Genomic DNA, 56,537 nt, shown 5'->3' with positions numbered 1-56,537 from the left:
CATCTCCACGCCCAGCGCGTCGAACTCGTCGGGCAGGTACGCCCGCGCGAAACCCACGTCGAGCCGGCCGCCGCTGATCGCATCCACCTGCGCGGCTTCCGCGGCCAGCTGGATCGGGTGGTGGAAGACCGGCAGCACGCAGCCGGTCATCAGCCGCACCGAACTCGTCCGGGCGGCCACAGCGGACAGGAAACCCAGCGGACTCGGGCAGTATCCGCCGTAGTGGTGGAGGTAGTGCTCGGTCATCTTGACGGAGTCCAGCCCGCCCGCCTCGGCCCGGACCGACAATTCCAGCGCGTCGCTGAAGTAAGTCTGCGGAGATTTCGTCTCCGGCGTGCAGTCGGGAAGAAAGGAAAGCCCGAAGCGCACCGATACCACTCCCTAACAACCGGATATTCGCCAGATCGACGGCTGGGGTTAACACCCGTACGATTCGGGGCCGCTTGGCGCCGCCGGGGTGTTTCGCAGCTGACGCTACATCGGGCCTGCGGGGTCGTCAATATTCATTGCCGAGTCCGGGGTGGGCTCAAAAGCTCAACAGAGGCTCAAATTAATCGAGCCCCGCTCAGGTATCCCAGGAGATACCTAGGATGCTAAGAGTGCGTTATTGACGCCCCTGTCCGGCACTGCAACGGTGTATACCCGTTGCCGACATATGTGCGGCCGGCTCCTTGTGCCGGAGTGAGCGTCCAGAAAGTCGCCACCGGGACGACCCTTGAATTTAGAAAGCCGATCGCACCTCCGGGCGGGCATCGACGCGGGAATTCGCCGGAACGGCGAGGGCCGGCTCCGTCGGTGACCTCACGGCGGGAGAGGTGACGACTCCCCGTCGCGCCGAGGCGGTCGGAGGCGGTTGAGCCACGTGTCACTTCCGCGTGCGGAATGTCCACTCCACCCGACTGTGTACGGATGTGCAGCTATGACCTCCACGATGGACACGATCCACGTTGCCACCGCCGGCCGGCCGTCAGCACCGGCGCCCGCCAGGAAGAAGTCCGTACAACTCGTCGAGTTCACCGCGATGCACGGCGTCCGGTACAGCGTCACTCTCGGCTACCTCACAGCGACTTCGGTCGCCGACCAGGTGCTCGACGAGAGCTGCGACTTCCGGATCAGCGTGCGCGAGCAGAGCGGCGGCGCGCAGGCGGTGACGGAGCTGCTCGACTCCTGGGACGAGCCGTTCGTCGTCGCGCTGACCGTGTTCTTCTGGAACCGCGCCCAGTCCCTGGAGCTGGCCCGCCAGGTGAAGCAGCGGTGGCCGAACTGCCGGGTCGTCGTCGGCGGCAACGACGTCAGCCACCAGCAGGAGGCGGTGTTCGCCGAGGCGCCCTGGGTGGACGTGCTGGTGCACGGCGAAGGCGAACTGCGCTTCCGCGACCTGATGCACTGTTTCCTCGCCGACGGGGACCTCGCCGAGATCCCCGGCATCAGCCACCGGTCCGACGGCGTCGTGGTCACCAACCCGGACGCGGATCGCATCACCGATCTGGAGCAGGTCGTCTCACCGATCCTCAGCCCGGTGTACTCCGACGAGGAGATCGCCGGCTCGTCCATGATCGTCTACGAGACCAACCGGGGCTGCCCGTACAAGTGCGCGTTCTGCTACTGGGGCGGCGCCACCAACTCCAAGGTGCGCCAGTTCGACCTCGACCGGATCTTCGCCGAACTGGACCGGTTGATCCGGCTGATGCCCACGGACGCGACGCTCTTCATCGCGGACGCGAACTTCGGCATCCTCGCCCGCGACCGGCAGATCGCCGAGCGGATCGTGGAACTCTGCCGGCGCCACGACAAGCGGCTGATCATCAGCACGAACTGGGCGAAGAACGGCAACGACCGCATCGTGGAGATCGCGAGCATGCTGCACGCCGCCGACCTGACCGGGGCGATCACGCTGTCCGCGCAGTCCTTCGACACGGAGGTGCTGAAGATCGCCAACCGGGCCAACATCCGCACCGACCACTACCGTCGGCTGCTGTCCCGGTTCCGCGAACTCGACGTACCCACCTACACCGACCTGATCTGGGGCCTGCCCGGAGAAACCTACGAGTCGTACCTCAACGGTGTCGAAGAGGTGCTGACCGCCGGCGGATCGCCGGTGATCTACCCGCTGCTCCTGCTGAACAACACCGACTACTCGCGGGAGTCCTTCCAGGACAAGCACAAGGTGACGACGCGCTGGATGCCCTGCGACATCACCAACCCCGACCTGGTCGCCGACGTCGTCGTCGCGCACGACACCATGACCGTCGAGGAATGGGTGCACGGCATGGGTTTCAGGGTGGCCATGACGCTGTTCCAGAAGATCCTGCTGCGCTGCGCGCTGCGCGTCATCCACTCGACCACCGGCGTCCGGATGGTCGAACTGTGCGGGAAACTCTGGACGTTCCTGCTCGACGACTGCGCCGACCCGTTCCTGCGCGCCGTCGCCCGCAACGTCGCCGTCGCCCACGAGGAACCGACCGCCGTGGACATGGCGCTGCTCAGGACGGTCATCGGCGACCAGGTCATCGTGCCCGAGGAGGTGCACTTCCAGGCGCTGTTGTGCCGCGCGATCACCACCGAGCGTGCCACGACGGATCTGCTCAACGCCGCGGTCGACTGGCTGTGCGCCGAGCTGGCCGACTCCGGATTCCAGGTCGACCGGGTGCTGGTCGACGGCGCGCTGACGCTCGACATCGCGGCGACGACGATCCTGCGCGCGAGTCTGCGCGGGGACCTCGACGAAGCGGGGTTCGCCGTGCCGCGGCAGGCCTGGGACCTGCTCGTCACCTCCGGCGACGTGCCGTCGAGCCTCGACGCGACCGGGCAGGGGAGCACCGTGCGCGGCACGGTGTGGGCGCCGCCGCGCTGGGTCCACTACCCGATCAGCGTGTACGCGCTGTCGATCTGGCACGGCACCGGCCGGCCGCTGCACGACCTGCTGTTCGCACTGCCCGACCGGCTGCAGGCCCACCCGTTGACCGCCTGACCCCGCCGGCGGCCCGCCACGGGGCTCGACCGGCCGGACGTCGGCCACCGTCCGCGGATCCGGTCAGAGCCAGCCGCGCGTCATCGCGGTCCTGGACGCCTCCGTCCGGTTGCGTGCGCCCAGCTTGGCCATGGCACTGGACAGGTAGTTGCGCACGGTGCCCTCGGCCAGGAACAGCCGCGCCGCGATCTCGGCGTTGCTCGCCCCCTCCGCGACCGCGCGCAGCAGTTCACGTTCCCGGTCGGTCAGCGGATCGGCCGCGTCCCACGCGGCCACCGCCAGTTCCGGCGCGACCACGCGCTCACCCGCGTGCACCCGGCGCAGGGCCGCGGCCAGCTCACCGATCGGCGCGTCCTTGAGCACGTACCCGGCCACCCCGGCGTCCACCGCGCGCCGCAGGTAGCCACTGCGCGCGAACGTGGTCACGATCAGGACCCGTGTGGGGTCACCCAGGTCGTTCAGCTCCACCGCCAGGTCCAGACCGGTGCGGCCGGGCATCTCGATGTCGGTCACCAGGACGTCCGGGCGGTGCTCGCGCACCGCGGCCAGCGCGTCGTTGCCGTTGGTCGCGGTCGCCACCACCGTGATGTCCGGTTGCAGGTCCAGCAGGGAGGCGAACGCGCCCAGCACCATGCCCTGGTCCTCTGCCAGCACCACCCGGATCACCGGGCCACCCCGACCGGCACCGTGATGGTCAGCGTCGTGCCGGCCGAGCCGGTGCGCTGCACCACACCGCCGAGCTTCGCGATCCGCTCCCGCAGCCCGGTCAGCCCGGTGCCCTCCGGAGCCTCGCCGCCGATCCCGTCGTCCGCGATCACCAACCGCACCCGCTCTCCGTTCGCGTCCAGTCCGATGTGGCAGGCGGATGCCCGCGCGTGTCGGGCCACGTTCGTCACCGCCTCCCGCACTGCCAGCCCCAACGCGTGCTCGGCGGCCGCGACCAGGATCACCCCGTCCTCGAAGTCCACCTGCAAGGTCACCCCGGTTCCGGCCAGCGCTCGCCGCGCTGCCTCCAGCTCCGCACGGATGTTGGTCTGCCGCCAGCCGGTGACGGTACTGCGCACCGCGGCCAGGGCCTCCCGTGCGTTGCGTTCGATCTCCTCGGCCTCGGCGCGCGCCCGCTGCGGGTCGGCCAGCACCAGTTCCTTGGTCAGCTGTGCCCGCATCACCACCGCGGTCAGTGAGTGCCCGAGCAGGTCGTGCAGGTCACGCGCGATCCGCTCGCGTTCCGTGATGGTCGCGAGCAGTTCGACCTGCGAGGTACGCAGCCGTTCGTTCTCCAGTTCCTGACGCCGGTCGCGCTGTTTGAGTTCGAGCAACCCGATCACCCAGATCAGCACGAGCGCCGACACGAAACCCCACAGCCGGTAGGGCATCGGAACCTGCGACACCAGCGCCGTGACACTGTCCAGCACGGTCAGACCCGCCAACCACAGCCGGGCGTCGCGCCACGGCAGCGTGTTGCCCGCGACGGCCGCGGCGTAGATGAACAACACGCTCGCGTTGGTGTTGAACGGAGCGGCCAGCGTGCCGATCACGGTCATCGGCACCAGCGACGACCAGATGTGGCACGCGGACGGGCCGCGCAACAGCGCCGCCGCCCACAGCACGGCGGTGGCCGCGCACACCGCGATCGCCAGCGGCCACTCCCACCACCGGGGATCCGGCGAGAAGTACGGCTGCGCCAGCACGAACAGCAGGTAGCCGAGGTAGATCCAGTCCCAGGTCCGCAGCCGCGCGGCCACGGACCCGGGAACGGGGGCGTCAACAGTAGTCATATCCGCGCACGACGATAGGACATGGTGGCCACCGCGGTGGCCACCGCGGTGGTGACCAGCAGGGCGAGCACATGGATCACCACGGTGCCGCTGCCGAGTTGGGCGAGCCCGAGCTGCGCGAGGTGGTACGTGGGCAGGAACTCCGCGACGTGCCGTACCGCCGAGGGCAGGAACTGGATCGGGATCCACAGCCCGGACAGCATCGCCAGCGGGAACAGCACCGCGTTGAGCAGCGCGATCGTCGCCCCGGTGCGGAACCGCAGCCCGACGGCCACGCTGAACAGCGTGAACGGGACGGTGCCCAGCAGCAGCACCACCGCGACGCGCAGCAGCGCCCAGGCCGAGGCGTGCAGCGTGCCGAACGCAGCGGCCGCCACGCCCATCAGCGCCAGCACGCCCACCCCGTAGAGCAGCGCGGCCGCGGCCTTCGCGGCGAGGCTGATCCCGATCGGCACCGCTGACACCCGCTTCATGCGCAACCAGCCCAGGTCCCGGTCCTGCGCCACCCCGATGCCCGGCTGCAACGCGGCCACCGTGATCACCCCGTAGGTGCCGAAGGTGGCCACCATCGCCGTACCGGCCGACAGCCCCTGTGTGGTGTCGTGCCCGTACAGCAGGTTGAACATGACGAAGAACCCGACGGGCATGAGGATGCTGAAGAACAGCGATGTCGGCTCCCGTACGATCGCCCGCAGTTCGTCCCGCAACTCGACACCGAAAACCCGTGCCGTCACCGCGTTCACGCCGCCTCCGCTCGGTCCGTCAGCGCGAGCACGGCTTCCTCCAGGCCCGCGTCCCGCACCCGCAACTCCGAAAGATCCGGATCCCGGTCGAGCAGCACGCGCAGCAGGTCCTCGGGCGTGCGCGTCTGGATCCTCACCAGGTCGTGCTCGGGCGCGACCGACAGGACGCCCGGCAACCGGTGCAGTTCGCCATGGTCGAGGCCGGTCCTGACGGTCACGGTGCGGTCCGGCAACCGCGACACCAGCTCCTCCGGCGGCGCGTCGGCCAGGATCCGGCCGCGGTCGAGCACCACCACCCGGTCCGCGACCGCGGCCGACTCCTCGATCAGGTGCGTGGTCACCAGCACCGCGGCGCCCTGCTCCCGGCGGCGCGCCAGGATCTGCCAGAAGTGCCGCCGGGCGTTCGTGTCCAGGCCGACCGTCGGCTCGTCCAGCACCAGTAGGACCGGCTCGGTGACCAGTGCCATCGCCAGCTGCACGCGCTGCTTCTGGCCGCCGGAGAGTTTCGACACCCGCCTGCCCTTCAGTTCGGTCAGCCCGAGTTCCGCCAGGACCGGGCCGGCCGCCGACGCCCGCAGCCCGCCGCGGACCGCGGCACCGGTCACCAGCTCGTTCACGGTCAGCGTGTTCGGAAAGCCCAGTGTCTGCTGCGCCACGCCCAGCCGCCGACGGGTCGCCGCGCGGCGCGGATCACCGCCCAGGACCCGTACGGTCCCGTGCTGGGGCGCGAGCAGCCCGACGGCTATCGTGACGAGGGTCGACTTGCCGGCCCCGTTCGGCCCGAGCAGTGCGACGCATTCCCCGGGATCGACCCGCAGGTCCACGCCGTCCAGCGCGACCGTCTCCCCGTACCGGTACCGCAGCCCCTCGGCTGTCATCACGGCCTGTGTGGTTCCCATGGCTACTACGCTCCCGCCCTTCGACTGCCGTTGGTAGTGATGCCGGGTCACCGGCCCCGGATGACAAATGTCAACCGGTGGTGCGACCGACCAGCTCGGCGGCGGGAGGGGCCCCGGGCACGTCCGGCACGGTCGTCGGAGAACTACCGGGACGTCGAATCAGCTCCGGGGTCGGAGCTGCGACAGTCGTGTATGCGCCGGTCGTATTCCATTTGATACGCCCGGATCTGGTCCGTATTGGCGGCCGTCCAGGCGCACAACTGGCTGAAAGGCTCCCACAGGGAGCTCCCGAGCGGGGTGAGGGAGTACTCGACGCCGACCGGCGAGGTCGGCAGAACGCGTCGCACGATCATCCCGTTGCGTTCCAGGCGGCGCAGGGTCTGGGTGAGGACCCGCTGGGTCACGCCGTCGAGGTGACGCTTGATCTCGTTGAACCGCTTGGGCTCGTCGAGGACCGTGAGCACGGTCATTGACCACTTGTCGGCGATCTGGTCGAGGATCGGGCGGGTGGTGTCGTCGCATCGGTAGACGATGCCGAGGGCGGCACTGGTCTCAGAAGTGGCCATGTGGGTCTCTTTCGTGATCTTTACGATGCTGAAAGCGCGTCATTGACGCCACCCATTCGGTCGAGGGAGGGCGAGGGTGGGCGGAAGTGGTCAGCAGATGCCGTGGGGGACCGCGGGTCAGACCCTGGCGACAGCGTGGGTGGAGTCGCCGCCGGCCGCGTTGAAGTCGCCTACGCCCGTACCGGCTTGGGCATCGGGCAGGTCGCGGCGGTGGCCGCCTCCGGTCGCTCTCTGGATTCCAGGTCGCCGGAGGCTGTCTGCGAGGCCGCGGCAAGGGCCGGGCCCGGAGCGGAGAGCGACGGGGAGCACGACGAGTCGGTCGCGCAACGGCTCGGCATGGGCCGGGAGCAGTCCGGCGACCGCTCGATGAGCGGTTCTCGGGCCCGGCAGTGGGGAGTTCACGGCAGTGGCACTGATGGCTGGATTTCGTATCAGCACGGTTCAACCAATCTGCGCGGAACGCGCGACGGCGGATCGATGAAGCGTGGTCTGTCGGCCGCGACACCGGGAGGCCGGACATCGCGAAGCTATGTACTTTGTGACGTTTGATCAATAGTTGGTCATGTTACGGAATCCTGACCGTTGCATGACGAATGACTGACGTCTCGACAGTACGCGCTCAGGTCCGCGTGGCGGTTGCGGGGAGTGGTGCGCGTGGTCGGGCAGTCGACGTTCGTCCCGCGGGTGATCAGTGGATGGATCCGGGCGCGCCCAGCCACGACGAGATGGCTTCCCAGGCCCTGGCCAGCATGTCCGGTTGCGAGATCTGGTCGCGCGTGCAGGGCGGTTGGGCCTCGGCCACCTCGCCCAGGACGTGCGGGCTGCACTGCTCGGCGGCTCGGTCCTCGGGGTGCCGTCGGCCGGGACGAGGTGCTCAGGGCGCTGCCGTCCTGGCAGCCAATGCCCGGGGATCCGGTTCAGGCGCCAACTCTCCTCCACGCCGCGCTGGTTGTCGAACTCCACGCACACCGAGGCACAGACGCCAGTGCCGAGTGCGTGTAGCTTCCGGGAGACTGCGGTATCCCGGGGGAGCGGGTGTGGTTCCCTCAGCGGGGGCGGGGCAGGAATCGCATTGTCAAACGGTGCAGGCAAGATCACGTGGTGAGATCGCAGGCCGCGCGAACCTGGTTCGCTGGGGCCAGGCGGCCCCGGAGTGTCTAGGGGGCGTCACCGCAACGAGCTTGCCCCGCATGGCGTGAGACGGGGAGATTGCGGTCCCCTCAGGGGCGGCGGGTGCGGGCGCGCCGTCGCCGTCATTCACCTGGTCTCATTGGAGCGCGCCGTAGTCGACCTTGCCGTTCCCACCCAGGGGAAGGCTCGTCCGACGGATCCATCTGTGCGGAAGCATCGTGCCGGGCAATGACGACTTCAGGGAGGCGAGCAGGTCGCGATGCGACGTGGACGGCTCACGTTGTGGTGCTGCTGGAAGGTGGCGAGCCGGCACGCTGACCAGGGAGGAGCGCGCTCCCGACTGCGCTCAGAACAGCGCCAGGCCCTCGCCGCTGGTGTCCGGAACGACGGGCCGGAACTGCGCGGGGACGGTGTCATGGCGGCCGGGTCCTGCGGCAGCGGCCACCGCCGGGGCTGTCCCGGCCAGCCAGGTGCGGAATCGGTCGACGGCTTCGCGATAGGGGACTTGGGTCAGGATGCGGTGCTCCCCGCTGGGACAGTAGTCCACACTCAGGGTGATCATGCAGGAGCCGGGCGCGTTGTGACTGCCCGTCCAGGAAGCACGCAGCTCACCGCAGGGCTTGCGTCCGCGGGAGCTGTGGGGGGCGCGGTGGGTCGGGCGCAGCGGTTCGCCGACCAGGAGTGCGGTCAGTGCCGCCAGGTGCGGCAATGGCAACGTGGTGCGGGCGCGGCAGCCGGGGCAGCGGTGCCAGTGCCGCAGCCAGTCCTCGGCGTGGGTATGGAAGAGGGACGTGTAGCGGCCGGTCACGTATACGTCGTTGCTGTAGTGGTAGTTCGGCCGTTCCCGCGTGTTGCAGGACTGGCAGACGGGCGCCCGGACGTAGCCGTGCTCGTGGCAGTGGTCGACCGCGGAGGAAGGTGCTTCCCAGCAGACGGCGCACTTCCACCCGGACACCTCCAGCTTGGCGCGCTTCTTGCTGAGCACCGAGTAGACATGGCCTTCCAGCTCCCCGTTGTACGGGCGCAGCGTGGTCGTGCGGCAGTCGGGGCAGATCGTCTGCCGGCTGCTGTCGGCCTGGACCTGCCACTGCTCGGGCTGATCCGCCAGGGAGCCGCACCTCTGGCAGGTCCGTGCGGCCGGCAACCACCGCTGCTCGGCGTGCTCGGCCGCGTCCAGCACCTTCACGAGCGTGCGAGGTAGCCACCACGTGTCCTCTGCCCCCGCTCCGGTCCGCTCCATCAGTGACCGGCGCCAGTCGATTCCCGCCAGATGCGGCAGATGGCCGCTGCCGCGTGGCAACCGCCCAGGGGCGGCATCGACGCGGGCTCGGGCCCAATCCTGGTCCAGGCGCTGACGCCACCGCAGCGCCGGCCCGTCCCTCTGCCCTGCTTTCAGTGACCTGCGGAAAGGAGCGACACGGACCAGGCCGACCCCGCTCACCTTGACCGCACGCAGTTCCTCGGCCGCCTGGCGTACGTCGGCCTCTTGAACATGCCACCGGCCGCGGTCTCCCTTCACCGTCGGCACCGCACGTGCGCCGAGCAGCACGTACCCCACCCGCGGATCGGCAGGGAAGCCGGTGAACGCTTGCCGAGCGGCCGGGAACACGCTGTTGGCCATCAACTCGGCCCACAAGGCATCGGCGACGGCCAGGGGCAAAAGGTGGCCCGTGCGGCGCGAAGTGGCGCGGTGCGGCATGCCCCGCACGCTATCAGGCACCACGGACACCGACCCTCGGGCTCGGCCTGCCCCGCAGATCGATACTCGCTGCCGGCGATGCGGGGGCAAAGGGGCACTTTCGCTCGGACGGGAGCGCCCCCGCCGACCACTCAAGCCTGAGCAGGGGGCATCTCCCGTAGGGGCGCGTCAGAAGTCGTGGTCGTACACCACGGTGACGGGCGCGTGGTCGGACCAGCGCTCGGCGTGCGTGTCGGCGCGCTCGACGTAGGCCTCGACCGCCTTGGCCGCGATGCCGGGCGTTGTGCAATGCAGGTCGATCCTCCAGCCCGAGTCGTTGTCGAAGGCGCGGCCGCGGTAGGACCACCAGGAGTAGGGGCCGGTGCGGTCGGGGTGGAGGGCGCGGACGACGTCGACGTAGCCGGCCTCGTCGTAGACACGGGAGAGCCAGGCGCGTTCCTCGGGGAGGAAGCCGGCGGACTTCTGGTTGGCCTTCCAGTTCTTGAGGTCCTCGGGGCGGTGGGCGATGTTCCAGTCGCCGCAGACCACGACCTCGCGGCCGTCGGCGGCGGCGCGGGCGCGCAGGGCGGTCAGGTGGTCGAGGAATTCCGCCATGAAGCGTTCCTTCTCGTCCTGGCGTTCGGTGCCGACCTCGCCGGAGGGGAGGTAAAGGCTGGCGACGGTCAGGCCGGGCAGGTCGATTTCGACGTACCTGCCAGAATCGTCGAATTCCTCCGATCCGAATCCGATCGCGGTGCGCTGCGGCTCCTTACGGGAGAGGACGGCGACGCCGGCCCGGCCCTTGGCCGCGGAGGGGGCCCAGACCGTGTGCCAGCCGTCCAGGTCGCGCAGCTCGACGGGCAGTTGTCCGGGCTCGGAGCGCACCTCCTGGAGGCAGATCACGTCCGCCTCGGTTCCGGCCAGCCATTCGATGAAGCCCTTCTTGGCCGCCGCCCGGATTCCGTTCACGTTCACACTCGTCACCACGATCACCCGGGCAGCCTACCGACTGGCCCCGCCCGCCCCGAAGTGTGACGCGCTGCGGCCGGCGCTGCCGAGCCGCCCGTAAACGGCTGTCGTGAACGCGGCATGAATCTCCGCGACGGTCGTATCAAGCCCTGCCATTGGTCTTGACCATCTCCGGAAGCAGCACCTAGGGTCGCTTACTGCAAGGACCTTTAATAAAGAAGGACGGATAAAGGCCCGCTCTCCCACCTGCCGCAACAGCGGGCAGCGGGCCCGGATCCGCCCTCCATTGTCAGGGCGGACAGAAACAAGGTGGAGGACACGGTGGGAACGACAGGACAGCTTTCGTCGGTGCCGGAACCGAAGTACTGGCACCTGCGCACGGTGCTGCTGCGGGCCATCGACTCGGAGTTCTCCACCGGCCAGGTCCTCCCGAACGAGCGCGAGCTCGCCGCCCGCTTCGGCGTGGCCCGGGCCACGCTGCGGCAGGCGCTCGACCAGCTGGAGCTGGAGGGCCGTCTGGTCCGCCGCCGGGGGATCGGCACCCTGATCGCCGCCCCGCGGGTCGGCGTCCCGGTGAACCGGCAGGAGGAGGGCTGGCCCGGCGCCGGCCGCAGCCAGGCCTGGCGCACCGTCGACTGCACCACCGCCCCCGCCTCCGCGCAGCTGGCCAAGAACCTGGGCATCGCCGAGGGCGCCACCGTGCACACCGTCCGCCGGGTCCGCATGGTCGAGGGCCGTGCGATGGCGAGCGAGTCGCTGCACGTCCCGGCCTCCGCGCTGCCGCACCTGCCCGGCTTCCGGGCCGAGAGCGACCGCGCCCGCTCGGTGCTGCGCCAGCTGGAGCGCCTGGAGGTCGACGGTGAGTCCCGCGCCGTCGAGCTCGGCGTCGCCGAGGCCGAGGAGGCCCTGCTGCTGGAGCGCCCCCCGGGCACGCCGGTGCTGGTCATGACCACCCAGTACGCCTCCGCGGGCCGTCTGGTGGCGCTCGCCGTCGCCACCTACCGGGCGGACACCTGCAAGCTGACCTTCGGCGAGACCGGTCTGGTCGAGGTCACTCCGGTCGGCGCGACGACCGAGGTCCGCACCGCCTCCTGAACCATTTCCCGACACCCTCAGGCAAAGGCTCGGACGCCCAAGTGGCTTTCGGGCCTTTGTCGTTGACGGCGGACGATGGCGGGTCCGGTCAGATCCGGGGCGGGTCGACGGCGAAGAGCTGGTCCTCGACGTGGTCCAGGGCGACCCGCAGGGCGCCCATCGCGACGACCTCCGAGCCCAGCGCCGCCAGCGCCACCTCGGGGGCGCGCAGGGTGAACTGGGACAGCCGCTCGCGCAGCGGTTCCAGCACGCCGTCCAGCCCGGCCGCCCAGCCGCCGATCACCACCAGCTGCGGGTCGATGGCCAGGACCAGCGCCGCGACGCCCTGCACCAGGCGGGTGAGGAAGCGGTCCATGGCGACCTTGGCCACCTCGTCGCCCTCCCGGGCCAGCCGCAGTACGCGGGCGACCGCGGCCTCGTCCAGCGGGTTGAGCGGCTTGCCGGTGGTGGAGAGCAGCTTCTCCGGGGTGACCTCCTGGCCGAGCAGGTGCAGCGCGCCGATCTCGCCGGCCGCGCCGCCGAAGCCGCGGTGCAGCCTGCCGTTGATCAGCGACCCGGCGCCGGGGCTCAGGCCCGCCATCACGAAGACCACGTCGTCGGCGCCGACCGCCGCGCCCTGCCAGTGCTCGGCGATGGCGGCGAGGTTGGCGTCGTTCTCGATCAGGACCGGGCAGCGGAACGAGCGGCGCAGTCGGGCGCCGAGGTCCAGGCCGGTCCAGCCGGGCATCGCGGTGCCGAGTCGGACGGTGCCCTCGCGGTCCACGATGCCGGGGGTGCCGATGCCGACGGCCCACAGGTTGTCGCGGGAGATCCCGGCCTTGCGCAGCACCTCGGCGACGGCGGTGCGGACGGCGGCGAGCCGGTCCTCGGCCTCCAGGGTCTCGTCCACCGGCTTGAAGTGACTGCCCACCACCTCGCCGGTGAGGTCGGCGAGGATGACCCGGATGTCGTGCACGCCGATCTCGATGCCGAGGATGTGTCCGGCCTCGGCGCGGAAGCGGAACCAGCGGGCCGGGCGGCCGCGGCGGCCGGTGCCCGACTGGCCGTCCTCCCGGGGTTGTTCGACCTCGGCCACCAGTCCGGTCTCGACCAGCCCCTCGATCACGCCCTCGACGGTCGGCCGGGAGAGCCCGGTCTCGCCGACGAGCTGAGTGAGGGTCACGGAGTGGCCGGCCCGCAGCGCCCGAAGCGTGACCGCCGCGTTGATCCGTCGCAGCAGCGAGGGGTCTCCTCCGGTGAGCCGATCCGCCAATGCGATGCCCTTCGCCGTTCGCGCGACTGCCCTGGCGCGCGGTGTCGAGTGCGCGGAGCCCACCGAATGGCCCGCGGGGTGGTGCCCCCGGGGACGCGGCACGGGCGGCGCGGAGCCGCCTGCACCAGGGCCGGAAGGCTGGGGGCCTGCCTGTCCGACGGATCAGCCCGGACCGGAGCCTACCCGGGTACCGTCCGGCGCGGCGAGGATGCCCGCGGCTCGTCCGGGCTTCGGTATCGAAATGGTACGGACCGGGTGGTGGCGGCTGATCGGGCCCTGACCGCGATCAGGGCAGTACCGGTCGGTCACGGACGGTCCGTGACCCGGGCGCCGCCCCGCGTACCGACCAGCTGAGCGCACGGGCCGACGGCGCGCACCGCCCGGAGCGCCCGTACCGAACGCACCGACCAGCGCGAGCGCACCGACAGCAGCGAGCCGACGCTCAGCCAGGAGCACGCCGACAGCGCGCTGAGGACCGAGCCGGCCGAGCCGATCGACAGCACACTGCCGACCGACCCGACGGAGAGCACGGAGCCGACCGAGCCGATGGACAGCAGCGAGCCGATGGAACCGATGGAGGCGATCGAGCCCAGTGAGGCCCGGGAGCGGATCGAGCGCACGGAAGCGGCCATGCGCCCGATCGTAGCCGTGCCTAGTCGATCCTGGCGGCGAACAGCCGTTGCTCCAGCAGCCCCATCGGGTGCCCGTCCTCCGGCAGTGTGAGGACGGTCGGGCAGCCGGCGGCGGTGAGTGCGGCCCGCCAGCGTTCGGCCGGGTGGGCGGTCGGGCCCTGGGCGTCGCCGGTGATCAGCTGGTCGAGCTGTTCGACGGTGGGTGCGAACAGCAGCAGCCGGCCGCCGGGGGAGAGCAGTTCGACCAGTGCCGCGACCTCCTCCTCCGGCCGTCCGGTCGCGGTGGCGACCACGACGTCGTAGCGGCCGCCGTCGGGGGCGAGGTGGTGGTCGGCGTTCTGCCGGGGGCGGGCGGCCAGGGCGCGGGTGATGGCGGTCTCGGCGCCGTCGCGGTCGAGTTCGAGGACACGCAGCGGCTCCGGCCCGTCGTGGGCCTCGGCGGTGCCGCGCACCAGCGCGCCGACGGCGGCGCCGAGGTAGCCGCGGGCGGCGGCCCAGCGGACCGGGGCGGCGGCCGGGCGGGGGGCCTCCTCGCCGGTGATCAGCCGGGGCAGGCGCAGCGCGCCGCGCCGTACCCGGTCGAGCACGGTGGCGGGGCCGAGCCCGTCGGCCCAGGCCTCGACGGCGGGGCGCCAGGCCTCCCGGACCTCGGCGGCGGTGAGTTCGGGCGCGCCGTGGAAGAGCGGGCCCTGGGCGCCGCCGTCCTGGCGGGTGATCAGGCCGTGCCGGGCGAGGGCGTCCAGCCAGTGGCTGACCCGGGGGCGCTGGGCGGGGGTGACCAGGGCGGTGGCGAGCAGCTCGGGCTCGGAGCAGCCGCGGCCGGGGTCGGTGAGCACGCCGGCCTGCTGGAGGGTGTGCAGCAGCGCGGTGAGGACGGCCCGGTCGAGGTGGGCGCCGAATTCGGCGACCTGCTCGGCGGTGACGCCGATGCTGTGCTTCCAGGCGGCGGCGGTGGCGGCCTGCGCATCGGCGCGCAGCCGGCGGTCGGCGGCCTCGGCCTGGCTGTGCGGGGCGCGGACGTGGGCGAGGACGGCGCCGAGCGCGTCGACGGCGGCGTACACGTCGTCCTGCCGGGGCTCGGGCCCGACGTGCAGGACCAGTCGCAGGGCGGCGAGGTCGTGCTCGGCGAGGCCGGGCTGCCGGCTGATCCGCCACAGCAGCGTGGAGGGCAGGCTGAGGTGGGTGGTGCCGTTGGCGGCGAGGGCGGCGAGCTGCTCGTCGGCCTGCTGCTCGGGGTCGGCGCAGTGCACGGTGCCGCCGGCCAGCAGGGTGGCCAGGGCGAGTTCGACGGCGAGGTCGGTGGCGGGGTGCAGCACGGTGTGCCGGATCGGCGGCGGGCCGAGAACGCCCGCCCAGTGCCGCAGCCGCTGCTCGGCGGTCCGGGCGGCGGAGGGCGGCAGCGCGGCGTGTTCGGCGACGCGTTCGGCGAGGGCCCGGGGCAGGCCGCCCGGCGGGGAGACGCCGAGCAGCAGGCCGATGCCGCTGATCGCGCGCCCGTCGGCGACGACGGCAGGCCGGTCGCCGAGCTCGCGCAGCGCGCTGACCAGCGCAGGGGTCGAGGCCAAGGTGATCACTCCGGGGTGCAGGGGAGAAGCCGGACTACTGAACCATGCGTCCGGGCCGGAAGCGGCCGCCTACGGGTCAAAATTCCGTAATGATTTTCATATCGGACAGCCAAGCGGGTGGCGCGACTTCGGCACGAAGGCGCCGGAACTTCACATTCCGGGACCCTTGCGCGAACTCTTGACAGGCGGTTCGGGCGCTGGGTTACTTGGCCTGGGCTTGCCCTGACCGAACGATCGGTAGGGATTCCCGGATCGGCCGACCTGCGAAGGAGCGACGATGACCGGCAGCGCACCCGACCCGCGCCGACGCCTGGGGGAGCCGATTCCGCCCGCGCTCCTCGATGCCGGGGAGCGGATGAGCGTCGACGAACTGCGCGCCCACCAGCTCGACCGACTCCGGGCCACCCTGCGGCACGCCTACGACAATGTCGAGCTCTACCGCCGCAAGTTCGACGCGGCCGGCGTGCGCCCCGAGGACTGCCGAACCCTGGGCGACCTCGCCCGCTTCCCCTTCACCACCAAGGCCGACCTGCGCGAGGGCTACCCCTTCGGGATGTTCGCCGTCCCGATGGAGCGGGTCCGCCGGATCCACGCCTCCAGTGGCACCACCGGGCGCCCGACCGTGGTCGGCTACACCGAGAACGACCTCTCCATGTGGGCCGACGTGGTCGCCCGCTCGATCCGCGCGGCCGGCGGCCGACCCGGCCACAAGGTGCACATCGCGTACGGCTACGGGCTGTTCACCGGGGGCCTCGGCGCCCACTACGGCGCCGAGCGGGCCGGCTGCACCGTCATCCCGGCCTCCGGCGGCATGACCGCCCGGCAGGTCCAGCTGATCCAGGACTTCCGGCCCGAGATCATCATGGTCACCCCGTCCTACCTGCTGACCCTGCTGGACGAGTTCGAGAAGCAGGGCGTCGACCCGCGCGCCAGCTCGCTGGAGGTCGGCATCTTCGGCGCCGAGCCCTGGACCGAGGAGATGCGGCGCGAGATCGAGGACCGGTTGGACCTGCACGCCGTCGACATCTACGGCCTCTCCGAGGTGGTCGGCCCCGGCATCGCCCAGGAGTGCGTGGAGACCAAGGACGGACTGCACATCTGGGAGGACCACTTCTACCCGGAGGTGGTCGACCCGTTCACCGACGAGGTGCTGCCGGAGGGCGAGGGCGGTGAGCTGGTCTTCACCTCGCTCACCAAGGAGGCGCTGCCGGTCATCCGCTACCGCACCCGCGACCTCAGCCGGCTGCTGCCCGGCACCGCGCGGCCGTCCTTCCGGCGGATGGAGAAGGTCACCGGGCGCAGCGACGACATGATCATCCTGCGCGGGGTCAACGTCTTCCCGACCCAGATCGAGGAGATCCTGCTGCGCACCCCGGGCGTCGCCCCGCACTTCCAGCTGAGGCTGAGCCGGCAGGGGCGGATGGACCACATGGCGGTGCGGGTCGAGGCCCGCCCGGAGGCGTCCGTCGAGCAGCGGGCGGCGGCGCGGGCGGCGATCGTCCGGGCGGTGAAGGACGGCGTGGGTGTGACGGTCGCGGCCGAGGTGGTGGACCCGTACACGCTGGAGCGCTCGGTCGGGAAGATCAAGCGGGTGATCGACGAGCGCGGCTGAGCCGACGGGTCGTCGACGGGGGCGGTCGAGCCGACGGGGAGTCGGAGGCGCACGGCTGTCCGGGGGGTGAGGCCGTGCGCCTTCGACGTCTACAGAAATGTAGACGGTTGATCGGGTGGCCGTCCAGCAGCGACCCGTTCGGCGCATCCGGATCGTGCTGCGGCCCGGAGCTTCCCAGACTCTGAGGTGAGGGGGTGGACTCAACCGGAGAGGCATCCTGATGAGCAACGGGCTTCGCCGCGTCCTCGCGGTGGCCGCAGTGGTTTTCCTCGGCCTGGGCGCGGCGTCCTGCGGCAGTGCCAAGCAGGCCTCCAGTGGTGGTGCCCCGGGCGGCGCGAGCGGCAGTGCGGTGGGAGCCGTGCGGATCGGCCTGCTGCTGCCGGAGAGCAAGACCACCCGTTACGAGCAGTTCGACCGCCCGCTGGTCGAGCAGAAGATCAAGGAGCTGGCACCGGAAGCCCAGATCGACTACTACAACGCCAACCAGGACGCGACCCTCCAGCAGACCCAGGTGGACACCGCCCTGACCAAGGGGGACAGGGTCCTGATCCTGGACCCGGTGGACTCCAAGTCGATCCAGTCCTCCGTCCAGAAGGCCCACGACGCCGGCGTCAAGGTGATCGCCTACGACCGCCTGGCCCAGGGCCCGGCCGACGCGTACGTCTCCTTCGACAACCACAAGGTCGGCCAGCTGCAGGGCCAGGCCCTGGTCGCGGCGGTGGGTGCCAAGGCCAACGCCGGCGAGATCATCATGATCAACGGCTCGCCCACCGACCCCAACGCGGCCGACTTCAAGGCCGGCGCGCACAGCGCCATCGACGGCAAGCTGAAGATCGGCAAGGAGTACGACACCCCGCAGTGGGACCCGAACACGGCCAACCAGGAGGCCGCGGCGGGCATCACCGCGATCGGCCCGGCCAACGTGGTCGGCATCTACTCCGCCAACGACGGCATGGCCGCCGGTATCGCCACCGCGCAGAAGGCGGCCGGGATCAACGTCCCGCTCACCGGTCAGGACGCCCAACTCGACGCCATCCAGCGGATCGTGGCCGGCACCCAGACCATGACGATCTACAAGCCGTTCAAGCCGGAGGCCGATGCGGCGGCCGAGATGGCCGTCGCCTTCGCCTCCGGCCGGACCCCCGCACCCACCCTCGCGCCGACGACGGCGACCAACGGCAGCAACCACAAGGTGCTGGCCAACCTGATCACCCCGATCGTGGTCACCAAGGACAACATCAAGACCACCGTGGTCCAGGACGGCCTCTACACCGTCGCCCAGATCTGCACGCCGGACTACGCCGCCGCCTGCACCGCGGCCGGCCTCCAGTAGTCCCGCGAACCCCGAAACGAGCGTGCCCCGCCTCCACCCCGAAGGCGGGGAAAGGGAGTTGGTCACTGTGGCAGGTGAGACCGTACTGGCCCTGCGCGGGGTCTCCAAACGGTTCGGCGCCGTCCAGGCGCTCACCGACATCGATCTGGAGGTGCACGCCGGCGAGGTGGTGGCCCTGGTCGGCGACAACGGCGCCGGCAAGTCCACCCTGGTCAAGTCGATCGCCGGGGTCCACCAGCCGGACGAGGGCGTCATCGAGTGGCAGGGCAGGCCGGTGACCATCCACCGCCCGCAGGAAGCCCAGCAGTTGGGCATCGCCACGGTCTACCAGGACCTCGCGCTCTGCGACAACATCGACGTGGTCGGGAACCTCTTCCTCGGCCGCGAGATCCGGCGCTTCACCATCCTCGACGAGGTCGCGATGGAGAGGCGCTCCCGGGCGCTGCTGGACACCCTCTCCATCCGCATTCCCAGTGTGCGGATCCCCGTCTGCTCGCTCTCCGGCGGCCAGCGCCAGGTCGTCGCGATCGCCCGCGCGCTGATCGGCTCGCCCAAGGTCGTGATGCTGGACGAGCCGACCGCCGCCCTGGGCGTCGAGCAGACCGCCCAGGTGCTCGACCTGGTCGAGCGGCTGCGCGAGCAGAACCACGGAGTGATCCTGATCAGCCACAACATGGCGGACGTGATGGCCGTGGCGGACACCGTCGCGGTGCTGCGGCTGGGCCGCAACAACGGCGTCTTCGACAAGCGCTACACCAACCAGGAAGAGATCATCTCGGCCATCACCGGCGCCACGGACAACGCCGTGACCCGCCGCAAGGCCCGTGGCCAGGAGGGTGCCCTGTGAGCGAGAACATCCCCGGGAGCGCCCCCGGCGGCGGACCCGAGCGCCACCGCATCCCGCTGCCCGAGGACAGCATGCCCAGGGGCGGCGTCAACGCGCCCGTCCCGGTGGCACCCGAGGCGACCCCGGCGGTCGACCCCCGGCTGATCGTGCGCGAGGAGGGCATCAAGGGCTACGTGGGCGAGTTCCGCCGACGCATCAGCAGCGGTGAACTCGGCTCGCTGCCCGTGGTGCTGGCCCTGATCGTGATCTGGGCCGTGTTCGGCAGCCTCAACAGCAGCTTCCTCTCCGCCCAGAACCTCTCCAACCTGTCCCAGCAGATCGTCGGCACCGGCATGATCGCGATCGGCGTGGTCTTCGTCCTGCTGCTCGGCGAGATCGACCTGTCGGTCGGCTCGGTCAGCGGCCTCTGCGCGGCGATCTACGCCGTCCTGAACGTCGCCAACGGCGTCAACCAGTGGGTCGCGCTGCTCACCGCCCTCGTCGGCGGTGCGGTGGTCGGCACGATCCAGGGCGTCTTCTTCGCCAAGGTCGGCGTGCCCGCCTTCGTGGTCACCCTCGCCGGCAACCTCGGTTGGAACGGCCTGATGCTGCAGATCCTCGGCAGCACCGGCACCGTCAACCTCTCCGGCCACGACATCGTCTCCCGGCTCTACAGCACCATCTACGGCCAGCAGATCGCCGCCTACGGCACAGCGGCGATCGGCGTGGCGCTGTTCCTGGTGGCGTCGCTCCTCGACGCGCGCAGGCGCCAGGCCGCTGGTGTTCCGTCCCGGCCGGTCGCCGACATCGTCCTGCGCACCGGCCTGCTCGCCGTCATCGCCTTCCTCGCCGCCTACACGCTCAACCAGTACAAAGGGCTGCCGCTGGCGCTGTTGATCTTCCTGATCCTCATCGTGGTGCTGGACTTCGTGCTGCGCCGCACCGGCTACGGTCGACAGGTGTTCGCGCTCGGCGGCAACATCGAGGGCGCCCGCCGGGCGGGTATCAACGTGGCCTGGATCCGGATCAGCGTCTTCGCCATCTGCTCCACCATGGCGGCCGTCGGCGGCCTGTTCCTGGCCGCGCAGATCCAGTCCGCCAGCCAGACCTCCGGCGGCGGCAACCTGCTGATGAACGCGATCGCGGCGGCCGTCATCGGCGGCACCAGCCTGTTCGGCGGGCGCGGCAAGACCTGGTCGGCACTGCTCGGTGCGCTGGTGATCGGGTCGATCCAGTCGGGGATGAACATCCAGGGCCTGAGCAACGCCATCCAGTTCATGATCACGGGTGCGGTGCTGCTGGCCGCCGTCGTGGTCGACTCGCTGGCCCGCCGCACCCAGAAGGCCGCCGGTCGGGCGTGAGCGAGCGGCGGGGGGTATCCCCGGCCGGAGGCTGGGGGAGAGGCGGGCACATGAGCGCCGCGCTGGCCCTATGCTGCGGGCATGCCGACCGAGCTGCGAACTCTTCAGGCGGGCGCCGACCTTGCCTTCATCCGGCGGGAGACCGGGCTGTCGCCCGTCCCCTTCGTGCCCGAGATCCGTCTGCACATGGCGGAGGACGCCATCGCCCTGTGGGAGACCACCGAACGCGAGCGCGGCGAGGCCGGACTGCCGCCGCCGTTCTGGGCGTTCGCCTGGGCCGGCGGGGTGGCGGTCGCGCGCTACGTCCTCGACCATCCCGAACTGGTCGACGGGCGGCGGGTGTTGGACATCGCGGCCGGGTCCGGTCTGGTCGGGGTGGCGGCCGCGCTGCGCGGCGCCACGGCCGTGCGGGCGGCCGAGATCGACGCCTACGCGGTGGCCGCGATCGGACTGAACGCCGAGGCCAACGGCGTGCGGGTGGAGGGCGCGCTGGTGGACCTGGTGGACGGGGACGGCGCACCGGCCGACGTGGTGCTGGCCGGGGACGTGTTCTACGAACGGGCCATGGCCGCGCGCTTCCTGCCGTTCCTGGAGCGGGCCGCGGCGCGCGGGGCCACCGTGATCGTCGGGGACCCGGGGCGGGCCTACCTGCCACGGGAGCGCTTCACGGCGGTGGCGGCCTACCGGGTGCCGGTGGTGGCGGACCTGGAGGACACGGCGGTGAAGACCACCACGGTGTGGCGGCTGGGCTGACCGTCCGTGCCGTGGAATTCCGGGCGGCGCAACGAGAAGGCCTGCTAGACAGGTTGTCATGACCGACGAGATCGCGCTGCGCGCCGCCGTCCCCGACGAGATCCCGGCCCTGCTCGCCCTCTGGGCCCGAGCCGCCAAGGGCACCAGCATCACCGACGACGAGGCGGGCGTGGCTGCGCTGCTCGCCCGGGACCCGGACTGCCTGATCGTCGCCACCCCGGCCGACGACCCGAAGACCCCGGTCGGCACCGTGATCGCCGGCTGGGACGGCTGGCGCTGCCATCTGTACCGCCTCGCCGTCGACCCCGAGCACCGCCGCCGGGGCATCGGTGCCGCGCTGCTGGCCGCCGCCGAGGAGCGCTTCGCCGCGCTCGGGGGCCGCCGGGCCGACGCGATGGTGCTGGACGACAACGCGCTCGGCCACCGTACCTGGCAGGCCGCCGGCTACCGGCCCGAACCGCAGTGGAGCCGCTGGGTCAAGCCGCTGGCGGGGGACGCCTCCTAGGACCACGGCGTGAACGCCGTCCGGACGGCCGCCGAGCGCTGGCGGCCCTCCACCCCGCGTGGTCCGCTGGGGCCGATGCATGTGCGAACGGTCACGTTCCGCCACGCACCTCCGACCCGCGCACCCGACAGGGGCCCACCATGACCATGACCGAGAACGGCCTTCGGCTCGACTCGCCCGAGGCGGCCGCCGACGTGCTGGCCGGCCTGAGCGACTTCGAGCAGGCCCTCGCCTTCTACCACCAGCACCTGGCGCCGGACACCGCGATCAACCTGTCCGTCGCGGAGAACGTCCTGCTGTACCAGCAGTCGATGGACGCGGACGTCTTCAAGAAGATCCGGCTGATCCCCGAGCGGAACATCCAGTACATGGCCGCTGCCGGCGTCCCGCAGCTGCGCCAGCAGGTCGCGGACCTGCTCGGCCGGGCGTTCGGCCGCATCGTCTCGAAGGACGACGTCTTCGGCTGCGCCGGCGTCTCGTCCGCGCTGGAGTGCATCGCCTTCGGGCTGATGCGCAAGGGCACGGGCACGCCGGCGCTCAAGCCGAAGGACGAAGTGCTGATCCCGGCACCGTACTGGCAGGGCTTCAACTGGTCCTTCGAGGAGCGGCCCAAGTTGAAGTGCGTGCCGGTGAACCTGCCCACCGAGGGCAAGGGTCGGTACCGGCTCACCCGGGAACTGCTCATCGAGGCCTACGAGGCGCGGCAGAAGGCCGGCCGCCGCCCGCGGCTGCTCGTCCTCACCAACCCGCACAACCCCCTGGGCGTCAACTACGACAAGGAGCTGCTGGAGGACGTCTACAACTGGGCGATGACCTACACCGACATGCACATCGTCTCGGACGAGATCTACTGCCACTCCCAACTCAACGGAACCACCACGCCGTTCACCAGCGCGGTGACGCTGGAGGCGTACCGGGAGTTCGCCGAGCGGATCCACGTGGTGTGGGGCTTCGCCAAGGACTTCGGGCTGTCCGGCTTCCGCACCGGCTTCGTGCTCTCCAGGAACCCGGCGGTGCACCGGGTCATGCTGGGCAGCAAGGACCCGGCCGAGCGGACCCACCCGCTGCCCTGGTTCACTCCGTTCGACTCGCTGAAGACGTACGTCCTCGGGGAGTTGCTCAGCGCCCACCACGACGGCGAGCGCTACACGACGTACGCGATGAAGAAGTACGCCGGGCTGCTCAGCGACAGCTTCCGCGCGGTCAAGGGGGCGCTGGACCAGGCCGGGATCAAGTACGTCCACCGGGACGGCGACAACTCCGCGATGTTCTTCTGGCTGGACCTCACCGAGTACCTCGGCAAGCGCGCGGACCACGGCCACGCCGAACTGCCGGTCATCGGGCCGGACGGGCTCGACCCGAACGAGGAGTGGCTGTTCAACTACCTCGCCGCCAAGCCCACCGAGGTCACCCTGCTGCCGGGCGGCGTCATGCACAACCCCGTGCCGGGGTTCTACCGGCTGTGCTTCACCGCCCGCCCGTCCCGGGACGTGGTGGACGCGGTGGGGCGGATGGCCGCGGCGCTCGGCAAGTTGACGTGACCGGCTGCGGCACCCGGGGGGCGTCCGCCCCGGGTGCCGTCGTCGTCAGCCGCGCAGCCGGGCCAGCCAGGCCTCGACCTCGTCCGAGCGGCGGGGGAGGGCGGCGGAGAGGTTCTCGTTGCCGTCCTCGGTGACCAGGATGTCGTCCTCGATCCGCACCCCGATGCCCCGGTACTCCTGCGGCACCGTCAGGTCGTTGGGCTGGAAGTAGATGCCCGGCTCGACGGTGAGCACCATGCCCGGCGACAGCTGCCCGTCGACGTGCTCCTCGGTGCGCGAGTGGGCACAGTCGTGGACGTCGATGCCCAGCATGTGGCCGGTGCCGGCCAGGGTGAAGCGGCGGTGCAGGCCCAGCTCGTACACCTTGTCCGCGGTCAGGTCGCCGAACAGGCCCCAGGCGGTGAGGTGTTCGGCGAGCTCGCGCTGCGCCGCGTGGTGGAAGTCGCGGAAGTCCGCGCCGGGCCGCACCGCGGCGATGCCGGCCTCCTGGGCGGCGTACACCGCGTCGTAGACCTTGCGCTGCAGCTCGGTGAAGCGGCCGGAGACGGGCAGGGTGCGGGTCACGTCGGCGGTGTAGAGGTTGTCGGTCTCCACGCCCGCGTCGAGCAGCAGCAGGTCGCCCGGGCGGGCCCGGCCGGTGTTGCGCACCCAGTGCAGGGTGGTGGCGTGCGGACCGGCCGCGGCGATGGTGCTGTAGCCGACGTCGTTGCCCTCGATCCGGGCCCGGAGGAAGAAGGTGCCCTCGATCAGCCGCTCCGGCGTCTCGGAGTCGGTGCCGAGGACGCGCACCACGTCCTCGAAGCCGCGCGCGGTCGCGTCACAGGCGAAGCGCAGCTCGGCGATCTCGAACTCGTCCTTGACCAGGCGCAGTCCGGAGAGGAAGACCTCGAACTCGGCGTCCTGCCCGGCCTTCGCCCGGTCCTGGAGCGCGGCCTCCACCCCGGTGTCATGCCCGCGCAGCACCCGCACCGGGCCGGTGGCGGCGCCCAGGTCGGCGCGCACGGTGCGCACGTCCCGGCAGGGCAGGCCGAGCAGCCGCTCGCTCTCGGTCAGGCTGTTGCGGCGGCCGTCCCACAGCTCGCCGTGGGTGTCCAGCCAGAACTCGCCGTTGTCGGTCCGGGAGCGGTCGCGCAGGTAGAGCACGGCCCGGTGGCCGCTCTCCCCGGTGGGCTCCAGCACCAGCACGCCGTCCTGGGACTGGTCGCCGGTCAGGTAGGCGTAGTCGGAGGACGGGCGGAACGGGTAGTCGGTGTCGTTGGCCCGCACCTTGGGGTTGCCGGACGGGACCACCAGCAGCTCGCCGGGGAAGGCGGCGGACAGCGCGGCGCGCCGGCGCTCGGTGTGGGCGGCCTGCGGGATCGGCCCCAGGGTGCTGCGCTCGGTGTCGGCCCAACCCTGCTTCATGTTCTCGGCGAGTTCCTCGGTCACCCCGCGGGTGAGACCGTTCTTCCGGTACTTGATGGGCTCGGTGGGCTCGGTCACTGCGGACTCTCCAGATGAGGGCGGGGATGCGGCGCGCTTCGCTACGCTGACCTGCCTGGTACGTAACAAGCGTTTTGTACGGTATATCGAACAGGGTCCGAAGAGAAGAGGTCGAGCGTGAACGACTCCGAGGGATCGGTACGGGGCCTACTCGCCGCCAACCTGAAGCGGGTCCGGGCGCAGCGGGGGCTGTCGCTGTCCGAGCTGTCCCGGCGCGCGGGCATCGGCAAGGCGACCCTCTCCCAGCTGGAGTCCGGTGCCGGGAACCCGACCCTGGAGACCGTGCTCGGGCTCTCCCGGGTGCTCGGCGTCCCGATCTCCGACCTGGTCGAGGGACAGCCCTCCGGCGAGGTGACCGTGGTGCGGGCCGCCGACGCCGAGGTGCTGAGCGGACGCGGCGTCGATCTGCGCCCGCTGCGCCGAATCGAGGCCGGGGACACGGTGTTCGAGGTCTACGACCAACAGGTGCGCACCGACGGCACCCAGATCTCCGGCGGTCACACCGGGACCGAGCACACCATCGTCCAGGCCGGCCGGCTGCGGGTCAGGGCGGGCCGCTGCGAGGTCGAGCTCGGCCCGGGCGACTACGTCGGCTTCGACGCCTCGCTGCCGCACTCCTACACCGCCGTGGACGGCGGGCCGGTGCGCTCGGTGCTCCTGCTGGAACACCGGGCCGAGCAGCGGCTGCACGTGGCCGAGGCGGCCGAACGGCCCGCGCCGGGCCACGGGCAGCCCACGCCGGGCCACGGGCACTGACCGGCCCCGGTTCGGCGCCCGAGCTCCTTCGTTCGGTTTACAGAACGAATCGCCCCGAGGCCCCCACTCCCCTCGTGGTGGGGGCCCCGGGGGCGCCGACCCCGGGAAGGATGCCAACCTCGGCGGGCGGGCGGCCATGCATTAGCCTCTGGGCCTAAAGGTCAAGAAAGCGCCAGGTCAGGGCGTTGCGGGGAACGGGGGAGGGTTCGTGCTCGCACTCAGGTTCGGGATAGCGGACCTCGCCAACACCCGCTTCGCCGTCTCCCCGCTCGACCACCTGCTGACCGGCACCGCCCGGCAGGGCGTGCACGAGTGCCTCGGACTGCGGCGCGACCGCTGGTGGCGGGAGATCCGGCGGCACGTCCCGTACCGCGCCGCCCCCTTCCTCGACCTGGTCAACGCCAGCACCGTCGGCGTCCCCAACTTCATGGGCGCGGACCTGGAGGCCGTCCGCCGCGGGCTCAGCGACGAACTCGACGCCGTCCTCGCCGTCTCGCAGCAGACCTTCGAGCAGGACCTCGCGATGTACGGCAGCGAGGCCGAACTGCCCGCCGCGCTCGCCCGGTTGCGCGACGACGGCACCCGCGGCCTGCGCCGGGTCACCGACGGCGCCTGGGCCCTGTTCCGCACCTGCCTGGCCGCCGACTGGCCGGAGATCCGCCGCCAGCTGGAGGCCGACATCGCCGAGCGCGCCCGCACCGCGGCCCGCGCCGGCGTCGGCGCGATGCTGGACTCGCTGCACCCGAACGCGCGCTGGCGCGACGAAGGGGTGCTGGAGTGCGCCCTCGGCGACTGGTCGGGCGACTTCGCCCTGGGCGGGCGCGGGCTGGAGCTGCGCCCCAACTACTTCGTGCAGAACGGCATCGGCCTGCTGGTGGCCGAAGGCCGCCAGAGCCTGCTGGTCCACCCGCTCGGCTCCCGGGGCGCCGCCACGGCGAAGCCGACGCCCCCGACCGCCGACGGCCTCGCCGCCGTCCTCGGCCCGGCGCGCGCCCGCGCCCTGCGCGCCATCGAGGGCGGTCCCTGCTCCACTACCGAACTCGCCCGGCTGCTCGGCATCACCCCGCCCTCCGCCTCCGCGCACGCCGCCGCCCTGCGCGCCGCCGGGCTGATCACCACCCAGCGGGAGGGCAAGCAGGTCCGGCACGCGCTCAGCGAGGTCGGGCGCGACCTGCTGCTCGACAACCCGGAGGTCGCGCGGGCGGTGTAGCCGCGCCGGCGGTCCGGGGCCCGTCGTCCGGGCGGCCCACCAGGAGTGGCAGAGGCCGAGGGTGTGCGGAAGAGTCGTCGGCGCGGCGAGGGCCGGTACCCTCGCGCGTTCTCCGCACCATCCTCTGCAAGGAGAGTCTCCATGAGCACTCCGCAGCCCGGCACCAGCGGCATCGACGTCAGACTGGACGAGCAAGGCCGCATCATCATCACCCTGCCTGATCTGGCGCGAGCATCCGCGTCCACGGAGGGCAACCCCTCGGGCGGGCACATCATCACCAACTCCCACTGCGTCCCTGTCAACACGGTCATCGGTTGCGGCGCGGCCAAAGAGCAGTAGCCGCACGACCCCGCCCCAGGAGAGCCACGGACATGACGCGGACCCTCACCGCGCCCGGCAAGCGTCAGAGCACCTCCCCGGCGTTCCGGGAGCAGCTCGCGGCGTCCCTGACGAACGAGACCCTGCACCTGATCGTCCTCCCCACCGAGCAGTGCAACTTCCGCTGCACCTACTGCTACGAGGACTTCGCCGTCGGGAGGATGAGCGAGACCACGGTCGGCGCCCTCAAGCGGCTGATCGACCGACGCGCGGCGGGCCTGCGGCGGCTGGACATCTCCTGGTTCGGCGGCGAGCCGATGCTGGCACGCGGCATCGTCGAGGAAGTCTCGGCGCACGCAGCGGAGTCGGCCGCAGGCCGGGGAGGTTTCGAGTTCCACGCCGACATGACCACCAACGGGTACCTGCTCGACGCCGAGGCCGCCCGCGACCTCGCGGCACTCGGCGTCCGGCAGTACCAGGTCTCCCTGGACGGCCCCGCCGCCGCGCACGACACCACCAGGCTCCGCGCGGACGGCCGCGGCTCCTTCGACCGGATCCGGCGCAACCTGCTGGCCATCAGGGACGGCGGCCTGCCGGTCGGGGTGCTGCTGCGGGTTCACCTCACCCCCGCCAACCTGCCGCTGATGCCGGAGTTCATCGCGCAGCTACGCGACACCTTCCTGCGGGACGAGCGGTTCACGCTCCACCTCAAGCCGGTGGAGCGGATGGGCGGGCCGAACGACGCGGCGATGGAGATCCTCTCGTCGCACGCCCGCCGCCACACCCTGGACGAGCTGACGGCCATCGCGTACGAGGGCCTTCCGGCGCCGCGCGCCGACGGCCTGCCCGTCTGCTACGCCGCGCGCCCCAACTCCCTGGTGATCCGGGCCGACGGCACCGTCTCCAAGTGCACGGTGGCGCTCTCAGACCCCTCCAACACCATCGGCCGGCTGCTGCCGGACGGCACCTTGCGGATCGACAACGGTCTGCTGGCGCCGTGGGTGCGCGGCTGGGCGGCCGGCGACGAGGACGCGGTGCACTGCCCGTACCGGGGCATGCCGCGCGGTCGGACGCCAGACCTGTTGCAGATCGGGGCCACCCGTCCGGCATAGGGGGCAGCGCCCGTACAGCATGATGATCACCATGACGGACGTACTGACCCGGCTCGCGGAGCCCAAGTCGATGGGGCGACCCGAGTGAGCTCTCCGAGGGTTTCGTCGCGACGACCCTGGCCCTCGCCGAGCGTGCAGGCGTCGCTGTGGACGAGGAACTGACCGACCCGCGGTTGAGTGCGAACGCCCGGGACGTCTCCCGGTCCATGGCACGATGACCGCTGCGCAGGAAGTCGGTGCCGCCGACTTCCTGCGCAGCGGTCATCACTCGTAGGCTGTGGAACGGGGGATTTGGCGAGATGCACGAGCCGGGTACGGAGTTCGGCTGCGCGGCCTGCTACGGCGAGGACGCGCAGGCGGTGTACGGGCGGCAGCGCGAGGGCTTCGCGCACGAGACGGCGGTGGTGGCCGACTCACACTTCGCCGTCTCCGTCCGGCGCTGCCTGGCCTGCGGGCAGCGGTTCGTCTGGATCTGGACCGAGTTCACCGACTGGTCGGGCGGGGACGACGCCTCCTACGTCACCATCCTGCCGCTCACCGACGCCGAGGCCGCCGCCCTGACGGCCGGCACCCTGCCTCCCCTCGACCTCGGTCGGCTCGGCGAGGGCCGCCGCCATCTGCACAGCGACCGGCCGAGCCACGGGCCGTTCCGGCTGCACTGGAGCACCGGCCCGTTCCCGGTCCAGGAAGGCCACTGAGGCGTCAGGAGCGAACCCCTTACGCCTCGGACGGAGCACGTGCTCGGCGCGGCGGCGCTGCTCGGGCCGCCCGGATCACGGCACACGCGGACGCGGCCCAGGACGACTTGGAACTGCGGGGAGTCGCCCCGCTGTCCGGCCGTGATCACGAGCGACATCTGGACGTCCGTCAGATCTCCCCGAGCCATGGAACATGATCACCGCATGACCTTGATCCACTTCTGAAACAGACCCCAGGCCTCGCACGACCGGCGATCACAGGTGGGCCCACCGATGGACGATGGGCCGCCAGAGGGGTGAATTCTGGCGCGCCGGACCCGAGCTCATTGCCGCAGGAAGACACCATCGATCAAATCTCTTCCGAAATCCGGCATCCTGTGAGACGAGGAGACATGGCTGGTGCCTGCAGGCCGCCCACTGGCGTACCACAGCTGCTCCAGATGTACGAACGCGCGCTGGAGGAGACCGAATCAGTGCCGCTCGTTCTCATAATGACACATTACCGCCAGGCGCGGTGGCGGCTCCTCAAACCGTTTTCTCGACAACCGAGGATGGCTCTGGGTGTGCGGACGCTTCTAATTCGGCATATTACACGATCGCTCCTGACGCTTGAACGCCAGTATCACGTCCGGGAAGCCCTCGGCGAACTCTCGCCCGAGCAGGACAGGGACCGCGCTTCCTGTGTGGCCTACCGAAGTTCTCTTCCGCCGCAGCGCTTCATTCTCACGGTCATTTTCTTTGCCGTGCCGGCAATCGTGATCACCTCGGCACTGAGCCGCCTCACCGGGAAATTGCTCAACGTCCGCCTTCGTGATTCTGTCGAGGAAATCAGCAGAGGGGTCATCGCTTTGGTGACCGGTGGCAGTGGAGCCGAGCTCCCGCAGGACATCGGCGACGCGATCGACCTGGGCGCTCGCGGCCTTCTTCTGCTCCTCTCGATCATTTTCGCTGCCGGCTACCTGGCGACCCGGCCGTTCGTGTCGTCATTCCGGCTCAAGCGGCAGATCCTCTGCCTCGCCCATCAGGACACCATCAAGGTCCGGGACACCGCAAGCAGCTGGTACGTGAACAAGTCCGTCGGATGCTACGAACAGGAGCGGGCGGTATTCAGAGCACTCGACAGGAAGCCGGTCGTGGAGCGCCCTGCAGACCTGGTGATCCTTGCTTTCCCGATGGTCTGCCTGTTTTTGCTGGCCTTCCTGTTCGGGTGGGTGCAGTGGAACAACGGGGAGGTGTATGTTCTGTTCACCGGGCAGTACGGCTGGCGTGAATCCTTGATTCAGATGCTGGTGGATCTGAGTTTCGTCCTGTGGCTCACCGGGTTGGCTTCGCTGCGCCTGAGCTGGCTTTGGTCGGTCAAGCGTGATCGAGAGAGTCCGCCGAAGAACCCGTCCCCACCCCTCACCGCTGTGGCCGACCATGCGTACGTGGAGGCCCGCCCCCTCTCCGAGGCGGCGGCCTGGCCGCTGGTAACCGGATTCTTTCTCTGGTGCCTTTTCCCACCGCTCTCGGCATTCTTCTTCCACCGCCTTGCGCTGACCGGGACGCGGCTGCACGCCGAGGCGGCGGCACCCGGAAAACGTCACCGCAGAGGTCACCCCGTCGTGATGACCCTGGCCTTTGCCTCGATCATTGCCACGCCAATCCCGCTCTGCCTCCTGCTCTGGCAGTCGGCCTCGCTTCTTGGACCAGGGGCCGACCATCGAAGATATCGGACTCTGGCTGCAACCGCCTGTCCGGCACTGTTCGTTCTCCCGGTTGCCTGGTTCTATTTCTACTGCTACTCCGATCAGGCAATCTGGGAGATCGAACTGGGCTTTTTGCTCGGAGTCGCCCTGATGGTGCTCTACACACTGCTCATCGCAGCGGTCCAGCGATGCCAGAACTGTCTGGTACTAAGACTGGGATCTCCGGTTCCGTACGGGCTGCGGGAGCCGGTTGGCTGACCTGTTCCCGGGTCAAAACTGGAACTCGCCCGCCTCGATTGCCCGACAGAAGGCAGACCACTCGCCCGCGGTGAACCTCAGGGGCTCCCGCTCCGGGCTCTTGGAGTCCCTGAGAGCGACCGCGTCACCGGGCAGGCGGGCGACCTCGACGCACTCGATCCTCGTCGGGAAGCTGAAGGAGCTCTTCCTCCAGGCCACACCCGACAGGTCAATCCCGTACAACTCGACCTTGTCCATCAGAACCTCCGATGGGATCGCCTTGTCGCGCATGTCATCGGTCTGTACCAGCAGGATCTCCCCGTCCGGCCCCTCCGGCAACTGGGGCAACAGGACTTGCGGAAACCCTGCTCCCGGGTTGCAACACCCCTTTCGAAGCCGATCAGGCCAGGAACTCGCCAGCACCCGCAGCAGTCCGGCGGGCCCCGGTCCGCGCCGAGCTCCACAGTCACCGACGGCGGTAGACGGTTTGCGGGCGTCCTGCCGGGTTCCGCCGGGTCCGCCGGCCCGGCAACGGGGTCGAGGCGTTGATCGGGTGTCTACCGGCTGCTGCGAGCGTGCAGGCGTTTTAGTCACACGTGAGCGAGGAGCGTCAGAAGTGTTTCGAACGGTTGTTGTCCGCACGGCAGTTGTCGGTGCGGCGGTCTTGGCGGCGGTGTCGGGTGCGTTCGCCGTGGGGGCGGCGGATCCCGTACCGCACGGCTCGCCGACCAGGCCGCCGGCGCAGGTCTGCGGCGGGTCGGACGACGTGCAGTGTCTGGCGAACAAGGTCGCGTGGAACGGGACCGGCCTGGTCATCCGAATGCGGTGACGGACCCGTCGGCGGTGACCAGCGCGGTCAGCAGCGACTTCGAGTCGGCGGACTCCGGGGCGCTCAGCCGGCTGAGCAGCAGGTGCGCCTCCGCTTCGTGAGTCCGCGCGAGGGCATGGTCGCCACGCGCGGTCAGGGCGTTGGCCAACACCAGGTGGGCGAGAGCGCGTTCGCGCTGTCGCCCACCTCTCGTTGCCAGATCCAGAGCTCGCTCCGCCTCCTGTACGGCCTCGTCGACCCGCCCGAGCAGGCGCAGGATGTCGGCCAGGCGGCTGCGGGCGGCCGACTCGCGGTCCAGATCCCCGGCAGTGCCCGCGCAGTCGATGCAGGACAGCATCTGCGCGGCGGCGTCGTCGAGTTGGCCCAGCACCTGGTAGGCGAGGCCGAGGACGTAGCGCACGTACGCGGTCATCGCGGCGTCGGCGGTCCTGCCGGGTTGCGCGAGGAGCTGCTGACAGGTCTGAACGGCTCCGGCCGCGTGACCGGTGCGGATCCGGGACAGGGCCGCGTTCGCGGTGCTCGCCACCTCGCCCGAACGGTGGCCGAGCCGCCGGGCGAGCGCCGCCGCCTCGTCGAAGGCGGTGATCGCCTCCCCGTGCCGGCCCCCGGCCTGGGCGATCAGGCCCAGGTCGTTGAGGGCCTGCCGGAGAACGGCCGGGTCGGCCGCCTCCTCGCAGGCCTGCGCGGCCTGCCGAGCCTGCTCGCCGGCCTCGTCGAGCCGGGCGCGGCCCAGCAGGACCGTGCCCAGGAGGAACCGGGAGCGGCCTTCTGCGGCGCGGTCGCCGCCGGTGACTGCGGCGGTGATCAGAAGGCGGGCGGCCTCCTCCGTCCGGCCGCCGAAGGCGCCGAGGCCGAGGGGGGTGAGGGCGATCAGGAGGTCGATGGCTGCGCGCAGGTCGGCCGTTGCGTCCGTGGTGCCGCCGGCGACTGTTGCGACGGCGACGGCGGCGGCGAGCGCCACGGCGCCGGGCGTCTCGGTCCGGGCCCAACGGCGGGCTTGTGCCGGATCCTCGAAGCCCGGACGGGTGGTTGACTGCGGCAGCGTTTCGCCGAAGACATCGGCCACCGGGTCGCCGGGGACGGCGAGGGCGAAGGCCGTTCGGGCGTGGGTGAGGAGCAGGGTCAGCAGGCGCCGGTGGGCGGTGTCCCGTTCGTGATGGCCGAGTTGCCGGGACGTCCGGCGGGCGAAGGCGCGCACCAGGTCGTGGTAGCGGTAGCGCCCGGCGCCGATCGACTCCAGTAGCGCCTGGTCCACCAGCGCCTCCGCGAGGCGCTCCGCCTGGTCCTCCGTCAGGTCCAGGACGGCGGCGGCCGATGCCAGGCCGATGTCCGGCTCCACCCAGGCGAGCCCCCGGAACGCCGTGGCGAGGGGCGGTGGGAGCAGCCGGTAACTGAGCTGGAAGACCTGCTCGATCGCCACCTCGCCGGTGCGGAGCGCGGCGATGCCCTCGCGGTCGTCGGCCAGGCGTTGTACGAGGTCGGCGATCGGCTGATCCGGGGTGGCGGCGAGCCGGGCTGCGGCGATCCGTACCGCCAGGGGGAGCCAGCCGCAGCCCTCGACGAGTAGCTCGGCCTGGGCGCTCTGTGCGGTACGGCGTGCTGTGCCGATGACGGAGTCGAGCAGGCTGAGCGCCTCGTGCTCGCTGAACACATCCAGTGCGAGGTGCAGGACCGACGGCACGCTGTTGAGCACGGTGCGGCTGGTGACGATGACCGCGCAGTCGGACGAGCCGGGGAGCAGGGGCTGGATCTGGGCGTCGTCGCGGGCGTTGTCGAGGAGGATGAGCAGGCGTTTTCCCGCGCTGGCGGTGCGGAACAACGCGGACCTGCCCGTGAGGTCCTTGGGTAGGGATGACGGCCGGATGCCGAGTGCGGTCAGGAAGTCCGCGAGGATGTCGGACGCGCTCGCGGGCACCAGGTCGGCGCCCCGAAGGTCGGCGTAGAGCCGGCCGTCGGGGAAGTCCGGGCGCAGCGTGTGGGCGGCTTGCACGGCGAGGGCCGTCTTCCCGACACCGGCCATGCCGGTGACGGTCACCAGACGAAGGCCTGGGCTGGTTCGTTCGGTCAGTGCTGGTTCGATGCGGGCGACGTGGTCCTGTCGGCCGGTGAAGTGCGGCTGAGCCGAGGGGAGTTGGTTCGGGACCCCAGGTCCGTCGAGCTCCTGACGCAGGGCCCCGGCTCGATTCCCAGGTGTTCCACCAGGCGTGAGTGAAGCGCGTCGTAGGTCGCACGTGCCTCGGGGGTGCGGCCGTTCCGGTGCAGTGCGCGGATGAGCAGCGCTTGTAAGCGTTCGCGGAACGGGTGCTCACCGGCCAGCGACTGTAACTCCGCCAGGTGGTCGGCGGGATCGTCGAGGGTGAGGCGCTCCTCCAGGAGCGTGAGGCGTAACTTCGACAACCGTTGCCGCTCGCGGTCCATGAGCGGTCCCGACAGGCCGGCGAGTGGTTCCCCGCGCCAGAGTGAGAGGGCTTCCCTCAGGTGGTCCCGGGCGCGTTCCGGGTACGAGGCGGAACACCTCGCGGAGAGTTCGTGGAGCTGCTTGACCCGCCAGAGATCGACGCGGTCCGGTTCGACCGCCAGCCGGTAGCCGCCTGCTTGGGAGAGCAGTACGGTGGGCTTCTCGCGCACCGGCTCCAGCAGCTTCCGCAGCTGCGATATGTACGACCGCAGGGCGACGACGGGCGAGCCTGGCGGCTCGTCGCCCCATAAGTCGGCGATCAGCTCATCGATCGTCACGACCGCGTTGGGCCGGAGCAGGAGGGAGACCAACACCGACCGCTGTCTGGGGGCGCCCAGTTCGATGGCAGTATCGGCGCGCTGCACCCGCAGCGCGCCGAGTAACGCGAACTCCAGTGGATCCGGATCACCAACTGGCCGCAAGGCGTTCCCTCTGGAGGGTAGATGAGGCGGATCAGATGGTGCCGAAGTCGCCGGACTGGATACCGGCGATGAAGGACTGCCAGGCGTCCGCGCCGAAGACGAGCTGCGGACCGTGGGGGTCCTTGCTGTCGCGGACGGGGAGGATGTCCGGAAGGCCGGGCGCGACCTCGACGCAGTTGCCGCCGCCATTGCTGTACGAGGACTTCAGCCAGGAGGTGGGCCTGGCGGCCGCGATGGGGAACATGGCGTCGAACTCCTTGAGACGGGTGCGGATTAGGGCCAGGGAGTCCGCACTTGAGAGGGCTTGGGCCTGGAGCCAATCGTAAGTCCTTGCGAGGGAGCGGATCTCGTTCTCGTCATCGCGCTCGACGTAACCCCGTTGGATGGTTTCGAGGTAGGCCATCCAAGCCCCGCCCGGGGAGGTCAGGAGCATGAACGGCCAGGTCGTTGGGAGGTTTTCACCGAGGCTGGACGGCGCGATCTGAAGGATGACATGCGGAAGGCTGGCCACGCTCTCCAGCCGACGAAGCTGTTCGGCCATGACGAAGGGGCCGCCAATGGGTCGGAGGCAGCTCTCCTCCATCACGACGTGGATCGAGGGGGCGGGTTCCCGGTACAGCAGAGCCTGCCGTGCCATGCGGACATTCAGGCGCTCGCCGACCTTGTCCTGGGGGATCTCGCCCCGTCGGGCCGCGGCCTCGATGAGCGCGGAGGCGTAGTTCCGGGTCTGAAGCAGCCCCGGGACGACGTTCAGCTCGTAGATCTTGAATGCCGTGGCTTTGGCCTCGTGCCCAACATAGGCGAGGAACCCGCCGATCAAGGTGCTGCTCTTCCCGGTCCAGTACAAGAGCTCAAGCGCTCCGCAGGTGTCGAGTTCCTTGTCGGCCCGCCGAACGAGATTCAGCGGCGCGGGGCGCTCGTCGTTCTCGATCATGGAGATGAGCGAGTCGCTGTAGTTGATCCGCTGCCCCAGCTCGATTTGGGTCAGGCCCCGTGCCTTGCGGAAGCGTCGAAGCTGCACGCCGATGGCTGCGCTCGGGGAGGCGGTGGGGTCAAGTTCCTGCTGGGACATGGTGATCACCTGATTTCACAACATCCGCTGTCAAAGTGAAGCTCTTCCGATGCTAGCCGCGATTGGCCACTCTTGGTGAGGAATTAACAACAGAGAGGAGCTATTTCGTGGATATGACAAATATTCAACCTGGCGAAAGCCTGATCCTGCGGCGGAACTTCCCGCCCTGCCGGTGCCCGCAGTGCGGCGATTCCGTTCCCGAGGCGCGCATGAACAACGGCGCCATCGCCCCGGCGGCGCCGCCCGTGCGACGGGTGGCGCCGCCGTCCCGGCCCTACCGGCCCTCGACCGTCGGTGAGCGGGTCTTCGACGTCCGCTCCGGCCGCTGGGCCGCCTTCATGGAGTGGCAGCACGGGCGCGCCTTCCTCCGCCCCCTTGGTGGCGGCATCGAGTGGGAGACCGAAGCGCGTTGGATCTCGAACACCGAACAGTGAGATGCCCCATGAGCAGCATGATCGACAAGATCACAACCGAGGACCGTCGCATCGCGGCCGACATCCTCGACGACCTCCAGGTCGTCCTGTACGCCGCCGACGTCAAGCTCCCCTCCCTCGGCATCGACTGGCGCTCGGCCAAAGCCACCGGCGTCATCCTGATCGACCTCGGCGCCGCGCGGCCGGACGTCATCGAGCGGCTGGTCATCATCCTCCGCAGGGGCGTGCGACCGTAATCGGCTCCGGCGTCATCGTGGTTGGGAGCTCTTTGTTCGCAGGAATCGTCGTCCTTGCGATTCCTGACGACATTCCTCCGGTGGCGAGTGCGTTGGTGTTCGTTCTCCTCTTCCTCGCCGCCTCGACGGGTGGGTTCTCGCTCGTTGCGGGGTGGTTGAGGGTCCGCAGATGAGAGCGCGGGCTTCGAGGGCGCTCGAAGCCCGCGTCGAAGGTCCGGACGACGGCCAGGTCAGTGGCCGGCGGGCAGGGACGCGGGCTTCCTCAGCAGCCACCGGGCGGCCGTCCTCCGTGGCTGCCGCACGATGACGCGCCCGAAGGCCTTCGTACCGACCAGCTCCACCCGCAGCGCGATCGGCACGTCGGGGTCCGGCGCCTGATGGTCCTTGAGCTTGGCGAAGGCCAGGCTCAGTCCATCGGTATCGACCACGATGCCGGGAGCGGCGACGAGCGTCAGGTTCTTGCCCTGCATGTTCACGTCGATCTGCAAGGTGTCATGCGTGATCACCGCCTGCGTGAAGTCGAGTGTCACCTCGCACCACTGCGCGCAGAGCTCCAGCCGGCGCGGCAGCACCCAGCGCCCCACCCGCTCGACCGGACTGAAGCTCTGCTCGATCCGCAGGACGTCCTTGGCCTCCGTCGCGATCCCACCGGCAAGGACCGGCAAGGGCGGCAGGTCGGCGGTGAGTTCGGCCAGCTCGCCGACCGTCCGTGCCGACAGGGCGGCCTCCAGGCGCTGGTCCAATTCGTCTGCGGTCAGGCGGCCTTCGCCCGCCGCGCCACTCAGCTGGTCGACCACCCGGTCCCGGTCCGCATGCGAGGCCCGCATCCCGGGCTGCGAGCTGTGGCCGGAGTGCATCCCGGCGGTCGAGATCTCTCCCGGCATACTTCCCGTCCTGGGTTCGACGAAGGTCCTCGCGACGCGATCGGCAACGCGACTGGGAACTCACGATATATCGCGATAGGCGTTCCCGCCAGGCCCGGGTCGGAAAGCGGCCGGCTGTGGGGCGCGGGCTTCGAGGGCGCTCGGAGCCCGCGCCGAATCCCGATCCCTCAGTTGTCGTCGAGGGCGTAGCTGCGGAAGGTGGCGAGGAGGGGGAGGACTTCGGTCTTGCTCGGCTCTTCCGTCACGGCGCGCATGGCGTCGATCACGGTACACGCGATGATCTTGGTGATGGCCAGGTCGTCCGGGGCGGCGACGGTGCCCCAGGCCTTGAGGGTCTGGGTGAGCAGGGCGCTCATCCGGGCACCGATGTTGGCGCTGACCGCGTTCGAGAGTTCGGCGATCTCCTCGTCGCTCATGCTGGACCGCAGTCCGAAGGCCAGGGCCATCAGGGTGTCCATCGCGTACTCGCCGTACGTGGCGACCAGCGCCGGCAGTGGCCGCTCCTCGGTCCCGCCCGCCGCAAGGGCGGACAGCGCCTCGTCGTCGTCCTTCCATGCCGCCTCCAGGGCGGCCAAGGCCCGCAGGGCCTCGTCCACGGTCAGCCCGTCTGTCATGGGAGGAACGGTATTGACGTGCTACCCGCGCCGTGCGCGGTTCCCGGACGGGCTTCACACCTTCGAGCGAAACCGGGCCCAAACCTCCACTTCGCGCCGGGCGGTCACCGTCGCCGAGCAGCCGACCAGCCCCTCTGGCTGGGACCTTTCATCCCGGCCGGTGGATGTGTGCGAAGTGCTCCGCGTTCCAGCTGCCGCCCAGCTCGGGGGCGAGCGAGGCGAGGGCGAGGGCCGCGAAGTCGTCAGCCGTGCCCGCGCGTTCGGGCAGGGCGCCGAGCAGCGGGGCGCCGGCCGAGCGCGGCAGGTCGGCGAGGTTGCAGCGGTCGGCGAGGCCGGGGGAGGAGGGCCAGGATCCGACGAGGACGCCGGCGAGGGGGAGTTCGCGGGCGGCCAGGGCCTCCGCCGACAGGGCGACGATGTTCAGGGTGCCGAGCCCGGCCGAGGCGACGAGCAGCACCTCGGCGTTCAGTCCGGCGTCGCGGACCGCCCGGGCCTGGTCGGCCAGCGTGCGGCCCTGGTCGTCGTAGCGGACCAGCAGGCCGCCCGCGCCCTCGACCAGCACCAGGTCGTGGATGGCGGCCAGTTCGGCGACGGCCTCGGCCGCCGCCTCCGGGGACAGGTACGGCATCCCGGCGCGCCGGGCGGCGGTGTCGGGGGCCAGCGGCTCGGGGTAGCGGACCAGCTCACGTATCGTCAGTTCGCCCGCCAGGCGCTGGACTTCGGCCGCGTCGCCGGGTTCGCCGGGCGCCACGCCCGTCTGTCCGGGCTTGAGCACGGCGACCTTGAGGCCGCCCTGCAGGGCCGCCGAGGCGACGGCCGCCGTGGCGACGGTCTTGCCGACGTCCGTATTGGTGCCCGTCACGAACAGGATGCGCGCGCTCATCCGGCCACCGCCGCGGCGGTCACTGCGGCAGCGATCCGTGCCACGTCCTCGTCCTCCGTCACATAGGGGGGCATCGTGTAGATCAGGTCCCGGAACGGCCGCAGCCAGACGCCCTCCCGGGCGGCCGCCTCGGTCGCCGCCGAGACGTCCACCGGGTGGTCCAACTGCACGACGCCGATGGCCCCTCGGACCCGTACGTCGTGCACGCCCGGCACCCCCGCGGCCGCCGCGAGGCCGTCCCGCAGGCCGCCCTCGATGCGCTTGACCTCGACGTCCCAGTCCTGCCCGAGCAGGAGCTCCAGCGAGGCGTTGGCGGCCGCGCAGGCCAGCGGGTTGCCCATGAAGGTCGGCCCGTGGGCGAGTACCGGCATCTCGCCGCGGCTGATGCCGTCGGCGATCTCGCTGGTGCACAGCGCGGCGGCCAGGGTGAGGTAGCCGCCGGTGAGGGCCTTGCCCAGGCACATCACGTCCGGGGAGACCCCGGCGTGGTCGGCGGCGAACAGGGCGCCGCTGCGGCCGAAGCCGGTGGCGATCTCGTCGAAGACCAGCAACACCCCGTACCGGTCGCAGAGTTCGCGCAGCATCCGCAGGTAGGCGGGGGAGTGGAACTGCATCCCGCCCGCGCCCTGGACGACCGGTTCGACGATGACGGCGGCCAGCTCGTCGGCGTGACGCTCCATCAACGCCTCGAAGCGCAGGGCGTATTCGGGGTCGAGCGGCGCGTCGAAGCCGGCCGGCGGCTGCGGCGCGAAGAGCTGCCCGGGCAGTACCCCGCCCCACAGGTGGTGCATCCCGCCGTCCGGGTCGCAGACCGACATCGGGTGGAAGGTGTCGCCGTGGTAGCCGCCGCGCCAGGTCAGCAGGCGCCGCTTCTGCGGGCGGCCGGTCGACTGCCAGTACTGCAGGCACATCTTCATCGCGACCTCGACGGCCACCGAGCCCGAGTCGGCGAGGAAGACGTGCTGCAGCGGCTCCGGGGTGATCTCGACCAGCTTCGCCGCCAGCTGTACGGCGGGCTCGTGGGTGAGCCCGCCGAACATCACATGGCTCATCCGTCCCAGCTGCTCGCGCACCGCCTCGTCCAGCGCCGGGTGCCGGTAGCCGTGGATCGCCGCCCACCAGGACGACATCCCGTCCACCAGCTCGCGACGGCCGCCCGCGACGGGCTCGGCGAGGCGCAGTCTGACGCCCGAGGCGGATTCGACCACGTACGGGGTGACGGTGCCGGGCATCGGCCCGTACGGGTGCCAGACGTGCGCCCGGTCGAGGGCGAGCAGCGTGTCCGCGGACAGCTGGGACATGGTGAGATCTCTCCGGAAGGTCAGGCGTTGGGCGCGAGTTCGGTGCCGGCGCCGCGGCGGCGGACCTTGACCAGGTCGCTGCGCAGCTCGTCGTCGGCCTCCGGGCTCTCCGAGGCGGTGGCTTCCGAGGTGGTGGCCTCCGGCGCGCCGTGCGCGTGCCCGCCGCACGGGCCGCAGCCGCCGCCGCTGCCGCAGGCCGAGGCCGCGGTGCCGCAGGAGCCGCCGGCCTGGGCCGCCTCGGCGAGGTCGGCGCGGTGGCGCGGCAGGGTGGCCTCCCCGGCGCCCTCGACCTCGAAGCCGGCGTCCTTGATCATGTCGAGGTCGGCCTGGCCGGCCTGGCCCTCGCTGGTCAGGTAGTCGCCGAGGAAGATCGAGTTGGCGATGTGCAGGCCGAGCGGCTGCATCGAGCGCAGGTGCACCTCGCGGCCGCCGGCGATCCGGACCTCGGTGTCCGGGTTGACGAAGCGGACCATCGCCAGGATGCGCAGGCAGCGCTGCGGGGTGAGGTTCCACTCCTTGGCCAGCGGGGTGCCCTCGAAGGGGATGAGGAAGTTGACCGGGACGGAGTCCGAGCCGAGCTCGCGCAGCGCGAAGACCACGTCGACCAGGTCCTCGTCGCTCTCGCCCATGCCGGCGATCAGGCCGGAGCAGGCGGACAGGCCGGCGCCGTGTGCCTTCTGCACGGTGTCCACCCGGTCCGCGTAGGTGTGGGTGGTGGCGATGTCGCCGTAGGTGCCCTCGGAGGTGTTGAGGTTGTGGTTGTAGGCGTCGGCGCCGGCCGCCTTGAGCCGTTCGGCCTGGTTGTCGGAGAGCAGGCCGAGGCAGACGCAGATCTCGACCTCGGGGTCGGCCTCCTTGATGGCGGCCATGGTGTCGGTGACCCGGTCGATGTCACGGTCCGTCGGGCCGCGGCCGCTGGCGACCAGGCAGACCCGCTTGGCGCCGCCGGCCACGCCGGCGCGGGCGGCGTCGGCGGCCTGGTCGGGCTTGAGCCAGGTGTACTTGAGGATCTCGGCCTTGGACCCGAGCCGCTGGGAGCAGTAGGAGCAGTCCTCGGGGCAGAGCCCGCTCTTGAGGTTCACCAGGTAGTTGAGCTTGACCCGGCGGCCGAACCAGCGGCGGCGCACCTTGCCGGCCGCGGCGACCACGTCGAGCAGTTCGTCGTCGGTGGTGGCGAGGACGGCCAGCGCCTCCTCGCGGGTCGGGATTTCGCCGCGCAGGCCCTTGGCGGTGAGGGTATCGAGCAGATCCATGGGGCTGATCCTGCCTGTTGCCGCTCGAATGGCGCCAGAGCAAACCCACCAGAAGATCTCCGGAAGGATGTGCCGATTGCCACAGTGTCGAAGCTCACGGCGTCGGCGCTGGTCACGCGCTTGACGGCGGCCCGAGACAGAGGTTACCGGCGGGTAGGGAAGTCGGCCGGAGGAGGAAGATCGACAACCGCGGACCCCGTGATCCACGCCACCCGGAGGGTGCTTAGAATCTGCGCCATGACCACGCAGGGGGAGCGCACCCCGACTCCGGGAGAGGGCCAGGACGGCCAGGCAGGACAGCGGACCGGCGGGGGCGCCGACCCGACCGGCGCGGCCTCGGCCGGGCAGGCCTCGGCCATGGAGACCTCGGCCGTGGGGACCTCGACCAGGAGGGCGGGCCGCATGCGCGGCCGGCGGATCACCGGCCGCCGGGCAGTCGGCTGGGTCGTCATGGTCGGCGTGGTCGCGGCCGGCGGATGGATCATCACCCGGCCGACGCCCGGCGACTACATACCCGGCCTCGGCCCGTCCCGCAAGGACGCGGCCAGGACGCCCCCGGTGGTGGGCACCCCGCCGCCGCGCACCGACCCCGAGGGCCTCAACGCCGACAACCTCTTCCCCGCTCAGCGGCCGGTCGAGGCCGCCGGGTACAAGGCCCGGCGCAACGGCATCCGGCAGGGCGAGAACTGCGCCGAGGTGCTGCAGGACCGCACCCAGGAGCTGTTCCGGGACAGCGGCTGCCAGGCCTACCTGACCGTCAGCTTCACCGGCGTCGACCGCCCGGTGCTCAGCAGCGTCACCCTGCTGCGGTTCGCCGACCAGGCCTCCGCCGCCAGGGCCGCCGACGCGCTGCGCGCCAAGCCCGGCGCGGTCGCCTTCATCCTCGCCGACACCGCCATCGCGCCCGCGCCGTCCGCGACTGCGAAGCCGGGCAGCGAGCCCCGGGTCGAGGCGGTCGGGCACTATGTGACCGTCACCAGCTCGCGGGCCGGCGACGGCCGCCCGGGCGTCGCCCCCACCCCGGGCGCCGCCACCGCCCCCGTCCCGGCGCCGAGCGCCTCGGGAACCGGCGGGGAGCCCAACCTGGACGACGCCACCCGCGCCCTCTCCTGCGTGGCGGGTCAGCCGTTTGTATGGATGTGACAGACGATCAGAGGACGCGACCGGCGGTTCGACCGCCGCGCGAAACGCCCAGGGGCCCGGCGGATGCCGGGCCCCTGGGCGTAGGTTGACGGTCCGTCAGCCGCCGAGCCGGTCCACCGCGGTCACCCGCAGCACCGCCCGGCCCTCCTCGTCCGAGCCGTAGAGGTCGACCTCGGCGCTGATGCCCCAGTCGTGGTCGCCCTCCGGGTCGTCGAAGATCTGCCGGACCTTCCAGGCGGAGTCCTCCTCCTCGATGATCAGCATCTTGGGGCCGCGCGCGTTCGGACCGGTGCCGAGGTCGTCGTACTCCTCCCAGTACCCGTCCATGGCGTCCGCCCAGCGGTCCGCGTCCCAGCCGTACTCGCCGTCCAGGTCGCCGAGCTCCTCGTAGTGCTCCAGCGCGCACAGCTCGACCCGGCGGAACATCTCGTTGCGCACCAGCACCCGGAAGGCCCGGGCGTTGGCGGTGACCGGCGCCGGCTTGTCGTCCAGCCGCACCTCGGCGGCCTGCGGCTCGGTCGGGTTGGCCAACTGCTCCCACTCGTCCAGTAGGCTGGAGTCGACCTGGCGGACCAGCTCGCCGAGCCAGGCGATGACGTCCTTCAGGTCGTCGGTCTTCACGTGCTCGGGGACGGTCTGCTCCAGCGCCTTGAACGCGCCGGCCAGGTAGCGCAGCACGATGCCCTCGGTGCGCGCCAGCTCGTAGAAGCCGACGTAGTCCGAGAAGGTCATCGCCCGCTCGTACAGGTCGCGGACCACGGACTTCGGCTGGAGCTGGTGGTCGCCGATCCACGGGTGGGCCCGGCGGTACACCTCGTAGGCGTGGGTGAGCAGCTCCTCCAGCGGCTTCGGGTACGTGATCTCCTGGAGCCGCTCCATCCGCTCCTCGTACTCGATGCCGTCCCGCTTCATCTCGCCGACGGCCTCGCCGCGCGCCTTGTTCTGCTGCGAGGCGAGGATCTGGCGCGGGTCGTCGAGGGTCGCCTCGACCACCGAGATGACGTCCATCGCGTACGACGGCGAGGTCGGGTCGAGCAGCTCGAAAGCGGCCAGCGCGAAGGTTGACAGCGGCTGGTTGAGCGCGAAGTTCTCCTGGAGGTCCAGGGTCAGGCGGATGATCCGGCCCTCGGAGTCCGGCTCCGGCAGTCGCTCCACCACGCCGCCCTCCAGCAGCGAGCGGTAGATCGCGATCGTGGTGCGGATGTGGCGGCGCTGGGCGGCCCTGTCCTCGTGGTTGTCGGTGAGGAGCCCCCGCATCGCCTCGAAGGCGTTGCCCGGGCGGCCGATCACCGACAGCAGCATCGCGTGGCTCACCTTGAACCGGGAGACCAGCGGCTCCGGGTCGGCGGCGATCAGCTTGTCGAAGGTCTCCTCGCTCCAGCCGACGAAGCCCTCCGGCGCCTTCTTCCGGACGACCTTACGCTTCTTCTTCGGGTCGTCCCCGGCCTTCGCGATCGCCTTCTCGTTCTCGATCACGTGCTCCGGCGCCTGCGCGACCACCTGGCCGACCGTGTCGAAGCCGGCCCGGCCCGCCCGCCCGGCGATCTGGTGGAACTCGCGGGCACGCAGGATCCGGACCCGGGTGCCGTCGTACTTGGACAGCGCGGTGAACAGCACCGTGCGGATCGGCACGTTGACGCCGACACCGAGCGTGTCGGTACCGCAGATGACCTTCAACAGGCCAGCCTGGGCCAGGCGTTCGACCAGGCGACGGTACTTCGGCAGCATGCCCGCGTGGTGCACGCCGATGCCGTGTCGCACGTAACGGGACAGATTGCGGCCGAACTTGGTGGTGAAACGGAAGTTGCCGATCAGGTCGGCGATGGCCTCCTTCTCCGCCTTCGAGCACATGTTGATGCTCATCAGCGACTGCGCCCGCTCCACCGCCTCCTTCTGCGTGAAGTGCACGACGTAGACCGGTGCCTGGCCGGTCTGCAGCAGCTCCTCCAGGGTGTCGTGCATGGTGGTGCGGCGGTACTCGTAGAACAGCGGCACCGGGCGGGTCGCGTTGCGCACCACCGTGGTCGGACGGCCGGTGCGGCGGGTCAGGTCCTCCTCGAAGCGGCGGACGTCACCGAGGGTCGCCGACATCAGCAGGAACTGCGCCTGCGGCAGCTCCAGCAGCGGGATCTGCCACGCCCAGCCGCGGTCCGGCTCGGCGTAGAAGTGGAACTCGTCCATGACCACCTGGCCGATGTCCGCCCGCGCGCCGTCCCGCAGTGCGATCTGGGCCAGCACCTCGGCCGTGCAGCAGATGATCGGCGCGGTCGGGTTCACACTGGCGTCGCCGGTCATCATGCCGACCTGCTCGGTGCCGAACATCTTCACCAGGTCGAAGAACTTCTCCGAGACCAGTGCCTTGATCGGCGCGGTGTAGAAGGTCCGCTGCCCCCCCGCCAGTGCCGCGAAGTGCGCACCGGCCGCCACCAGGCTCTTCCCCGAGCCGGTCGGCGTCGCCAGGATCACGTTGTTCCCGGACACCAGCTCGATCAGCGCCTCCTCCTGCGCCGGGTACAGCGTGATCCCCCGCTCCTCCGTCCAGGCTGCGAACGTCTCGTACAGCGCGTCGGGGGTGGCGGGCTTCGGCATCAGATCAAGGAGGGTCACTCGGCTATCTTGCCTGCTCGCCGCCACCCCGGGCAAAGCCCCGGGCAAGCGGGAGGCGGCGCCCGCGTTGTCACGACCGACCAGCGGGCCGCACCGATCATGTGCCGAGTGGCACATTGATCCCCGTTCGCGGGGCGTGCCAGAGTGCCGGGCATGACCCTCCCCCTCACTCCCGAAGCGCACACTGCGCAGCTCGCCCCGGCGCAGGTCTTCGACTGGCTCGACGAGGCCGCCGAGCTGCGCGCCGCCGCCGGGCTCACCCGTACGCTGCGCAGCCGGGCCGCCGAGGACCCGGTGCTGGACCTGGCCGGGAACGACTACCTGGGGCTGACCCGGCACCCGGTGGTGACGCAGGCGGCGGCGGACGCCGCGCTGCGGTGGGGCGGCGGGTCGACGGGCTCGCGGCTGGTGACCGGGACGACCGCGCTGCACACCGAACTGGAGGAGGAGCTCGCCGAGTTCTGCGGGGCCGAGGCGGCGCTGGTGTTCTCCTCCGGGTACACCGCCAACCTGGCCGCGCTCACCGCGCTGACCGACCCGGACACGCTGATCGTCTCCGACGCCTACAACCACGCCTCGCTGATCGACGGCTGCCGGCTCTCCCGCGCCGACGTCCACCGCGCCCCGCACAGCGACCCGGCGGCGGTCGCCGAGGTGCTGGCCGGGCGGACGCGGCGGCGGGCGCTGGTGGTCAGTGACTCGGTGTTCTCGGTGGACGGGGACGCCGCACCGCTGCGCGGGCTGTCCGAGGCCGTTCGCGCGCACGGCGCCGCGCTGCTGGTCGACGACGCGCACGGGCTGGGCGTCCTCGGCCCCGGCGGGCGCGGCGCACTGGCGGCGGCGGGGCTCGCCGGCCGGCCGGACACCGTCGCCACCGTCACCCTCTCCAAGTCGCTCGGCTCCCAGGGCGGCGCCGTCCTCGGCCCGCGCCGGGTGATCCGCCACCTCACCGAAACCGCCCGCACCTTCATCTTCGACACCGGTCTCGCCCCGGCCGCCGCCGGCGCCGCCCTCGCCGCCCTGCGCCTGCTGCGCGCCGAGCCGCAGCGCGCCGACCGCGCCCGCGAGGTCGCCCGCACCCTCGCTGCCCGCCTCGCCGCCGCCGGCCTGCGGTCCTGCAAGCCGGACGCCGCCGTGGTGTCGGTCCGCGCTCCGGGACCGGAGCTCGCCGTCGCCTGGGCCGCCGACTGCCGCCGCGCGGGCCTCGCGGTGGGCTGCTTCCGCCCGCCGTCCGTCCCGGACGGCGTCAGCCGGCTGCGGCTGACGGCCCGCGGGGACCTGACGGACGCGCAGATCACGGACGCCGTCCGGATCATCGCCGAGCTGGCCCCGGAGGGGGCAATTCCAGTGGATCGTAATGGGATCACACAGTAGGGTGCGGGATCGTTCGGGGGGGATCCGGGCGGCGGTCGGGGGCGCAGCCTCCGGTGCGCCGTGCCGTCGTGCGCGGGTGCCCGTCGGACATCGACCGCTCCGACTCGCCGATGGGACTCCGCACATGAACCACGCCGTTCGCCGCTCGTTCCTGCCCGCCGCGCTCGGCGCCGCCGTGCTGGTGGCCGTCAGCGCCCCGGTGGCGAGCGCCGACTCCTTCCCGCCCGGCTTCCCCAACGGCATTCCCCCGCAGGTGGCGATGCTGCGGAACGCGAACAGCGGCAAGTGCCTGGAGGTCGCGGACTGGCGCACCGACGTTGGCGCGCCGGTGCGCCAGTGGGACTGCCACGGCGGGGCCAACCAGGTGTGGAACTTCGTCTCCGGCATCCCGGGCGCGTTCGTCAACCTGAACAGCGGCCTATGCCTTGAGATCGCCGACTGGCGGACGGACGGCGGGGCGCCCGCCCGGCAGTGGACCTGCACTCGGGGCATGAACCAGAGCTGGTCGTGGCGTCGCAACAGCCCGACCGAGGGATGGCTGATCACCAACAACAACAGCGTGAAGGTGTTGGAGATCGCCGGCTGGGACACGGCGAACGGCGTGAACGCGACCCAGTGGGAGTCCAACGGCGGGAACAACCAGCGGTGGGAGGCCATCGAGCGCTGATCCGGCGCCTCCGGGCGGTCCCACCGCCAGCAGGGTCTCGGCGCCGGAAAATCGGTCGGTCCGGGGCGACGCCGCCGGCATCATGGTGGGATGGCTGATTTGCGCTGGGACGACCACGTCGCGTGGCTGCTCGATCCGGCCGGTGAGGGCTGGCTCCCGGACGTGTGCATCGCGGACACGACGGTGGCGGACTGGCAGGCCCTGCTCGACCTGCTGGAGGAGCAGGACTGGGCCCATGAGTTCATCGTGGGCTGCTTCGCGCTGCCGTTGCTGCGGGCCGAGACCGTACTGTCCTGGCCGGCCGGTGTCGTGTGCCCGGTCCTGGCCGTGCGGCCGAGCCCCGAGATCGGCGTGATCTTCCGGTTCCGCAGCGACGCGCAGATCGACTTCGACATCGACCTCGGCCAACTGCACAGCCAGGAAGGGTTGGACGTCCTGTGCGGGTTCCTGGCCGCGATCGGACGGCGGCTGGGCACATCAGTGCCGACGTACTTCGAAGGCGACACCCGGGTGCCGTTCCTCGGGTACGACGTCGCGGCCGACCGGGTCCGGGTGCTGTGGACCGGGCCGACCGAATGATCCCGGAGCCCTACGGCTGCCCCACCACGAGCAGCGCCTCCGCGCCCACCGGCCGGTAGCCCGCAGCATGGAAGGCGCGGACGCTGGGGGCGTTGCCCGGGGCCTGCTGGGCCCAGACGACGCCGCCCTCCGGCAGCAGGTGGCGGGCGGCGGTGGCCAGCGCGCGGCCGAGGACCAGCACGCCGCCGTCGGCGGTGAAGATCCGGACGTCCTCGCGGTAGCGCAGGGCGCGGACCACCCGGGGGTGCTCGCGGTCCTCGACCCGGGACAGCGGCAGCGGCGGCTCGCCCGGGAGGCGGTCGGCGACGGAGAGCAGGTCGATGTTGTTGACGGTCCGCCCGGTGCGCCCGGCGAAAGCGGTCAGGAACGGCGGGCAGAGCGGCGCGGCCAGCGGATCGCCCGGGTCGGCGGCGAGCGTCTCGTGCACCCAGGCCGGGTCCTCGTCGGTGAACACCACGGCGTGCGCGGCGAAGGACACCACCCCGGCCTTGCGCGGTGACGGCTGCGGCACCACCGTCACCGACCCGTCCGGCGGCGGGAACACCCCGCCCGCCGCGTCCGCCAGGATCTCCGCCAGTGCCCGTGCCGCCCGCGCCGGCTCATCACAGTCCCGTTCCTTGAGAGATCAGTGAATCTCAGGGATTTGCCCATCACTGGGCAAAGGTCCTCGTCTGATCCGGCCTGGGGGCCGGTGCGAGGTAGACGCTTCGTAGCCACCGGCGGGACCAGGTCCTGTCTTACGGTCGGCTCCACGTCCGTTTCGCGTCTCCGGGCCACTCCCGGCGACGTGGCGCTTCACGAGGGAAGCGAGGTTGAGTGCGGCGTTCTCATCGCGGTCGATGATGAGTCCGCAGTGTCCACAGGTGAACGTACGTACCCGTAGAGGTAGCTTGGGTCTCACTGCCCGGCAGTGGGAGCACGTCTTGGAGCTGGGGAACCAGCGGTCGGCGACTTCGAGCCGGCCGCCGTTCCACACGGTCTTGTAGGCGAGTTGGCGGCGGATCTCGCCGAATCCGGCGTCGGACACGACCCGGGCGAGCCTGCGGTTCTTCACCATCCCGGCGACGTTGAGGTCTTCGACCACGATCGTGCCGTACTCGCGGGCGAGCTCGGTGGTGAGTTTGTGGATGCCGTCGCGGCGCAGGTCGGCGATGCGGTGGTGGACCTTGTTGCGCTGGTCGTTGGCGCGCAGCCATCGCTTCGAGGGGTGTCGGCCGATGCGACGGTCGGGCCCGGCGCGGCGGGAGACGGTGCGGGACAGGCGCCGGAGCTTCCGGAGGGCGTGGTCGTAGTGTTTCGGATTCTCGACCGGGGGCCGGCCGTCGGAGAAGACCGCGAGGGTCTTCACGCCGAGATCGACGCCGATCACCGCGTCCGGCCGCCTCGGCGTGGGGTCGCTCCGCTCGACCTCGACCGAGAAGGAGACGTACCAGCGTCCGGCGTCCAGGCGCACGGTCGCGGACTTGATCCTCGCGGTGCCGTTCTCGATCCTGCGGGCCAGCTTGCGGGTGGACTCGTGGGTCCTGATCCGGCCGAGCACGGGCAGCACGACGTGCGTGCGCCCCTCCAGGCGGATGACGCCGGTGGTGAACCGGCACGACTTGACGGCCTTGTGCTTCGACTTGAAGCGCGGGAAACCCATCGGGCGACCCTTGCGCCCGCCGTTCCTGGAGTCGGACCAGTTCCTCAGCCCCGTGGCGAGCTGGTCCAGGCCGGTGGTGTACGCCTCTTTGGAGCACTGCGCCCACCACGGCGCGACGTCGTTCTTGGCCTGGTTCCACGCCTTGCGCAGGGAGTACATCGACCAGCCGAAGGAGGGCGTGAGGTCCTCGATGCCGTAGGACTTCTCCGCCTCCCGCTGGGACAGGTTCGCCTTGACCCGCGCGAGCGCCCAGTTGTACGCCACCCGGGCCGCCCCGGCATGCCGAAGCAACGCGCCGACCTGACGTTCCGTCGGGTCGAGCGCGAAGCGGTACGCCTGCGTCACGATCACCAGGCGACCGTACCGCCTACCACCGACAGCCGCGCGAAATGTTTGGAACATTGAGGAACACTGATGAAATTGAAAATAGTTGGCCACCCTCCCGAGAAAGTCGTCCCGCCAGTTGATCAGGCGGCGATCACGGCGGCGTCGCGGTCCGCGGCCTCGACCTCGATGCCCCGCCGGGCGAGCGTCCTGGCGAAGGCGCCCGTCCCGCAGTCGACGTCGAGCGCCCGGCGGGCCCCGATGGGGAGTTGGCGCAGTAGTAACCGGTGATAGTGGTTGTTGTGGTCGAAGGGCATCGCGCCAGGATGCCAGTGGGCTAGGACTTCTTGCGCGCTCGGCTCGGCTGCACCCGGGGCGGCTCGCCCGCGGCCTTCGGGTGGTCGGGCGGGTACGGGAGTTCGCCGAGGCCCTCGTCGTGGAGCTGCTTGTCGTAGAGCTCCAGCACGGGGTCCAGCCGGAACGCGTGCTGCTCCATCTCCGCGTTCGGGTCGCCGAGTTCGGCGAAGCGGGCGGGTACCGTGCGCAGGTCGAGGTCCTCCGGGGCGGCGTCGTCCAGTTCCTCCCAGCGCAGCGGGGTGGAGGCGGTGGCCCGGGGGCGGGCGCGCAGCGAGTAGGCGGAGGCGATGGTGCGGTCGCGGGCCATCTGGTTGTAGTCGACGAAGATCCGCTCGCCGCGCTCCTCCTTCCACCAGGCGGTGGTGACCTTCCCGGGCATCCGCTGCTCCAGCGCCCGGCCGAGGGCGATCACCGCGTGCCGGCCGTCGGTGAAGGTCCACTCGGGCACCAGCGGGACGTAGATGTGCAGGCCGCGCCCGCCGGAGGACTTGGGCCAGCCGCGCAGCCCGTACTCCTCCAGCAGGGCGCGCAGCTCGTGGGCGGCGCGGACGGCGTCGTGGAAGTCGGTGCCGGGCTGCGGGTCGAGGTCGATCCGCAGCTCGTCCACGTGCTCGGTGTCGGAGCGCCGGACCGGCCAGGGGTGGAAGGTGAGGCAGCCCAGGTTGGCCGCCCACAGCACGGCGGCCGGTTCGGTGGGGCAGATCTCGTCGGCGGAGCGGCCGCTGGGAAAGTCGATCCGGGCGGTGGGCAGCCAGTCCGGCAGGCCCTTGGGTGCGCGTTTCTGGTAGAAGAACTCGCCGTCCACCCCGTCGGGGAAGCGCTGCAGCGTGGTCGGCCGGTCCCGCAGCCCGCGCAGGACGCCGTCGGCGACGGCCAGGTAGTACTGCGCGACGTCCAGCTTGGTGAAGCCGCGCTCGGGGTAGTACACCTTGTCCGGGTTCGACAGTCGGACGGTCCGCCCGGCGACTTCCAGTTCCACGGCTGAGCCCATGTGTCAGAGGCTAAGCGCGCCGCGTCCGGCGCGCGCCCCGGGGCGGACCGGGCGAGGATCGGACGCATGGACCTGCCCGTGATGCCGCCGGTGGCGCCGATGCTCGCCAAGTCGGTGGCCGAGATCCCGCCGGGGATGCAGTACGAGGCCAAGTGGGACGGCTTTCGCACCATCGTGTTCCGCGACGGTGACGAGGTGGAGCTCGGCAGCCGCACCGGCAAGCCGCTGACCAGGTACTTCCCCGAGCTGGTGGAGGCGTTCAAGCGGGAGCTGCCGCCGCGCTGCGTGCTGGACGGCGAGGTGGTGATCGCCCGGGACGGGCGGCTGCGTTTCGAGGAGTTGCTGGAGCGCATCCACCCGGCGGCGAGCCGGGTGAAGCTGCTCGCCGAGCAGACCCCGGCCTCCTTCGTCGCCTTCGACCTGCTCGCCCTCGGTGACGACTCGCTGGTGGACGAGCCGTTGTCGGTGCGCCGCCCGGCCCTGGAGGCCGCGCTCGCCGACGCCGCGGACCCGGTGTTCACCGCGCCCGCCTCCACCGACCGCGACCTTGCCGGGACCTGGTTCGCCGAGTACGAGGGCGCCGGGCTGGACGGCTTGGTGGCCAAGCCGTTGGACCAGCCGTACCGGCCGGGGGAGCGGACCATGTACAAGATCAAGCACGAGCGCACCGCGGACTGCGTGGTGGCCGGCTACCGCGAGCACAAGAGCGGTCCGGTGGTGGGCTCGCTGCTGCTCGGCATCTACGACGACGGACGGAAGCTCCAGCACGTCGGCGTCTGCGCCGCCTTCTCGATGGCCCGCCGCCGCGAACTGGTCGAGGAACTGGCCCCGTTGCGGATGGCCGACCTTTCCGAGCACCCGTGGGGTGCCTGGGCGGAGGAGGCCGCGCACGCGGAGGGCCGACTGCCGGGCGCGGTCAGCCGCTGGACCGGCGGCAAGGACCTGTCCTGGATCGCGCTGCGCCCCGAGCGGGTGGTCGAGGTCGCCTACGACCACATGGAGGGCAGCCGTTTCCGGCACACCGCGCAGTTCCGCCGTTGGCGGCCGGACCGCACACCGGAAAGCTGCACCTACACGCAGCTGGAGGAGCCGGTCTCGTACGACCTCGGCAAGGTGCTGGGGATCTGACGGCGCCGGGGATCCGACGGAACGTCGTAGGCCCGACCCGGGCGTTCGGGTCGGGCCTACGACGTTCCCGCGACGTTCCCGTGGCGAGGATCAAGCCCGCACGGTGGAGGGCGAGTTGGTGGCGGGGTGGGCGGGGGAGCCGATGCCGGGCGCGGAACCGGAGGGCGAGCCGGAAGCGGAGCCCGGGGCCGACGGCGCGGCGGTGGCCGGCGGGATCGAGTAGACGTTCTTGGGTGAAATGATCTTGGTGATCTCGTTCGCGAACAGTGAGGACGGCTCGGAACCCTGGTAGAGGACATCGGTGTTGAGCAGCATCACCAGTGTGCTCTGGGTTTCCGGCATGTACACCGCCACGCTCTCGTAGCCCGGCATCGAGCCGTTGTGCCCGATCCACCCGTTGTTGTCGAACAGTCCGAAGCCGTAGGTGACACCGGGGTCGCCGGTCGGCAGGGTCTTCAGCCGCTGGGCCTGGGTGGCCGGGCTCAGGAGGGTGCCGGTGGCCATCGTCCTCGCCCAACCCTCCAGGTCCGCGAGGGTGCTGATGACGGCCCCGGCGGTCCAGGCCCAGGACGGGTTCCAGTTGGTGGCGTCCTGGACGTCCCCGTTGGGCGTCTGGTTGGTGTAGCCGTGGGCGTACGGGACGGGCATGGTCCCGTCGACGGGGAAGCTCGTCTTGCCCAGCGAGGCCGGGGTGAACACCTGGTCCTTGAGGAAGTCGTCGGCCGGCTTCTTGCCGACGTTCTCGATCAGCTTGCCCAGCAGGATGTAGTTGCTGTTGTTGTACTGGAACTGGGCGCCGGGCGGGAACACGGCGGGGTGTCTGTAGCCGTACGCGAGCAGCTGGTCCGGGGTGAACACGCGGTTCGGGTCGCTGATCAGCGTGTTCACGAAGTCCGGGTCGGAGGTGTACGGGAACAGGCCGCTGCGCATCTCGCCGAGCTGGCGCACGGTGATCCCGCCGCCGCCGGGGACACCGTCCACGTACTGGGAGATCGGGTCGTCCAGGCCCACCTTGCCCTGGTCCACCAGGCGCAGTACGGCGGTCGCCGTGAAGGTCTTGGTCTCGCTGCCGATCCGGCTGAGGAGCCCGGGGTCCATCGGCGTTCCGGCGGTCTTGTCGGCGACACCGAAGGACTTCTGGTAGGTGCCGCCGGGTGTGATGATCCCGACCGAGACGCCGGGGACGGAGGCCTGGCTCATCACCCGTTGGATCGCGGCGTCCAGCTGGGAGGTGGCGTCGGGGGTCAGCGGCACCACCGCGCCCGCGGAGGCGGCCCCCGGGGAGGGGCTCGGCGGGATGGTCGCGGACGGGCTGAGCGCGGCCGGTTCGGCGGTGACCGCCGGTCCGGTGGCCTGCCGCGCGGGCTTGGACGCGCTGGAGCAGGCGGACACGGCCAGCAGGCCGGTCAGGGCCAGGGCGGCGGCGGTCGCGCGGCCGGCGGTGCGGGGAACGGCCGGGCGAGGCCGTCGGGTGTCGGTCATCGGTCGAGGCGCCTCTCTGGGCGAAGGGCCCCGGAGCGCTGCTCCACGGGGCCGCGGGGGAGCGTCGTCACCGTAAGCACCGCCCTCGAACACCCGCGCGTCGGCTGCGGCCGGGCTGGCCCGAACGGGCCCGCCGTCAGCCGAGTGTCCCAACCCGGCTGGCGGCTTGCTGTCAAGTACCCTCATCCGCCGGTCGGTTGGTGTCGCGGACGGCGCCCCGCGCTCGGCCGAACGGGTGAGCACCGGCATGCCGCACCCGCCCCCGGCCCCGGCTCGGGCACGATCGTTTAGCCCAGCTGTGGTCGCCCTTAAGAATTCCTCGATGGACCGCACCCGCCCTCACCAGGCAGATTTCTGCCTGCCCGGAGCGCGCCCGTCAACGGCGGCCGAACCGGGCCGCTCGGCCTGCCCGACCCCCGAAGGCCGTCCTCAGATCCGCACGTCAGGAGCCGTCGCCCGTGAAGGCACTCGTCAAGCAGAACGCCGAGCCCGGCCTCTGGATGATCGATGTCCCGAAGCCCGAGATCGGCCCCGGCGAGGTGCTGATCAAGGTGCTGCGGACCGGCATCTGCGGCACCGACCTGCACATCCGCAAGTGGGACGGCTGGGCGCAGCAGGCCATCAAGACCCCGTTGGTGCTCGGCCACGAGTTCGTCGGTGAGGTCGCCGAGATCGGCGCCGGCGTCGCGGACATCTCGGTCGGCGACCTGGTCAGCGGCGAGGGCCACCTGGTCTGCGGCAAGTGCCGCAACTGCCTGGCCGGCCGCCGTCACCTGTGTCGCAACACCATCGGCCTGGGCGTCAACCGCGACGGCGCGTTCGCCGAGTACGTGGCCCTGCCCGCCTCCAACGTCTGGGTGCACCGGGTGCCGGTCGACCTGGACGTGGCCGCGATCTTCGACCCCTTCGGCAACGCCGTGCACACCGCGCTGTCCTTCCCGCTGGTCGGCGAGGACGTGCTGGTCACCGGCGCCGGCCCGATCGGCATCATGGCCGCCGCGGTCGCCAAGCACGCCGGCGCCCGCAGCGTCATGATCACCGACGTCTCCCCGTACCGCCTCGACCTGGCCCGCCGGGTCGGCGTGACGCTGGCGCTCAACGTCGCCGAGCACACCATCGAGGAGGGCCAGCAGAAGCTGGGCCTGCGCGAGGGCTTCGACGTCGGCCTGGAGATGTCCGGCCGCCCCGAGGCGATGCAGTCGATGATCGCCAACATGACCCACGGCGGCAAGATCGCCATGCTCGGCCTGCCCGCCGAGGACTTCCCGGTGGACTGGGCCTCGATCGTCACCTCGATGATCACCATCAAGGGCATCTACGGCCGCGAGATGTTCGAGACCTGGTACGCGATGTCCGTGCTGCTGGAGGGCGGCCTGGACCTCAGCCCGGTGATCACCGGCCGCTACGCCGCCGCCGACTTCGAGGCCGCCTTCGACGACGCGGCCGGCGGCAACTGCGGCAAGATCATCCTCGACTGGACCGCCTGAGCCCCGCCTCGCCGATCACACAAGGAGTCTGCTCGTGTTCGACAACGTGCGCGCCGACATCGCCGCCACCCTCGACGAGATCCGCGAGGCCGGCCTGTTCAAGCCCGAGCGGGTCATCGGGACCCCGCAGAGCGCCGCGGTCACCGTCACCGGCGGCGGCCGCCCCGGCGAGGTGCTGAACTTCTGCGCCAACAACTACCTCGGCCTGGCCGACCACCCCGAGGTGCTCGCCGCGGCCAAGGACGCCCTGGACCGCTGGGGCTACGGCATGGCCTCGGTCCGCTTCATCTGCGGCACCCAGGACGTGCACAAGGAGCTGGAGGACCGCCTCTCGACGTTCCTCGGCCAGGAGGACACGATCCTCTACTCGTCCTGCTTCGACGCCAACGGCGGTGTCTTCGAGACCCTGCTGGACGACCGCGACGCCGTCATCTCCGACGCGCTGAACCACGCCAGCATCATCGACGGCATCCGGCTGAGCAAGGCCCGCCGCCACCGCTACGCCAACCGCGACATGGCCGACCTGGAGCAGCAGCTCAAGGAGACCCAGGACGCCCGCCGCCGCCTGATCGTCACCGACGGCGTCTTCTCGATGGACGGCTACGTCGCCCCGCTGCGCGAGATCTGCGACCTGGCCGACCGCTACGACGCCATGGTCATGGTGGACGACTCGCACGCCGTCGGCTTCGTCGGCGCGGGCGGCCGCGGCACCCCCGAACTGCACGGCGTGATGGACCGGGTGGACATCATCACCGGCACCCTGGGCAAGGCGCTCGGCGGCGCCTCCGGCGGTTACGTCGCCGCCCGCCGGGAGATCGTCGCCCTGCTGCGCCAGCGCTCGCGTCCGTACCTGTTCTCCAACTCGCTGGCCCCGGTGATCGCGGCCGCCTCGCTGAAGGTGCTCGACCTGGTCGAGCAGTCCAACGAGCTGCGCGAGAAGCTGGCCGCCAACACCGCGCTGTTCCGCAGCCGGATGACCGAGGCCGGGTTCGAGATCCTGCCGGGCGACCACCCGATCGCCCCGGTGATGATCGGCGACGCGGCCAAGGCCGGCCGGCTCGCCGAACTCCTCCTGGAGCGCGGGGTGTACGTGATCGGGTTCTCCTACCCGGTGGTCCCGCACGGCCAGGCCCGGATCCGGGTGCAGCTGTCCGCGGCGCACTCCACCGAGGACGTCGAGCGCGCCGTCGCGGCCTTCGTGGACGCGCGCGCCGCCCTGGGGGAGTAACCCCCACCGGGCCCGGCAGGGGCCCGCACCGACTGCCCGCGGGCCGGACCGCTCGGAACCGGACCGGCCCGCGGGCTCACGATGTCCGTGCGGCGGAGGCGAATCGATGCGTCTGCGCTGCACGGCCCACCGACCACCTGTCGCACCCTCCCGCTACGGGGGTGGGACGCCGGTCCGCACCGGCGTCCCACCCCCGTTCGCGGTTTCCGGGATCGGTCCTGGTCGTTCCGGCGGCGGGCACGGGGGAGAGCCAAGCGCCGGGTGGGGCCGCAGGTCAACAGCTGAGATGGATTTGGTCAGGGAATACGTCAACTGTCGTAAGCGGCGCGGAGGCCGGGGCGCCCCCGGCTCCGCGCCGGGCAGGTCACGGGCGGCGCAGGAACACGTCCTGGGAGGTGTTTGTGGGGGCCGGCACCAGGTTTGCGTCGTCC

General features: G+C 71.0%; 50 protein-coding genes and 2 pseudogenes (1 of these 52 running past the window's edge). 24 read left to right on the top strand and 28 right to left on the bottom strand.

Annotated features, from left to right (window positions below):
* Positions 1-369: the 5' end (the start) of an LLM class flavin-dependent oxidoreductase gene (locus ABZW30_RS25695; RefSeq protein WP_355673542.1), read on the bottom strand. It extends 696 nt beyond the left edge of the window; the window shows 369 of its 1,065 coding nt (coding positions 1-369); the start codon lies at positions 367-369; its stop codon lies off the left edge, out of view.
* Positions 370-931: 562 nt separating this feature from the next.
* Here ABZW30_RS25695 and ABZW30_RS25690 point away from each other — a divergent pair.
* A complete protein-coding gene (locus tag ABZW30_RS25690) occupies positions 932-2,971 on the top strand; it encodes a radical SAM protein (protein WP_355673541.1) in 2,040 nt (679 codons plus the stop codon).
* A 63-nt stretch (positions 2,972-3,034) separates the two neighbouring features.
* On the opposite strand, the gene ABZW30_RS25685 is transcribed toward ABZW30_RS25690, so the two are convergent.
* From ABZW30_RS25685 to ABZW30_RS25655, 7 genes are all read right to left on the bottom strand, one after another.
* On the bottom strand, positions 3,035-3,637 hold the full coding sequence (locus ABZW30_RS25685) for a response regulator transcription factor (RefSeq protein ID WP_355673540.1): 603 nt from the start codon (positions 3,635-3,637) through the stop codon (positions 3,035-3,037).
* The gene (locus ABZW30_RS25680) at positions 3,634-4,749 is read right to left on the bottom strand and encodes a sensor histidine kinase (RefSeq protein ID WP_355673539.1); all 1,116 of its coding nucleotides are present in this window, start codon (positions 4,747-4,749) and stop codon (positions 3,634-3,636) included. Before ABZW30_RS25680 ends, ABZW30_RS25685 begins: the two co-directional genes overlap by 4 nt.
* Positions 4,746-5,492, bottom strand: coding sequence for an ABC transporter permease (locus ABZW30_RS25675; protein ID WP_355673538.1), 747 nt, complete (start codon positions 5,490-5,492; stop codon positions 4,746-4,748). Before ABZW30_RS25675 ends, ABZW30_RS25680 begins: the two co-directional genes overlap by 4 nt.
* Positions 5,489-6,391: an ABC transporter ATP-binding protein gene (locus ABZW30_RS25670; RefSeq protein WP_355673537.1), complete on the bottom strand. Its 903-nt coding sequence runs from the start codon at positions 6,389-6,391 to the stop codon at positions 5,489-5,491. Before ABZW30_RS25670 ends, ABZW30_RS25675 begins: the two co-directional genes overlap by 4 nt.
* Positions 6,392-6,534: 143 nt before the next feature.
* Positions 6,535-6,957, bottom strand: coding sequence for a helix-turn-helix domain-containing protein (locus ABZW30_RS25665; RefSeq protein WP_355673536.1), 423 nt, complete (start codon positions 6,955-6,957; stop codon positions 6,535-6,537).
* A 1,477-nt stretch (positions 6,958-8,434) separates the two neighbouring features.
* Positions 8,435-9,268, bottom strand: a complete 834-nt coding sequence (locus ABZW30_RS25660) for an endonuclease domain-containing protein (protein WP_355673535.1) — start codon at positions 9,266-9,268, stop codon at positions 8,435-8,437.
* A 687-nt stretch (positions 9,269-9,955) separates the two neighbouring features.
* Complete coding sequence (locus ABZW30_RS25655; protein WP_355673534.1) at positions 9,956-10,759, bottom strand: exodeoxyribonuclease III; 804 nt, start codon at positions 10,757-10,759, stop codon at positions 9,956-9,958.
* A gap of 297 nt (positions 10,760-11,056) precedes the next feature.
* Here ABZW30_RS25655 and ABZW30_RS25650 point away from each other — a divergent pair, with 297 nt between their 5' ends.
* Positions 11,057-11,830 carry a GntR family transcriptional regulator gene (locus tag ABZW30_RS25650; protein WP_355673533.1) on the top strand — a complete coding sequence of 258 codons (774 nt, stop codon included), beginning with the start codon at positions 11,057-11,059 and terminating at the stop codon, positions 11,828-11,830.
* Between the two features lie 88 nt (positions 11,831-11,918).
* Here the strand turns inward: ABZW30_RS25650 and ABZW30_RS25645 are convergent, their stop codons facing one another.
* The 3 genes from ABZW30_RS25645 to ABZW30_RS25635 form a co-directional block, all read right to left on the bottom strand.
* Positions 11,919-13,082 (bottom strand): ROK family protein, encoded by a 1,164-nt coding sequence (locus tag ABZW30_RS25645; RefSeq protein WP_355673532.1) that lies wholly within the window; start codon positions 13,080-13,082, stop codon positions 11,919-11,921.
* 305 nt (positions 13,083-13,387) lie between these two features.
* Positions 13,388-13,714 (bottom strand): hypothetical protein, encoded by a 327-nt coding sequence (locus tag ABZW30_RS25640; protein ID WP_355673531.1) that lies wholly within the window; start codon positions 13,712-13,714, stop codon positions 13,388-13,390.
* 20 nt (positions 13,715-13,734) lie between these two features.
* Positions 13,735-15,279, bottom strand: coding sequence for a hypothetical protein (locus ABZW30_RS25635; RefSeq protein WP_355673530.1), 1,545 nt, complete (start codon positions 15,277-15,279; stop codon positions 13,735-13,737).
* A 277-nt stretch (positions 15,280-15,556) separates the two neighbouring features.
* Here ABZW30_RS25635 and paaK point away from each other — a divergent pair, with 277 nt between their 5' ends.
* From paaK to ABZW30_RS25600, 7 genes are all read left to right on the top strand, one after another.
* Positions 15,557-16,891, top strand: a complete 1,335-nt coding sequence (gene paaK, locus ABZW30_RS25630) for a phenylacetate--CoA ligase PaaK (protein ID WP_355673529.1) — start codon at positions 15,557-15,559, stop codon at positions 16,889-16,891.
* A gap of 220 nt (positions 16,892-17,111) precedes the next feature.
* Positions 17,112-18,224, top strand: coding sequence for a substrate-binding domain-containing protein (locus tag ABZW30_RS25625; protein ID WP_355673528.1), 1,113 nt, complete (start codon positions 17,112-17,114; stop codon positions 18,222-18,224).
* A gap of 58 nt (positions 18,225-18,282) precedes the next feature.
* Positions 18,283-19,071: an ATP-binding cassette domain-containing protein gene (locus tag ABZW30_RS25620; RefSeq protein ID WP_355673527.1), complete on the top strand. Its 789-nt coding sequence runs from the start codon at positions 18,283-18,285 to the stop codon at positions 19,069-19,071.
* Between the two features lie 71 nt (positions 19,072-19,142).
* Positions 19,143-20,411 (top strand): sugar ABC transporter permease, encoded by a 1,269-nt coding sequence (locus ABZW30_RS25615; RefSeq protein WP_355673578.1) that lies wholly within the window; start codon positions 19,143-19,145, stop codon positions 20,409-20,411.
* An 81-nt stretch (positions 20,412-20,492) separates the two neighbouring features.
* A complete protein-coding gene (locus tag ABZW30_RS25610) occupies positions 20,493-21,164 on the top strand; it encodes a 50S ribosomal protein L11 methyltransferase (RefSeq protein ID WP_355673526.1) in 672 nt (223 codons plus the stop codon).
* A 16-nt stretch (positions 21,165-21,180) separates the two neighbouring features.
* Positions 21,181-21,669 (top strand): GNAT family N-acetyltransferase, encoded by a 489-nt coding sequence (locus ABZW30_RS25605; protein ID WP_355673577.1) that lies wholly within the window; start codon positions 21,181-21,183, stop codon positions 21,667-21,669.
* A 140-nt stretch (positions 21,670-21,809) separates the two neighbouring features.
* Entirely contained in the window at positions 21,810-23,210 is a 1,401-nt protein-coding gene (locus ABZW30_RS25600) for a pyridoxal phosphate-dependent aminotransferase (protein ID WP_355673525.1), read from the top strand.
* 45 nt (positions 23,211-23,255) lie between these two features.
* Here ABZW30_RS25600 and ABZW30_RS25595 read toward each other — a convergent pair whose 3' ends face one another.
* On the bottom strand, positions 23,256-24,692 hold the full coding sequence (locus tag ABZW30_RS25595; protein WP_355673524.1) for an aminopeptidase P family protein: 1,437 nt from the start codon (positions 24,690-24,692) through the stop codon (positions 23,256-23,258).
* 117 nt (positions 24,693-24,809) lie between these two features.
* Between ABZW30_RS25595 and ABZW30_RS25590 the strand changes: the two genes are divergently transcribed.
* From ABZW30_RS25590 to ABZW30_RS25570, 5 genes are all read left to right on the top strand, one after another.
* Complete coding sequence (locus ABZW30_RS25590; protein WP_355673523.1) at positions 24,810-25,448, top strand: XRE family transcriptional regulator; 639 nt, start codon at positions 24,810-24,812, stop codon at positions 25,446-25,448.
* A gap of 208 nt (positions 25,449-25,656) precedes the next feature.
* Positions 25,657-26,658 (top strand): winged helix-turn-helix domain-containing protein, encoded by a 1,002-nt coding sequence (locus tag ABZW30_RS25585; RefSeq protein WP_355673522.1) that lies wholly within the window; start codon positions 25,657-25,659, stop codon positions 26,656-26,658.
* Between the two features lie 141 nt (positions 26,659-26,799).
* Entirely contained in the window at positions 26,800-26,997 is a 198-nt protein-coding gene (locus ABZW30_RS25580) for a hypothetical protein (protein WP_355673521.1), read from the top strand.
* Between the two features lie 32 nt (positions 26,998-27,029).
* Positions 27,030-28,088 (top strand): radical SAM protein, encoded by a 1,059-nt coding sequence (locus tag ABZW30_RS25575; RefSeq protein WP_355673520.1) that lies wholly within the window; start codon positions 27,030-27,032, stop codon positions 28,086-28,088.
* Positions 28,089-28,387: 299 nt separating this feature from the next.
* The gene (locus ABZW30_RS25570; protein WP_355673580.1) at positions 28,388-28,786 is read left to right on the top strand and encodes a hypothetical protein; all 399 of its coding nucleotides are present in this window, start codon (positions 28,388-28,390) and stop codon (positions 28,784-28,786) included.
* A 65-nt stretch (positions 28,787-28,851) separates the two neighbouring features.
* Here ABZW30_RS25570 and ABZW30_RS25565 read toward each other — a convergent pair.
* A pseudogene (locus tag ABZW30_RS25565) lies at positions 28,852-28,944 on the bottom strand (IS5/IS1182 family transposase); the annotation flags it as partial.
* Positions 28,945-29,226: 282 nt separating this feature from the next.
* Between ABZW30_RS25565 and ABZW30_RS25560 the strand changes: the two are divergent.
* Entirely contained in the window at positions 29,227-30,732 is a 1,506-nt protein-coding gene (locus ABZW30_RS25560) for a hypothetical protein (RefSeq protein WP_355673519.1), read from the top strand.
* Between the two features lie 12 nt (positions 30,733-30,744).
* Here the strand turns inward: ABZW30_RS25560 and ABZW30_RS25555 are convergent, their stop codons facing one another.
* The 4 genes from ABZW30_RS25555 to ABZW30_RS25540 all read right to left on the bottom strand — a co-directional run bounded on the left by ABZW30_RS25555 (position 30,745) and on the right by ABZW30_RS25540 (position 35,492).
* Positions 30,745-31,002, bottom strand: a complete 258-nt coding sequence (locus tag ABZW30_RS25555; protein WP_355673518.1) for a DUF397 domain-containing protein — start codon at positions 31,000-31,002, stop codon at positions 30,745-30,747.
* A gap of 521 nt (positions 31,003-31,523) precedes the next feature.
* Positions 31,524-33,578, bottom strand: a complete 2,055-nt coding sequence (locus ABZW30_RS25550) for an NB-ARC domain-containing protein (RefSeq protein ID WP_355673576.1) — start codon at positions 33,576-33,578, stop codon at positions 31,524-31,526.
* Positions 33,579-33,604: 26 nt separating this feature from the next.
* Positions 33,605-34,363, bottom strand: coding sequence for an AfsR/SARP family transcriptional regulator (locus ABZW30_RS25545; protein ID WP_355673575.1), 759 nt, complete (start codon positions 34,361-34,363; stop codon positions 33,605-33,607).
* A gap of 88 nt (positions 34,364-34,451) precedes the next feature.
* Complete coding sequence (locus tag ABZW30_RS25540) at positions 34,452-35,492, bottom strand: Scr1 family TA system antitoxin-like transcriptional regulator (protein ID WP_355673517.1); 1,041 nt, start codon at positions 35,490-35,492, stop codon at positions 34,452-34,454.
* 209 nt (positions 35,493-35,701) lie between these two features.
* On the opposite strand from ABZW30_RS25540, the gene ABZW30_RS25535 reads away from it, so the two are divergent.
* Both ABZW30_RS25535 and ABZW30_RS25530 read left to right on the top strand, forming a co-directional pair.
* Positions 35,702-35,926: a hypothetical protein gene (locus ABZW30_RS25535; RefSeq protein WP_355673516.1), complete on the top strand. Its 225-nt coding sequence runs from the start codon at positions 35,702-35,704 to the stop codon at positions 35,924-35,926.
* 8 nt (positions 35,927-35,934) lie between these two features.
* Entirely contained in the window at positions 35,935-36,162 is a 228-nt protein-coding gene (locus ABZW30_RS25530) for a hypothetical protein (protein WP_355673515.1), read from the top strand.
* Positions 36,163-36,392: 230 nt separating this feature from the next.
* On the opposite strand, the gene ABZW30_RS25525 is transcribed toward ABZW30_RS25530, so the two are convergent.
* The 5 genes from ABZW30_RS25525 to bioB form a co-directional block, all read right to left on the bottom strand.
* On the bottom strand, positions 36,393-36,989 hold the full coding sequence (locus ABZW30_RS25525; RefSeq protein ID WP_355673574.1) for a DUF1707 domain-containing protein: 597 nt from the start codon (positions 36,987-36,989) through the stop codon (positions 36,393-36,395).
* A gap of 224 nt (positions 36,990-37,213) precedes the next feature.
* The gene (locus tag ABZW30_RS25520) at positions 37,214-37,660 is read right to left on the bottom strand and encodes a hypothetical protein (protein ID WP_355673514.1); all 447 of its coding nucleotides are present in this window, start codon (positions 37,658-37,660) and stop codon (positions 37,214-37,216) included.
* A 148-nt stretch (positions 37,661-37,808) separates the two neighbouring features.
* Positions 37,809-38,543, bottom strand: a complete 735-nt coding sequence (bioD, locus tag ABZW30_RS25515) for a dethiobiotin synthase (RefSeq protein WP_355673513.1) — start codon at positions 38,541-38,543, stop codon at positions 37,809-37,811.
* A complete protein-coding gene (locus ABZW30_RS25510) occupies positions 38,540-39,844 on the bottom strand; it encodes an adenosylmethionine--8-amino-7-oxononanoate transaminase (RefSeq protein ID WP_355673512.1) in 1,305 nt (434 codons plus the stop codon). Before ABZW30_RS25510 ends, bioD begins: the two co-directional genes overlap by 4 nt.
* A 20-nt stretch (positions 39,845-39,864) precedes the next feature.
* Positions 39,865-41,097: a biotin synthase BioB gene (gene bioB / locus ABZW30_RS25505; protein ID WP_355673511.1), complete on the bottom strand. Its 1,233-nt coding sequence runs from the start codon at positions 41,095-41,097 to the stop codon at positions 39,865-39,867.
* Between the two features lie 237 nt (positions 41,098-41,334).
* On the opposite strand from bioB, the gene ABZW30_RS25500 reads away from it, so the two are divergent.
* Positions 41,335-42,240, top strand: a complete 906-nt coding sequence (locus tag ABZW30_RS25500) for a hypothetical protein (protein ID WP_355673510.1) — start codon at positions 41,335-41,337, stop codon at positions 42,238-42,240.
* Positions 42,241-42,336: 96 nt separating this feature from the next.
* Here the strand turns inward: ABZW30_RS25500 and ABZW30_RS25495 are convergent, their stop codons facing one another.
* Positions 42,337-44,847, bottom strand: a complete 2,511-nt coding sequence (locus ABZW30_RS25495; RefSeq protein ID WP_355673509.1) for a DUF3516 domain-containing protein — start codon at positions 44,845-44,847, stop codon at positions 42,337-42,339.
* Positions 44,848-45,000: 153 nt separating this feature from the next.
* On the opposite strand from ABZW30_RS25495, the gene ABZW30_RS25490 reads away from it, so the two are divergent.
* The 3 genes from ABZW30_RS25490 to ABZW30_RS25480 all read left to right on the top strand — a co-directional run bounded on the left by ABZW30_RS25490 (position 45,001) and on the right by ABZW30_RS25480 (position 47,467).
* Positions 45,001-46,221 carry an 8-amino-7-oxononanoate synthase gene (locus ABZW30_RS25490; RefSeq protein WP_355673508.1) on the top strand — a complete coding sequence of 407 codons (1,221 nt, stop codon included), beginning with the start codon at positions 45,001-45,003 and terminating at the stop codon, positions 46,219-46,221.
* 124 nt (positions 46,222-46,345) lie between these two features.
* Positions 46,346-46,888: an RICIN domain-containing protein gene (locus tag ABZW30_RS25485; RefSeq protein ID WP_355673507.1), complete on the top strand. Its 543-nt coding sequence runs from the start codon at positions 46,346-46,348 to the stop codon at positions 46,886-46,888.
* Between the two features lie 90 nt (positions 46,889-46,978).
* A complete protein-coding gene (locus ABZW30_RS25480; RefSeq protein ID WP_355673506.1) occupies positions 46,979-47,467 on the top strand; it encodes a hypothetical protein in 489 nt (162 codons plus the stop codon).
* Between the two features lie 10 nt (positions 47,468-47,477).
* Here ABZW30_RS25480 and ABZW30_RS25475 read toward each other — a convergent pair whose 3' ends face one another.
* The 4 genes and pseudogenes from ABZW30_RS25475 to ligD form a co-directional block, all read right to left on the bottom strand.
* On the bottom strand, positions 47,478-48,044 hold the full coding sequence (locus ABZW30_RS25475; RefSeq protein WP_355673573.1) for a GNAT family N-acetyltransferase: 567 nt from the start codon (positions 48,042-48,044) through the stop codon (positions 47,478-47,480).
* A 48-nt stretch (positions 48,045-48,092) separates the two neighbouring features.
* On the bottom strand, positions 48,093-49,460 hold the full coding sequence (gene tnpB / locus ABZW30_RS25470) for an IS607 family element RNA-guided endonuclease TnpB (RefSeq protein WP_355673505.1): 1,368 nt from the start codon (positions 49,458-49,460) through the stop codon (positions 48,093-48,095).
* A 128-nt stretch (positions 49,461-49,588) separates the two neighbouring features.
* Positions 49,589-49,750 (bottom strand): annotated as a pseudogene (locus ABZW30_RS25465) (class I SAM-dependent methyltransferase); the annotation flags it as partial.
* A gap of 20 nt (positions 49,751-49,770) precedes the next feature.
* Positions 49,771-50,781: a non-homologous end-joining DNA ligase gene (gene ligD, locus ABZW30_RS25460; RefSeq protein WP_355673504.1), complete on the bottom strand. Its 1,011-nt coding sequence runs from the start codon at positions 50,779-50,781 to the stop codon at positions 49,771-49,773.
* Between the two features lie 66 nt (positions 50,782-50,847).
* Between ligD and ABZW30_RS25455 the strand changes: the two genes are divergently transcribed.
* The gene (locus ABZW30_RS25455; protein ID WP_355673503.1) at positions 50,848-51,909 is read left to right on the top strand and encodes an ATP-dependent DNA ligase; all 1,062 of its coding nucleotides are present in this window, start codon (positions 50,848-50,850) and stop codon (positions 51,907-51,909) included.
* Positions 51,910-51,999: 90 nt separating this feature from the next.
* Here the strand turns inward: ABZW30_RS25455 and ABZW30_RS25450 are convergent, their stop codons facing one another.
* Positions 52,000-53,391, bottom strand: a complete 1,392-nt coding sequence (locus ABZW30_RS25450; RefSeq protein ID WP_355673502.1) for a serine hydrolase domain-containing protein — start codon at positions 53,389-53,391, stop codon at positions 52,000-52,002.
* 458 nt (positions 53,392-53,849) lie between these two features.
* Between ABZW30_RS25450 and tdh the strand changes: the two genes are divergently transcribed.
* Together tdh and ABZW30_RS25440 are read left to right on the top strand one after the other, a co-directional pair.
* Complete coding sequence (gene tdh, locus ABZW30_RS25445; RefSeq protein WP_355673501.1) at positions 53,850-54,878, top strand: L-threonine 3-dehydrogenase; 1,029 nt, start codon at positions 53,850-53,852, stop codon at positions 54,876-54,878.
* 34 nt (positions 54,879-54,912) lie between these two features.
* Complete coding sequence (locus ABZW30_RS25440) at positions 54,913-56,106, top strand: glycine C-acetyltransferase (protein ID WP_355673500.1); 1,194 nt, start codon at positions 54,913-54,915, stop codon at positions 56,104-56,106.
* Positions 56,107-56,537 lie beyond the last annotated feature (431 nt).

It is taken from the genome of Kitasatospora sp. NPDC004669 (assembly GCF_040609455.1).
In the GTDB taxonomy this organism is placed as follows: domain Bacteria; phylum Actinomycetota; class Actinomycetes; order Streptomycetales; family Streptomycetaceae; genus Kitasatospora.
Note: the sequence above shows the minus strand (reverse complement) of the source record. Positions and strands in the feature narration are given on the sequence as shown.

What these genes read in the sequence shown, in the direction of transcription:
- ABZW30_RS25690 (WP_355673541.1), top strand. Translation starts at nt 932, where the DNA reads ATGGACACGATCCACGTTGCCACCGCCGGCCGGCCGTCAGCACCGGCG.
- ABZW30_RS25680 (WP_355673539.1), bottom strand. Translation starts at nt 4,749, where the DNA reads ATGACTACTGTTGACGCCCCCGTTCCCGGGTCCGTGGCCGCGCGGCTG.
- ABZW30_RS25670 (WP_355673537.1), bottom strand. Translation starts at nt 6,391, where the DNA reads ATGGGAACCACACAGGCCGTGATGACAGCCGAGGGGCTGCGGTACCGG.
- ABZW30_RS25665 (WP_355673536.1), bottom strand. Translation starts at nt 6,957, where the DNA reads ATGGCCACTTCTGAGACCAGTGCCGCCCTCGGCATCGTCTACCGATGC.
- ABZW30_RS25640 (WP_355673531.1), bottom strand. Translation starts at nt 13,714, where the DNA reads ATGGCCGCTTCCGTGCGCTCGATCCGCTCCCGGGCCTCACTGGGCTCG.
- paaK (WP_355673529.1), top strand. Translation starts at nt 15,557, where the DNA reads ATGACCGGCAGCGCACCCGACCCGCGCCGACGCCTGGGGGAGCCGATT.
- ABZW30_RS25625 (WP_355673528.1), top strand. Translation starts at nt 17,112, where the DNA reads ATGAGCAACGGGCTTCGCCGCGTCCTCGCGGTGGCCGCAGTGGTTTTC.
- ABZW30_RS25615 (WP_355673578.1), top strand. Translation starts at nt 19,143, where the DNA reads ATGCCCAGGGGCGGCGTCAACGCGCCCGTCCCGGTGGCACCCGAGGCG.
- ABZW30_RS25610 (WP_355673526.1), top strand. Translation starts at nt 20,493, where the DNA reads ATGCCGACCGAGCTGCGAACTCTTCAGGCGGGCGCCGACCTTGCCTTC.
- ABZW30_RS25600 (WP_355673525.1), top strand. Translation starts at nt 21,810, where the DNA reads ATGACCATGACCGAGAACGGCCTTCGGCTCGACTCGCCCGAGGCGGCC.
- ABZW30_RS25580 (WP_355673521.1), top strand. Translation starts at nt 26,800, where the DNA reads ATGAGCACTCCGCAGCCCGGCACCAGCGGCATCGACGTCAGACTGGAC.
- ABZW30_RS25575 (WP_355673520.1), top strand. Translation starts at nt 27,030, where the DNA reads ATGACGCGGACCCTCACCGCGCCCGGCAAGCGTCAGAGCACCTCCCCG.
- ABZW30_RS25570 (WP_355673580.1), top strand. Translation starts at nt 28,388, where the DNA reads ATGCACGAGCCGGGTACGGAGTTCGGCTGCGCGGCCTGCTACGGCGAG.
- ABZW30_RS25560 (WP_355673519.1), top strand. Translation starts at nt 29,227, where the DNA reads ATGTACGAACGCGCGCTGGAGGAGACCGAATCAGTGCCGCTCGTTCTC.
- ABZW30_RS25555 (WP_355673518.1), bottom strand. Translation starts at nt 31,002, where the DNA reads ATGCGCGACAAGGCGATCCCATCGGAGGTTCTGATGGACAAGGTCGAG.
- ABZW30_RS25540 (WP_355673517.1), bottom strand. Translation starts at nt 35,492, where the DNA reads ATGTCCCAGCAGGAACTTGACCCCACCGCCTCCCCGAGCGCAGCCATC.
- ABZW30_RS25535 (WP_355673516.1), top strand. Translation starts at nt 35,702, where the DNA reads ATGAACAACGGCGCCATCGCCCCGGCGGCGCCGCCCGTGCGACGGGTG.
- ABZW30_RS25530 (WP_355673515.1), top strand. Translation starts at nt 35,935, where the DNA reads ATGAGCAGCATGATCGACAAGATCACAACCGAGGACCGTCGCATCGCG.
- ABZW30_RS25525 (WP_355673574.1), bottom strand. Translation starts at nt 36,989, where the DNA reads ATGCGGGCCTCGCATGCGGACCGGGACCGGGTGGTCGACCAGCTGAGT.
- ABZW30_RS25520 (WP_355673514.1), bottom strand. Translation starts at nt 37,660, where the DNA reads ATGACAGACGGGCTGACCGTGGACGAGGCCCTGCGGGCCTTGGCCGCC.
- bioD (WP_355673513.1), bottom strand. Translation starts at nt 38,543, where the DNA reads ATGAGCGCGCGCATCCTGTTCGTGACGGGCACCAATACGGACGTCGGC.
- ABZW30_RS25510 (WP_355673512.1), bottom strand. Translation starts at nt 39,844, where the DNA reads ATGTCCCAGCTGTCCGCGGACACGCTGCTCGCCCTCGACCGGGCGCAC.
- bioB (WP_355673511.1), bottom strand. Translation starts at nt 41,097, where the DNA reads ATGGATCTGCTCGATACCCTCACCGCCAAGGGCCTGCGCGGCGAAATC.
- ABZW30_RS25500 (WP_355673510.1), top strand. Translation starts at nt 41,335, where the DNA reads ATGACCACGCAGGGGGAGCGCACCCCGACTCCGGGAGAGGGCCAGGAC.
- ABZW30_RS25490 (WP_355673508.1), top strand. Translation starts at nt 45,001, where the DNA reads ATGACCCTCCCCCTCACTCCCGAAGCGCACACTGCGCAGCTCGCCCCG.
- ABZW30_RS25485 (WP_355673507.1), top strand. Translation starts at nt 46,346, where the DNA reads ATGAACCACGCCGTTCGCCGCTCGTTCCTGCCCGCCGCGCTCGGCGCC.
- ABZW30_RS25480 (WP_355673506.1), top strand. Translation starts at nt 46,979, where the DNA reads ATGGCTGATTTGCGCTGGGACGACCACGTCGCGTGGCTGCTCGATCCG.
- ligD (WP_355673504.1), bottom strand. Translation starts at nt 50,781, where the DNA reads ATGGGCTCAGCCGTGGAACTGGAAGTCGCCGGGCGGACCGTCCGACTG.
- ABZW30_RS25455 (WP_355673503.1), top strand. Translation starts at nt 50,848, where the DNA reads ATGGACCTGCCCGTGATGCCGCCGGTGGCGCCGATGCTCGCCAAGTCG.
- ABZW30_RS25450 (WP_355673502.1), bottom strand. Translation starts at nt 53,391, where the DNA reads ATGACCGACACCCGACGGCCTCGCCCGGCCGTTCCCCGCACCGCCGGC.